This is a genomic window from Amycolatopsis sp. NPDC039088 (assembly GCF_055598845.1).
Genome location: NZ_JBVKAE010000001.1, coordinates 1 through 57,175, shown reverse-complemented (window position 1 = coordinate 57,175; position 57,175 = coordinate 1). Strand labels below are relative to the sequence as shown.

Below are 57,175 nucleotides of genomic sequence, written 5' to 3'. Positions count from 1 at the left end.
TCGTCGCCGTCCGGGATCCGGAGGAAGCCCGCGCACTGCTCGAAGGCCTTGGGGCCGAGCCGCGCGACCTCCTTCAGCCCGGAGCGGGTCTTGAACGGCCCGTTCGCGTCGCGGTGCGCCACGATGTTCTCCGCCAGCCCGGTCGTGATGCCGGAGACGCGGGTCAGCAGCGGCGCCGACGCGGTGTTGACGTCCACGCCGACCGCGTTCACGCAGTCTTCGACAACCGCGTCGAGTGAACGCGACAGCGAGACCTCCGACAGGTCGTGCTGGTACTGCCCGACACCGATCGACTTCGGGTCGATCTTCACCAGTTCGGCCAGCGGGTCCTGCAGCCGTCGCGCGATGGAGACCGCGCCGCGCAGCGACACGTCCATGCCCGGCAGTTCCTGCGAAGCGAACGCCGACGCCGAGTAGACCGACGCGCCCGCCTCGGAGACGACGGCCTTGGTCAGCTTCAGTTCCGGGTGCTTCTTGATCAGCTCACCGGCGAGCTTGTCGGTCTCACGCGACGCGGTGCCGTTGCCGATCGAGATCAGGTCCACCTTGTGCCGGGCGCACAGCGCCGCGAGCTCGGCGATGGACTGGTCCCATTTGTTCGCGGGCTGGTGCGGATAGATGACGTGGGTGTCGACGACCTTGCCGGTCGCGTCGACCACGGCGACCTTGACGCCGGTGCGGAAGCCCGGGTCGAGGCCCATCGTGGCGCGGGTGCCCGCCGGGGCGGCGAGCAGCAGGTCGCGCAGGTTCGCGGCGAAGACACGGACGGCGTCGTCCTCGGCCGACTGGCGCAGCCGCATCCGCAGGTCGATGCCCAGGTGCAGCAGGATCTTCGTGCGCCATGCCCAGCGGACGGTGTCGTTGAGCCACTTGTCGCCAGGACGGCCTTCGTTGGAGATGCCGAACTTGTGCGCGATGCGGGTCTCGTAGTCGGTCGGCCCGGTGCGCGGCTCTTCGGACGGCTCCTCGGACTCCATCGTGAGGTCGAGGATCTCCTCCTTCTCGCCGCGGAACATCGCGAGGATCCGGTGCGAGGGGAGTTTGGTGTACGGCTCGGAGAAGTCGAAGTAGTCGGAGAACTTCGCGCCCTCTTCGGCCTTGCCGTCGCGGACCTTCGAAGCCAGACGGCCCTGCGACCACATCTTCTCGCGCAGTTCGCCGATGAGGTCGGCGTCCTCGGCGAAGCGTTCGACCAGGATCGCGCGGGCGCCGTCGAGCGCGGCTTGCGCGTCCGCGACACCCTTGTCGGCGTCGACGAACACCGCGGCGGCGGCCTGCGGGTCGGTGTTCGGGTCGCTCAGCAGCCCGTCGGCGAGCGGCTCCAGCCCGGCCTCGCGGGCGATCATCGCCTTCGTGCGCCGCTTCGGCTTGAACGGCAGGTAGATGTCCTCGAGGCGGGACTTCGTGTCCGCCGCCATGATCGACGCTTCCAGCGCTTCGTCGAGCTTGCCCTGGCTGCGGATCGAATCCAGCACCGCGACCCGGCGCTCGTCGAGTTCCCGCAGGTAGCGCAGGCGTTCCTCGAGGGTGCGGAGCTGGCTGTCGTCCAGCATCCCGGTGACCTCTTTGCGGTACCGGGCGATGAACGGCACGGTCGATCCGCCGTCCAGCAGGTCGACGGCCGCCTTGACCTGCCCTTCGCGCACACCGAGTTCTTCGGCGATCTTCTGCTCGACTGTCTGCAGGCCCTGCACGCTCACTCCCACGCTCCTGAATCCGCCCTCGGGTGCTCTCGGACCCTGCATTCTGCCGCTCGTACCGAGCCGACTTTCGTATGGCCTCCCTTAACCGAACCCTTGACAGCCGTATTGGTCTAGTCCATTTTGATGTGGCCGACGTCACCCGTTCGTGGAGGCCACCTGTGAAAGTCAAGCCGAAACACGCGTTCCTCGCCCTGCTGTCGTCACTGGCCGTGTGCCTGGGGGTGACTTTCGCGGTGTCGGGCAGCGCCTCCGCCGCCAACATCCTGACCAACCCCGGCTTCGAACTCGGGACCACGAGCGGCTGGACCTGCTCCGGCGCGAACGCGGTGGTCAGCACCCCGGTCCACTCGGGAAGCCGCGCGCTCAGCGCCACCCCGGCCGGGCAGGACAACGCCCGCTGCTCGCAGAGCGTGCCGGTGAAGGCCAACACCGCGTACACGCTGTCGGCGTGGGTGCAGGGCAGCTACACCTACCTCGGCGTCACCGGAACCGGGACGGGTGACAAGAACACCTGGACCCCGGGTGGCGCGAGCTGGTCTCAGCTGTCGCTGACCTTCACCACTGGCGCGTCGACCACCAGCGTCGACATCTACCTGCACGGCTGGTACGGCCAGCCCGCCTACTTCGCGGACGACGTCAACCTCGACGGCCCCGGTGGCTCGCCGACCACGACGCCGACCACGCCGACGACGCCGACGACGTCGAACCCGCCCACCACGACGACGACCAGCAACCCGCCGACCACCACGACGACGAGCACTCCGCCGACCGGGAACCTGCCGAAGCACGTGATCACCGGGTACTGGCAGAACTTCTACAACGGCGCGAAGGCGCTCAAGCTCGCCGACGTCCCGACGAAGTACAACATCATCGCGGTGTCCTTCGCCGACGCGACGAGCACGCCGGGTGCGGTCACCTTCACCCTCGACTCGGGATTGTCGAGCCAGCTCGGCGGTTACACCGACGCGCAGTTCAAGGCCGACATCAAGACGGCGCAGGCACGCGGGCAGAAGGTCATCCTCTCCGTCGGCGGTGAGAAGGGCACGATCCGCGTCGACTCCTCGGCCGCGGCGACGAACTTCGCCAACAGCATGAAGTCGCTCATCGCGTCCTACGGCTTCGACGGCGTCGACATCGACCTCGAGAACGGCGTCAACGCGACCTACATGGCGCAGGCGCTGCGGGCCATCCACGCCGGCGGCGGCACGGTCATCACGATGGCGCCGCAGACGATCGACATGCAGAGCCCGGCTGCCGAGTACTTCAAGCTGGCGCTCAACGTCAAGGACATCCTGACGATCGTCAACATGCAGTACTACAACAGTGGCGCGATGCTCGGCTGCGATCAGAAGGTCTACTCGCAGGGCACGGTCGATTTCCTCACCGCGCTGGCCTGCATCCAGCTGCAGGGCGGCCTGCGGGCCGACCAGGTCGGGCTCGGTCTGCCCGCGTCGGGCTCGGCGGCCGGTGGTGGCTACCAGGCGCCTGGCAACACGGTCAACGCGTTGAACTGCCTGGCGAAGGGTACGAACTGCGGCTCGTTCAAGCCGTCGACGACGTACCCGACGATCCGCGGCGCGATGACCTGGTCGATCAACTGGGACGCCTCGCAGGGCTACGCGTGGTCGAACACCGTGAGCGCGGGCCTCTCGACCCTCCCGTGATGCGTTTCGTCCTCTGAATGCGGTGGTTCACGTTGCCAACTACCGCATGTAGAGGACGAAACGCGGGAGGTCAGAAACGCGGGGAGTCAGAGCGGGGTGAGGGGGAGGCGGAGGGCGCCCGGGGCGTGCGGGGGCACGACGGGCTTGAGGGGAACGACAGGGGAGAGGCGCCGGTAGGGGGAACCCAGCGGCGGCCGCGGGTCGGCCTCTCCCTTGTTGGGCCACAACGACATCGCGCGTTCGGCCTGCGCGGTGATGGTCAGCGACGGGTTCACCCCGAGGTTCGCCGAAATCGCCGAGCCGTCGGCGATGTGCAGGCCGGGGTAGCCGTGCACTCGCTGGTACGGGTCGACGACGCCGGTCTCGGGGCTGTCGCCGATCGCGCAACCGCCGATGAAGTGCCCGGTGATCGGGATGTTCGCCAGATCTGTCCACGCGCCCTGTGCCAGCCCGCCGATCTTGTCCGCCACGCGCCGGGTGACCTCGTGTCCGGCGGGGATCCACTCGGGGTTCGGGTCGCCGATGCCCTGTTTCGTGGTCATGCGACGGCCGAAGAGCCCGCGTTTGGTGTACGTGGTCACGGAATTGTTCAGCGTCTGCATCACCAGCAGCCCGACCATCCGCTCCGACCAGCGCCGCGGGTTGTGCAGCTGCGCCAGATGCCGCCAGTTCCGCCGTAGCTCGCGCAAGCCCAGCACCCACCGGCGTTTCCCCGGCTCGGCGTCGACGAGCACCGTCGTCAGCAAGCCCATGAAGTTGCTGCCCTTGCCGTAACGCACCGGTTCGACATGCGTGACGGCGTCGGGATGGATCGACGACGTGATCGCGACGCCGCGGGTGAAATCGGTGTCCTGACGCAGCGACCGCGCGGCGAGGACGGCCTCGGAGTTCGTCCTGGCGAGCAACCCCAGCCGCGGCGACAGGTTCGGCAGCGTGCCGGAGTCCTTCAGTGAATGCAGAAGCCGTTGCGTGCCCAGGGAAGCGGCGGCGAACACGACCTGCGAGGCGGTGAAGGTCCGCTTGCGCTTACGCACCCACCGTCCTGTTTGGACGGTATCCACAGCGTATCCGCCTTCGATCGGCCGGACCGACACCGCGGTGGTCAGGGGATGGACCTCCGCACCCGCCTTTTCCGCCAGGTACAGGTAGTTCTTGACCGTCGTGTTCTTCGCGCCGACCCGGCAGCCGGTCATGCACTCACCGCAGTGCGTGCACGGCGTCCGCGTGGGGCCTTCGCCACCGAAGAACGGGTCGACGTCGCGCTTGCCGAAGTAGACGCCGACTGGGGTCGGCCGGTAGGTGTCCGCGATGCCCATGTCCTCGGCGACCTCGCGCAGCACCCGGTCGGCCGGTGTGACCAGTGGGTTCTCCACCACGCCCAGCATCCGTTTCGCCTGGTCGTAATGCGGGGCGAGTTCGGCCTTCCAGTCGGTGATATGCGCCCACTGCGGGTCTTCGTAGAAGGTGTCCGGTGGTTCGTAGAGCGTGTTCGCGTAGACGAGCGAGCCGCCGCCGACGCCCGCGCCGCTCAGGACGAACGTGTTTTTCAGCAGGGTCAGCCGTTGGATGCCGTAGCAGCCCAGTTTCGGGGCCCACAGATACTTCCGCAGCCGCCACGACGTCTTCGCGAACTCGTCGTCGGCGAACCGGCGGCCGGCCTCCAGCACGCCGACGCGGTAGCCCTTCTCGGTCAGCCGCAACGCGGTCACGCTGCCGCCGAAGCCGGAACCGATCACCAGCACGTCGTAGTTCATCGCGATCCCGCCGTCCGGTAGTCACCGAGGTCGAGCGTCTTCGTCCGGCGGTCGTATTCGGTCACCAGACCGGGCCAGTTCGTGCTCACCCGGCCGTTGTCCTGTCGGTACCAGCTGGCGCAGGCCGTCCAGACACTGCCACCGAGCCGTCGCTGGACCTCCTCGTCGTAGCGCTGCTCGACCTCGGGCATGACGTCCATATAGGACACTCCGGGACGGCTGAGGTGTTCGACGGCTTGGCGGATGTAGCGCGCCTGGCGCTCGATCATGTAGATGATGGAGCCCGCGCCGAGGTTGGTGTTGGGGCCGTAGACGCAGAACAGGTTCGGGAAGCCCGGCACGGTCATGCCGAGGTACGCCCGCGCGCCGCCGGACCAGGCGTCGGACAGTGCCCGGCCGCCGAGGCCCTGCACCTTGAGATCGCCGAGGAACTCCGTCGCGGCGAAACCGGTTCCGTAGACGATGACGTCGGCCTCGTGCTCGACGCCGTCCTCGGTGCGTATCCCGGACGGCGTGATCGCGCTGATGCGGCCGGTCTCCACCGCGACGTTGTGCTGCGCCAGCGCGGGCAGGTACTCGTTCGTGAACAGGATCCGCTTGCAGCCCAACGGGTAGTCCGGGGTGAGCTTCGCGCGCAGCTGCCGGTCCTTGATGTGACGGCGGCGCAACTGGGCCGCCCGGAGCTCGAAGATCTTGGCCAGCGAAGGATGTTTGGTCATCGCGTAGGTCGCGTACTCGGCGAGGAGGAAGATCCGGAGCCTGCCGAGCAGTTGCGTGGCCGGCAGCGACCGGAACAGCCGCTGCTGCCAGCGCCGGTAGCTGGTGTCCCGTTTGGCCAGGATGTAGGGCGCGGTGCGCTGGAACACCGTCAGTTCCGCGGCCTGGCGCTGGAGCTGGGGCACGAACTGGATCGCACTCGCACCGGTGCCGATCACCGCGACCTTCTTGCCGCGCAGGTCGACGTCGTGGTCCCAGCGCGCGGAGTGGAAACTGGGGCCCTCGAAGGTTTCCTGGCCGGGGATGTCCGGCAGCACCGGCCGCGAGAGCTGTCCGACGGCGGGGACGAAGACGGTCGCCTCGAAGGTCTCGCCGCCCGCGGTCTCCACCCGCCAGAGCCCGCGCTCCTCGTCGAAGGCCGCGCTGGTGACGCGCGTGTCGAAGCGGATGTGCGGTTCGAGGGCGTAGCGGCGGACCACGCGTTTGAGGTAGGCGTGGATGTCGGGTTGCAGCGAGAAGCGCTTCGGCCAGTCGGGATTGGGCTCGTAGGAGAACGAGTACAGCGGCGACGGGATGTCGCAGCCCGCGCCGGGATAGGTGTTCTCCCGCCAGACGCCACCCGGTTCGGCGGCGCTCTCCAGGATGGTGAAGTCGTCGAACCCGGCGCGTTTGAGTTCGATCGCCGTCCCGACCCCGCCGAAGCCCGTTCCTACGATCAGCACGCTCGTCTTGCCCATGCCGATCGAAGTTACGCACCGATCAGCCCACCCGGAAGTGCACGTCCGGCCACTCAATCGAGATTTCCGGCCACGCGCCCCCCGCATTTCGTCCTCTAAATGCGGTAGTTGGTAGTGCGAACTACCGCATTCAGAGGACGAAATGCACGGAGTGCGACTCGGACGTGGGGTGCGCCCAGGCCAGGAGGCGATGCGCGGAGCTTTCGAGGGCCTCCAGATCACGCTTCGGAACGCGTTCGAACGGCGTGATGACGACCGAAGCCGCCTTCTTCGCCGCCTTGATCTCCCACCAGCCCTTGACGGTCCCGTCGACCAGGATGGTGCCCTTGACCAGGCCGTTCTGCGTGATGATGACCTTGCGGTACTCGTCGCTGATCACCCGCGTGCGGTCGGCGTAGGACAGGATGGTCTGGTCGAACGGCCCCAGCAGCCGCGGCGGCGCGGGGGTGTCCGGATCCGGCCGGGGCGCGTCCGGCAGGTCGAACAGCTCACGTCCGTTCTCGTCACGGAACGTCCGCAGCTCCGGCCGCATTCGCTCGGCGACCTCGCCGAGTTTCGTGATCCCGGCCCACGCCTGCGCGTCCTGCACACTGGCGGGCCCGAATGCCGCCAGATAGCGCCGGAACATCGCTTCCGGCGATGGCGTGGCGTCCGGCTCGGCGCCCAGCCAGTCCCCGGTGGTCTGGTACGTCGGCTGCCCGGACTTGCCCCAGACGCCGCGCGGCGGGATCTGCACCAGCGGCAGCAGAGCCCGCGCGACGTGCACCAGCGACGACGGCGCGACGCCTTCCCAGTGCTTCGCGAGTTCCGCGCCGAGGCCAGCCGACGAATGCGGCCGCTCGCCGAGCAGTTTGCGGGCGGTGCGGGCGATCTCCTGGTGGTCGAGATCTTTGATGTCGGGGCCGAACTGGGTGTTGCCGGTCACCGAGCGGTCGTAGAGGGGCTGCACGATCGGCCGCCACGCCAGCGCGTCCGACGGCGTCACCAAGTGGACGGTGCCGCGCATGAGCGCGATCCGCACGACGCTCTTGTCCAGTAAGAGGTTCGCCAGGTCGTCCTGGCGGAAGCCGTGCAGCCGCGTCCACAGCGCGAAGTACGGCGGGTTGGGCGCCTGCGCCTGCAGCCCGGCGAGATGCTCGACCGCTTCGAGCGCGGTCATCTTCGAACGCCGGAGCAGCAGCTGCCGGTCCAGCATGGCGCGGTTCAGCGCGCGCCTGCTCAACGTGTCGGACATGCCGTTCACCTTAAACGGGATCAAGGACAGTTACGGTCCTCAATGCGCCGACCGCTGCCGGGATCCATAATCCCGGCCATGGAACTACCGCCGCCGGTGATCCGCGATTGGGACTACCCCCGTGGCACGGCGAGCATCGTGCTCATGGCCCGCTTCGCCGTCGAGCACGGCGTCGCCGGACTGACCCACTACGAGCACGCCCCCGTGGACGGTCAGGTCGACGCGCGCCAGGAACTCGCCGTGGTCCGCGAGCTGATCCGCGGGCTCGGTGGCGGGGACGACGTCGCGCTGCGGCTGAGCAGGCGCTACCGCGTCAGCGCGTTCGGCATCTTCGGCTTCGCGTGCATCAGCAGCCCGACGCTGGGTGACGCGATGCGCTTCGCCCTCCGTTACCTGGACCTGAGCTTCACCTTCTGCATCCCGCACGTGACCGTCGAGGCCGGACGGCTCGCGCTGACCATGGACGACAGCCGGGTGCCCGGCGACGTCGCCCGCTTCCTGACGCTGCGCGACCTCGGCGCCATCCACACCGTCATGCGCGACATCCTGCCGGACATCTCGTTGCGTTCCTTGGCGTTCCGGCACGAACGTCCCTCCACTGTGGACGAATACGTGCGGACGTTCGGGCTGGCGCCCTCGTTCTCCGCCCGCTCGCAGGTCGCCACCCTGGACCCGCTCCTGCTCGACAAACCGCTGCCGCAGGCCAACGACCAGACGGTCGCGGTCTGCGCCGCGCAATGCGATCTGCTGGTGTCCCGGAAACGCGAACGATCCGGGATCGCGCAGCAGGTCCGGGAACGGCTGGTGCGGCTCGGCGGGGTCGACGCCGGGATGGACGAGGTCGCGCGGCGGCTCGCGCTCAGTCCCCGCACGCTGCGACGCCGCCTGTTCGAAGCCGGGACCGGCTACCGCGCGCTGCTCGACGAGGTCCGCCAGGCGCTGGCGGAGGAGATGCTCGACACCGGCGTGCTCAGCGTCGAGGACGTCGCGCTGCGGCTGGGCTACGCCGAGGCGTCGAGTTTCATCTACGCCTTCAAACGCTGGAAGGGGATGACGCCGGCGGCTTATGCCCGGCGGAACGCGTTGCGAGCACGGCCGGGTAAGTGACCCGCAGCAGATGCAGGATCGAATCGGTGAGGAAGACCCGCAGCTCCTCGCGGTCGAGCGTGCCGCGGATCAGCCACTCGCGTGACGCGGCGCGCAGCATCCCGCCGTACGAGCGGATCATCGCGCGGAGTTCTTCGCGGCCTTCGGTGATGTCGCTCATCAGCGCGGCCGCGAGGACACGGTCGGCGGCGATCTCGTCACCCTCCAGCATGATCCGCTCGATGTCCGGGTCGCGGCCGACGGCTTCCTGGCCGATCGCGGTCAGCCACGCCTGTTCGTTGCGTTCGACGACCTCGATCCAGTGCCGGACACTGATCTCGAGCCGCTCTTCGGCGGTCGTGTCCGGCAGGTTCTCGATCACCGGCGCGGGCACGATCATCATCTGCCGGACGACTTCGAGGTACAGCTCGCGTTTGCCGCCGAAGTAGTGGTTGATCAGCGGCCTGGCCACGCCGGCGGCCTTCGCGATGTCCGAGGTCGACACCGAGGCGTACGTACCCGCGCCGAACAGCCGTCGTGCCGCGGCCAGGATCTCCGCACGCCGGGCGGCCGGTTCGAGTCGGCGCCGCCGGATCTCCGGATCGGTGCTCATGGGCCGAGCGTAACCGTTGTCAGAGAACCCCGTAGTGCGCGGCGAGCCCTGCGAAATGCCCTCCTCGTCTTCGAGTGGCCGTGTCCACCAGGCCGCGCGTGACAGTGGCGCCAAGCGGCTGACGTTGAACCCAGTCGGGTGCGAGATCCCGAGCTTCGACGTCCGCCGCCGCGGCCAGTTCTTCTTGGGACAGATTTCGCGCCTTCCGGAAACGCGCCAGGTTCTCTGCCAGCGAGCCGGACATCTTCCCCCTCCGAAGTGCACTAGCTCCGGACTGTCGCCGCTGGGCGGCCACCCTCACAGAACACGATCACTCCGCTCTCCACCGAACGCAACGCGGCGCCGAGCCGGGCATGGAGAGTGGACTTCACCAGCTTCTCGGCCTCTTCCAGCGTGTACAGCCCGACTGATTGGATCTCCGGATCGGTCGATCGGATATCTCGGACCTCGTCTTCGGTGATGAGGCCGCCGTCGAACACGAAGGCCAGCCCTTCCGGCATCACCTCTTGCGCGCGGATGTGGTCGATGACCAGCAGCGTGCCGAGAGGGCGGGTGATACCCAGCTCTTCGTGGAGTTCGCGTGCCGCCGTTGTCCACGGGGCTTCGTCCGCTTCGACCGCACCGCCCGGAATCTCCCATTCGGCTTTGTATGTGGTCTCGACCAGCAGTACGCGTGACCGTTCGTCGCGGAGCAGCACACCGGCGGCAGCGCGCTTCCGATTGAGGGAGGCGGCGTATTCGCTGAAGGGGAGAAGGTCCACGGTGTCGCAGGCTACCGCCTCCGACCACGCTCCCGTTCTCTGCTCGAAAGGCAGGAAACGGGCAGTGGGATAGTGGAAAAGCATGTCTTGAGGCTGTGTTTTAGCTGGTCATGGACGTTCACGCTGGGAATGTGGCCGTGACAGGCGGCCCATCGATTCGATCAACCAGAGGAGAACCCGTGACCGCTGTCCTGAGCCCATCCGCCACTGGCCGCACCCTGGTGCCCGACTCGTTGTTCGACCGGCTCGCCCGCCGGATAGTCGCAGGCGAGAACCTGGATCGCGACCTGGCCGAACGTATCGTCGATCAGACTCTGGCGTTCCTCGCCGCGTCTGCCCGCAATAGCGGTGAGCGTCTTGCCCCGAGCGAGCCGGTGGACATCGGCTGGCACGCCTTCATTCTTCACACGCGTGACTACGCGGATTTCTGTGCCCGGATCGCGGGCAGGTTCCTTCATCATGTGCCCACTTCGGAGGGGGATCCGGAAGCGTCAGGAGAGGCCGCCCGCGCCACGCTGATGCGTACGGTGACCGCGATCGAACGGGCGGGATACGCTGTCGACCCCGCATTGTGGCCCGCCGCCATGGGCGAGTACGACGTGAACTGCTCGCAATGCAAGAACGGCTGTGCGGACGATCCGCCACCCGCTAGCTGAGGACGTATGAGCCATACCTGGAACGGCCTCCCCGGCACCGTGCGCGCCGCGATCGAGGCCGAGACGGGACCCGTGAGCCGAGTCGAGACACCCGCGGCCGGGCGTAACTCCGACTTCGCCGCCACGCTGCACACGCGGGGGGAAGCGGTGTTCTGCAAAGGTATTGCCGACGCCGGAAGCAAGCGGGGAGCGATGCACCGCCATGAGGCGGATATCGCCCCGTATCTGCCTCCGGCCATATCGCCACGTCTGCTGTGGAAAGTCGAGGCGGATGGCTGGCTCGTGCTCGGCTTCCGCCATATCACCGGCCGCCATGCCGATCTTTCGCCTGGTTCGAAGGACCTGCCGTTGGTGGCTGAGGCAGTATCCGTCATGGCCCGGGAACTGGGTGGCTTCACGGCGCCGAATGTCCCGGTGCTGTCCGAGAAAATGGCGTGGATGGCGGGCTGGCGCCGCTTGCGCCACCAGCCGCTCGCCGGACTGGACCAGTGGAGCCGGGACCGACTCGACCTTCTCGTGGAACTGGAGGCCAAGGGGATCGAAGCGACCGTGGGGGACAGCCTGATCCACACCGACCTGCACCAGCTCAACATCTTGGTCGGCGGCGGTCGCGCTTGGGTGATCGATTGGGCCTGGTCTCAGACCGGCGCGGCATGGATCGACGCCGCGCATCTCGTGGTCCGCCTCATCGATCAGGGCCACGACCCGGGAACCGCCGAGCACTGGGCGGCCACCACGTTCGCCTGGCCCGGCGTCTCACCCGAGGCCCTGACCGCCTTCTCCGTCGCGCTGCTGGGGATGTGGACCTACCTGCACCACACCGATCCGCTGCCGATGCGCGCCGGGGTCACCGCGGCGGCCCGGCGATGGGTCGAGCATCGCCTGCTCATGGGCCGAGCGTAACCGTTTCACGCGAGCGGTGCCGTTACTGAACCGGAACAACCGGCCGGTAACCCTCCGGGGCCCGCGTACGACGTTGGGGGCGAGGGACCGGGCGTCATAGGTAGGGACGAATGGCCAGTGCCGAACGCGAACCGGTGTGTCGCCCCGGACGGTGGGTCAGTGTGCGGCTGCAGCATCGTGACGTCCGGATCCAAGGTGACACCGGGGACGAAACCGTCTCCTATGCCGGGATCGTGATCACCAGCTTCGAGAATGGCACCGAGGTCGGCGAACGGTGGATCCCGCTCGGCGTCGATCCGTCGGAGGCCGACGACGAACAGCTCATCCAGCAGCTGCGGGACGCGCTGATCTGGCAGGCGCGACAGCCGCCGAAGGCCGCGGGGGAGTAGCCCGCTACTGCGTCCGCAAACCGTCGAACGCGATCTTGCACACCGCGTCCGCCAGTTCCGTCCCCGCCGAACCCCGGCGCGGCCGGTACCACTCGATCAGCGAGTTCACCATGCCGTACAACAGTCGCGCGGTGACCGCCGGATCGATGTCGGGCCGGACGTCACCCTCGGTTTCGGCCTGTTTCACCAGTTCCGTGACCAGCCGGTCGAACTCGCGCCGCCGCGCGAGCGCCGCCCGTTCGATCTTGGTGTTGCCGCGCACCCGCAGCAGCAGGGTCACGAACGGCAGCTGCTCGACCAGCACGAGGACACTGCCCCGCACCAGATGCTCCAGCTTCTCGATCGCCCTGCCCTCGAAGGACTCCGTCTCGGCTGCGACGGCGAACAGGCCGTTCAGCGCGCGGTCGACGGCGAGCCGCAGCAGTTCCTCCTTGCTCGGCACGTGGTGGTAGATCGCGGATTTCGTGATGCCGAGCTTGCGGGAGAGGTCCTCCATGCTGGTGCCGTCGTAGCCGCGTTCGTTGAACAGCTTGACCGCGACCTGCAGCAGCGATTCGAGGTCGTAGCCGGGACGCCCCCGGCGGGCGGGGGTGCTCAACCGCGGTCCCGCTCGTCGAGTACGCGGCGCATCTTGCCCAGCGAACGCTCCAGCGTGTCCGGGTCGACCACTTCGACGCCGACGCTCACGCCGACCCCGTCCTTGACCCCGGCGATCAGCCGCGCGGCGGCCTCCGCGCGCTGCTCGGCCGTCGCGTCCTGGCGGGCTTCGACGCGCACCGTCAGATGGTCCATCCGGCCCTTCGTCGACCGGACCAGCTGGAAATGCGGGGCGAGCGCGGGGGTCACCAGCACGACTTCCTCGATCTGCGTGGGGAAGACGTTGACGCCACGCAGGATGATCATGTCATCGGTGCGTCCGGTCACCTTCTCCATCCGCCGGTACGCCGGCCGCGCGGTGCCCGGCAGCAGCCGGGTGAGGTCGCGGGTGCGGTAGCGGATGATCGGCAGCGCCTGTTTGGTGAGCGAGGTGAACAGCAGTTCCCCGGTGTCGTCGATCGGCTTCTCGGTGAACGGGTCGATCACCTCGGGGAAGAAGTGGTCCTCCCAGATGTGCAGGCCGTCCTTGGTCTCGACGCATTCCTGCGCGACGCCGGGGCCCATCACCTCGGACAGGCCGTAGATGTCGACGGCGTCGATGCCGACGCGTTCCTCGATCTCGGCGCGCATCTGTTCGGTCCACGGTTCCGCGCCGAAGATGCCGACCTTGAGCGAACCGGCCCGCGGGTCGATGCCCTGGCGCTCGAATTCGTCGAGCAGCGTGAGCATGTACGACGGCGTGACCATGATGATCTCGGGTTTGAAGTCGGTGATGATCTGCACCTGGCGCGCTGTCATGCCACCGGACGCGGGAATCACCGTGCAGCCCAGTTTCTCGGCGCCGTAGTGCGCGCCGAGGCCGCCGGTGAACAACCCGTACCCGTAGGCGACGTGGACCTTGTCGCCCGGCCGTCCGCCCGCCGCGCGGATCGAGCGCGCCATCACCGTCGCCCAGGTGTCGATGTCGTCGGCGGTGTAGCCGACGACGGTCGGCTTGCCGGTGGTGCCGCTGGACGCGTGGATCCGGCTGACCTGCGCTTCCGGTACGGCGAACATGCCGAACGGGTAGTTGTCGCGCAGGTCCTGCTTGGTGGTGAAGGGGAACTTCGCCAGGTCTTCGAGCGCTTTGCAGTCGTCCGGGTGGACGCCTGCCTCGTCGAACTTCCTGGTGTAGAACGGCACGTTGTCGTAGGCGTGCCGCAGTGTCCACCGGAGGCGGTTCAGTTGCAGAGCCTGGAGTTCGTCGATGGTCAGGTTCTCGGCGTCGTCGCGGAAAGTCATCGTCATGCCTTCTCGATGGTGCGGCTGCGGCCGCGGAATTCGGCGACGACCTCCGGCCCGTCGGGGGTCTCCCGGTGCACGGTGACGTCGTAGATGCCGTTGCGGCCGTAGCGGGTCCGCTCGGTGGCGGTGGCGATGAGGTGGTCGCCGAGGCGTCCGGCGGCGACGAAGGAGATCTCCGCGCCCGCGGCGACGGTGACCGGGCCATGACTGTTGCAGGCGCACGCGAACGTCGTGTCGGCCAGCAGGAAGACATAGCCACCGTGCGCGATGTCGTGGCCGTTCACCATCGTCTCGGTGATCTTCATCGAGGCGACCGCGTGCCCTTCGGCCGCCTCGATCAGCTCGATGCCCAGCGCGTTCGACGCCCGGTCGCCGGTGAACATCGCGTGGGCCGCGTTGGTAGTCAAGGCACCGCCTCGTGAGTTACTGACCGAATGGACGGTTGTTGAAGATGTCGCCAGTAAAAGCGCGCCTCCGGGTGGATGTCAAGGATCCGCCGCCGTCCGGGGGTTTGCAAGACCCGGGACGCGAGCTACAGTGAATTACTGAACGGACGGTCTGTAATTCACCATATTCGAAGGGTCGCCACATGGCATTGCTGCGCAGCTACGTCTCCGGCGGATGGCACACGGCGGACAACGACGGCGTACCGCTGCACGACGCCTCGACCGGCGAGGAGGTCGCCCGGGTCTCGTCCGAGGGCATCGACTTCGCCGCCGCCCTGGAGTACGGCCGCCGCGTCGGCGGACCCGCGCTGCGTGCACTGACCTTCCACCAGCGCGCCGCACTGCTGAAGGCACTGGCCTCCCACCTGCGCGAACACCGCGACGAGCTGTACGCGCTGTCGGCGCGCACGGGTGCGACCAAGACCGACTCGATGGTCGACATCGACGGCGGCATCGGCGTCCTGTTCGCCTACTCCAGCAAGGGCAAGCGCGAACTGCCGAACGACACCGTCTACGTCGACGGCAACGTGGAGCCGCTGAGCAAGGGCGGCACCTTCGTCGCCCAGCACATCGCCGTCCCGCTGCGCGGCGTCGCCGTCCAGATCAACGCCTTCAACTTCCCGGTCTGGGGCCCGCTGGAGAAGTTCGCTCCCGCGTTCCTCGCCGGGGTGCCGAGCCTGATCAAGCCGGCCAGCCAGACCGCGTACCTGACCGCGCGGCTGGTCGAGATCATCATCGACTCCGGCATCCTGCCCGAGGGCACGCTGCAGTTCGTCGCCGGCAGCGTCGGTGACCTGCTCGACCACGTCACCGCGCAGGACCTCGTCTCCTTCACCGGTTCCGCCTCGACGGCGCAGAAGCTGCGCGCGCATCCGGCGATCGTGCGCAACTCCGTCCGGTTCAACGCCGAGGCCGACTCGCTCAACCTGTCGATCCTCGGTCCGGACGCCAAACCCGGCACCACCGAGTTCGACCTCTTCGTCAAGCAGCTGACCACCGAAATGACGGTCAAGGCAGGCCAGAAGTGCACCGCGATCCGTCGCGCGTTCGTGCCCGCGGACCTGCTGGACGACGTCGCCGAGGCCGCGAGCGCGCGGTTGGCGAAGGTCACCGTCGGCAATCCCACCGCCGAGGGTGTCCGGATGGGCGCGCTGGCCAGCCTGGAGCAGCGTGAGGAGGTCCGGCGGTCGCTGAAGGCGCTGCTGGACGTCGGCACGGTCGTCTTCGGTGACCCGGAGCAGGTCGAGGTCGTCGGCGCGGACGCCGAGCGCGGTGCGTTCATCTCGCCGGTGCTGCTGAAGGCCGACCCGGAGCGTTCCGAGCCGCACGAGGTCGAGGCGTTCGGCCCGGTCTCGACGTTGCTGCCCTACACCTCCACCGAACAGGTCGTCGAACTCGCCGCCCGCGGCGGCGGCAGCCTCGTGGGTTCCGTCGTTTCCGCGGACCAGGAGTTCGTGCGCGAGGTCGTCCTCGGTGTCGCGCCGTTCCACGGCCGTCTGCTGGTGCTCGACGCCGACGACGCCAAGGAGTCCACCGGCCACGGTTCGCCGATGCCGCAGCTGGTCCACGGCGGCCCCGGTCGCGCCGGTGGTGGCGAGGAGATGGGCGGGATCCGCGGCGTGCTGCACCATATGCAGCGCACCGCCGTCCAGGGCAGCCCGAAGGTGCTCAGCACGGTCACCGGCCGCTGGGTCGCGGGCGCCCCGCGCACCGAGAGTGACGTCCATCCGTTCCGGAAGTCCTTGGCGGAACTCAAGATCGGCGACTCCGTGGTCGCCGGGCCGCGTCAGGTCACGCAAGCCGACGTCGACCACTTCGCCGAGTTCACCGGCGACACCTTCTACGCGCACACCGATCCCGAGGCGGCCGCGGCGAACCCGCTGTTCGGCGGCATCGTGGCGCACGGATACCTCGTGGTCTCGTTCGCCGCGGGCCTGTTCGTCTCGCCGGAGCCCGGCCCGGTGCTGGCCAACTACGGTCTGGAGAACCTGCGGTTCCTCACCCCGGTCAAGGTCGACGACTCGTTGACCGTGACCCTGACCGCCAAGCAGATCACCCCGCGCATCGACCAGGAGTACGGCGAGGTCCGCTGGGACGCCGACGTGACCAACCAGGACGGCGATTCGGTCGCCAAGTACGACGTGCTCACCCTGGTCGCCAAGGAGCAGTCATGACAGCCACCGTGTCCGAGGAAGACCTCGAACAGCATTTCGAGGCGACCATCGCGCGTGATCAGCGCATCGAGCCGCGCGACTGGGTGCCCGAGGGCTACCGCAAGACGATGATCCGGCAGATCGCGCAGCACGCGCATTCGGAGATCATCGGCATGCAGCCGGAAGGCAACTGGATCACCCGCGCGCCTTCCTTGCGGCGCAAGGCGATCCTGCTCGCGAAGGTGCAGGACGAGGCCGGGCACGGGCTGTACCTGTACTCGGCGGCCGCCACGCTCGGCGCCGACCGGGCGGACCTGACCGACAAGCTCATCAACGGCAGGCAGAAGTACTCGTCGATCTTCAACTATCCGGCGCTGACCTTCGCCGACGTCGGCGTGATCGGCTGGCTGGTCGACGGCGCGGCCATCTGCAACCAGGTCCCGTTGTGCCGCAGTTCCTACGGGCCGTACGCGCGCGCCATGATCCGCATCTGCAAGGAGGAGTCCTTCCATCAGCGGCAGGGCTTCGAACTGCTGATGACCATGATGCGCGGCACGGAAAAGCAGCGGGAAATGGTGCAGGAGGCGGTGAACCGCTGGTGGTGGCCGTCGCTGATGATGTTCGGCCCGCCGGACGCGGAATCGCCGAACACCGCGCAGTCGATGGCGTGGAAGGTCAAGCGGCACACCAACGACGAGCTGCGCCAGCGCTTTGTCGACATGTCCGTTCCGCAGGCGGAAGCGCTGGGCGTCACCTTCCCGGATCCGGAGCTGAAGTGGAACCCCGAGCGCGGGCATTACGACTTCGGCGCGGTGGACTGGGAAGAGTTCAAGAACGTGTTGAAGGGCAACGGTCCTTGCAACGCCCAGCGTGTCGCGCACCGGCGCCGGGCACAGGAAGACGGCGCGTGGGTGCGCGAAGCAGCTGTCGCGCACGCAGCGAAGAAGGGTTCGGCATGAAGCACGACTGGCCGTTGTACGAGGTGTTCGTCCGGGGCAAGCGCGGCCTGAACCATGTGCACGTGGGTTCGCTGCACGCCGCCGACGACGACATGGCGCTGCACCATGCCCGTGATCTCTACACCCGTCGCAACGAGGGTGTGTCGATCTGGGTCGTGCGGGCGAGCGCCATCACGGCGTCCTCGCCGGACGAGAAGGACCCGTTCTTCGCGCCCAGCGGCGACAAGGTGTACCGGCACCCGACGTTCTACGACATCCCCGACAACGTTCCGCACATCTGACATGAGCTTCGACAACGCCTACGAGGCGATCACCGAGGAGAACGATTCCCGCTGGGCCTTCGGGACCGGGTTCGAAGATCCACTGTCCGGTGTGGACACGACGGTTCCGTCCGGTGTGGACGGTGCGAGGCTGGCCGCGTACTGCCTGATGCTCGGCGACGACGCGCTGATCTTCTCGCACCGCCTGCAGGAATGGTGCACGAACGCGCCCGAACTCGAGGACGAGGTCGCGATCGCCAACATCGCGCTCGACCTGCTCGGACAGGCCCGGCTGCTGCTCGCTCGCGCGGGCAAGGCCGACGGGAGCGAGCGCACCGAGGACTCCTACGCCTTCTTCCGGAGCGAGCAGGAGTACCGCAACGTCCGGCTCGCCGAACTCGAAGGCGGACACTTCGGGCACCTGATCGCGCGGCTGCTGGTGTTCTCGATCTGGCGGCTCGCGCTGCTTCAGCAGCTGCGGACGAGCGTGGACCCGGTGCTGGCGGCCATCGCGGACAAGGGCGTCAAGGAGGTCGCCTACCACCGCGACTACGCGGCGCAGTGGGCCGTGCGGCTGGGTGACGGGACCGAGCTTTCGCACGAGCGGATGCAGGAGGGCCTCGACGCGGTCTGGCCCTACGTCGACGAGCTTTTCGTGGCACACCAGGACGAGTTCGTCGAGTCGCCGTCGCTGCGGCCGGAGTTCGACGCGATCCTCGACCAGGTGCTGGCCGTCGCGAAGCTGACGCGCCCCGAGATCGGGGCCATCGCCGGGGTCTCCGGCCGGATGGGCCGTGACGGCGTGCACACCGAGCGGATGGGTTACCTGCTGGCGGATCTGCAGAGTGTCGCCAGGGAACATCCGGACGCGACATGGTGACCGCGTACGCCGTGGCGGCCACGGTCACCGACCCGGAACTGCCGATGCTCACCCTCGCCGACCTCGGCGTGCTGCGCGAGGTGTCGGAGTCCGACGGCCGGGTGGTCGTCGCGATCACCCCGACCTACACCGGCTGCCCGGCGATGGACACCATGCGCGACGACCTCGTGCACGCGCTGACCGGGGCGGGCTTCGGCGAGGTCGAGGTGCGGACCGTGCTGCAGCCCGCCTGGTCCACCGACTGGATCACCGAGGACGGCAAGCGGAAGCTGGCCGAAGCGGGGATCGCGCCGCCGGGGGCCGCGCCGCGACGGACCGGCCCGATCCCGCTCATGTTGAGCGCGCCGGTGTCGTCGGTCCGCTGCCCGCAGTGCGGTTCCGCGGACACCGAGGAGCAGTCCCGGTTCAGCGCGACGGCGTGCAAAGCGCTGCGCCGCTGCCGGTCCTGCCTCGAACCGTTCGAACACGTCAAGGAGATCTAGCGTGACCGCGTCCACTCTGCGCCGCACCGGGTTCCACACCCTCAAGGTCTCCGACGTCCAGCGGCTCTGCGACGACGCCGTCGCGGTGACCTTCGACGTACCCGAAGACCTCACCGAAACCTTCCGGTTCAAGGCCGGTCAGTCGCTGACCTTGCGCCGCGAAATCGACGGCCGGGACGAGCGCCGTTCGTACTCGATCTGCGCACCCGCCGGTGCGGCGCCGCGCGTCGGCGTCCGGGAGGTGCCGGGCGGGCTGTTCTCGTCGTGGCTGGTGCGCGACGTACGGCCCGGCGACGAGATCGAGGTCGCCGCGCCGACCGGTAACTTCACCCCGGAGCCGGAAACCGCCGGGCATCACGTGCTGATCGCGGCGGGTTCGGGGATCACGCCGGTGCTGTCGATCGCGTCCTCGCTGCTCGGCGATTCCGACGCCACGGTGACCGTGCTCTACGGCAACCGGCGCACGGACACCGTCATGTTCGCCGACGACCTCGCGGATCTGAAGGACCGTTACCCGGCGCGACTCGAACTCGTCCACGTGCTCTCGCGTGAGCCGCGCGAGGCCGAACTGTTCACCGGGCGGCTCGACGCGGAGAAGCTGCGTCGCCTGTGCACCGTGCTGATCCCGGTCGAGGACGTCGCGCACTGGTGGCTGTGCGGGCCGTTCGAGATGGTGACCGGCGCGCAGGAACTGCTGCGTTCGCTGGACGTCCCCGACGAGCGTGTCCACCAGGAACTGTTCTATGTGGACACCCCGCCGGAGCCGGTGCACCACATCGACCCGGCCGTCGTGGGGTCCTCCAGCGAGGTCACGCTGGTCCTCGACGGCCGGTCGACGACGATGACTCTGCCGCGCAACTCCTCCCTGCTCGACGGCGCGCAGAAGTACCGCCCCGATCTGCCGTTCGCCTGCAAGGGCGGGGTGTGCGGCACCTGCCGGGCGAAGATCTGCGACGGCAAGGTCGACATGCGGCGCAACTTCGCGCTGGAGAAGGCCGAAGTCGATGCCGGTTTCGTGCTCACCTGCCAGTCGGTGCCGATCTCCGAGTCCGTCACCGTGGACTTCGACGCCTGACCACTCCGCATTTCGTCCTCTAAATGCGGAGCGTCAGGCGCCTCGTGATGCCGATGTCGGCCAGGAACGGCCGGTCGTGGCTCGCCACGATCAGCGCGCCCCGGTAGGCCAGGAGCGCCTCGGTGAGCCGTCGCACGCTCGCCAGGTCGAGGTTGTTCGTCGGCTCGTCGAGCAGCAACAACCGCGGCGTGGGCTCGGTCAGCAGCAACGTCGCCAGCGCGGCGCGGAAGCGTTCCCCGCCGGACAGCGACGCCACCGTGCGTTCGGCCGCCGTGCCCCGGAACAGGAACCGCGCCAGCCTGGCGCGGATCTCGTTGTCGGTGAGCGACGGCGCGACCAGCCGCACATTGTCCACAATGGACAAAGTGTCGTCGAGGATGTCGAGCCGCTGGGGGAGCAGCCTGGCGGGGACGAACAGCCCCACGTCACCCGACTTCGGCGGGAGTTCGCCGGTGATCGTGCGGAGCAGGGTGGTCTTGCCCGACCCGTTGGGACCGACGAGCGCGATCCGCTCGGGCCCCATGACGTGCAGGTCCACCGCCGGGCCGAACCGGGGCACGGCGTCGATCCGGAGCACGTCCGTGCCACGGGGAACCGTGGTCTCCGGCAGTTCGACGCGGATCTCGGCGTCCTCGCGCACCAGCTCTTCGGCGGCCTTCAGTGTCTCGACGGCGCCTTCCAGCCTGTCCGCGTGCAGGTTGCGGTACTTGCCCGCGGCGATCTGCGCGTCCTCCTGGCGTTTGCGCATCCGTCCCTTGGGTTCGCGTTTGGTGTCCCACATCTTCTGGCCGTAGCGGGCCCGCCGGGCGAGTTTGATCCCGGCTTCGACCAGCTCCCGTTTCTGGCGCTTGACGTCGGATTCCGCCGCCCGGACGTGTCGCCGCGCGGCTTCCTGCGCGACCTCGACGGCGTGCTCGTAGTCCGCGAGGTTGCCGCCGTACAGCGTGACCTCGTGGTCTCGGACCTCGGCGATCCGGTCGACCGACTGGAGCAGTTCGCGGTCGTGCGAGACCACCACGAGGATCCCGTTCCAGCCCTCCACCTCGCGGTACACGAGTTCGCGCGCCCGCAGGTCGAGGTTGTTGGTCGGTTCGTCCAGCAGCAGGACGGCCGGACGGCGCAAGAGCAGCGCGGCCAGCCCGAGCAGCGTGATTTCGCCGCCGGACAGCTCTCCGGCCCGCTGGTCCAGGCGTACGGCGCCCAGGCCGAGCCGGTCGAGGAGGGCGCGGCTGCGCTCCTCGACGTCCCAGTTGTCGCCGATGGTGGTGAGGTGCTCCTCGGCGGTGTCACCGCTCTCGACGGCCTTGATCGCCGCGCGGATCGCCGTCACACCCAGCACGTCGTCCACCCGCCGCTCGGTGTCCAGGACGAGGTTCTGCGGCAGGTAGCCGATTTCCCCGGGCGTGGTGATCGAACCGGATTCGGGCCGCAGCCCGCCGGCGAGCAGCCTGAGCAGCGTGGACTTGCCGGAACCGTTGGTGCCGACCAGTCCGGTGCGGCCGGTGCCGATGGTGAGCGAGAGCCGCTCGAACACGGGGGCGCCGTCGGGCCAGGTGAAGGTGACGTCGGAAAGCGTCAAAGATGTAGACATGAGACTCCCTGCGAAGGAGGTGGATGAGGGCGCAGGTTCGTCTCAGAAGATCACTCGGCCAGGTTAGCCGAGCCGGTGAAGGACGCAACCGATTTTGCGCCGAGGGCATACTGGCGACGTGATCGAACGCCCTCACGTCCTGCTGTCCGCCGCGGTCTCACTGGACGGCTACCTCGACGACGCGACCGACACCCGGCTGGTGCTGTCCAACCAGGACGACTGGGCCAGGGTGGACGGGCTGCGCGCGGCGTCGGACGCGATCCTGGTCGGCGCGAACACCGTCCGCGCGGACGATCCGCGGCTGCTGGTCCGCTCGCCGGAGCTGGTGCGGGAGCGCGTCGCGGCCGGGCGGCCGGCACAACCGGTCAAGGTCACGCTGACGCGCAGTGGCTCACTCGATCCGGGGGCCCAGTTCTTCACCGTCGGTGACACGGAGAAGCTGGTGTACGCCCCGCCCGGCGTCGTCACGGGCGTGAAGGCGACCGTGGTGGAGCTGACCGGGCTGCGCGAGATGCTGGCGGACCTTCACGCGCGCGGCGTTCGGCGGCTGATGGTCGAAGGCGGCGGCGCGATCCACACCCAGTTCCTCACCGAGGGGCTGGTCGACGAGCTGCATCTGGCGATCGCGCCGTTCTTCGTCGGTGATCCGCGCGCGCCGCGGTTCGCCGGCCCCGGCGCCTTCCCGCGCGAGCTGACCCTTGTCGAAAGCAGCCGGCTGGGTGACATCGCCGTACTGGAGTATCACGCGACCCCGGAACCGTCCGAAGTGGACATTCTGCGGTTGCGCGAGGCCATCGCGCTGGCGGATCTTTGCCCGCCGCGGACCTTCCGCGTCGGCGCGGTCATCACCGACGCCGACGGCGAAGTGATCTCCACCGGTTACTCGGGTGACGGCGATCCCGCCAACCACGCGGAGGAAGCCGCGCTCGCGAAACTCGAACCGGGGGATCCGCGACTGGTGAAGGCGACGATGTACACGTCGCTGGAGCCGTGCAGCTCGCGGACGTCACATCCGCGAAGCTGCACCCAGCTCATCCTCGACGCCGGCCTTCCCCGAGTCGTGTTCGCCTGGCGTGAGCCGTCGGTGTTCGTCGACTGCGTCGGCGCCGAGATGCTGGAAGCGGCCGGACGCCGGGTGATCGAGGTACCAGCCCTCGCCGCCGACGTCCGCCGCGCGAACACCCATATCCCGGGTGTCCGCCCCTAGTCCGTGTCCTGCGGAACTACTTGCAGGCGTCGCAGCAGCCGCAGCCCACACCGGTGCACGCCGAGCAGCAACCGTGACGGAGCACGACCTTCAACAGACGCTTGATCATCGCTGTCCTCCCGATCATTGACGTCCCACCGCCTCTGTCACGCTAAGTTCTGCGCATATGACAGTGGTACCGCCGGGCGGGCCATGGGCCTGCTCCACCGGGTGACGTCACGATTCGAGGTCGCCCTCCAACGAGAGGTAGACCTCGCGCAGCTGAGCCAAAAGGTCGGCGTCCGGCTCCGCCCAGAGACCCCGATCGGCGGCCTCGTTCAGCCGCTCGATGATGCCGCGCAGCGCCCACGGGTTGGCCTGGCGCAGGAACTCCTGGTTGACCTCGTCGAGGACGTAGGACTCGGTGAGCTTCTCGTACATCCAGTCGCCGACCACGCCGGCGGTGGCGTCGAAACCGAACAGGTAGTCGACCGTCGCCGCCAGTTCGAAGGCGCCCTTGTAGCCGTGCTTGCGCATCGCGGCCAGCCAGCGCGGGTTGACCACCCTGGCGCGAAAGACGCGGGCGGTCTCCTCACCGAGGGTGCGGGTGCGGACCGCGTCCGGGGTGGTGCTGTCGCCGACGTAGGACGCCGGCGCGGTCCCGGTCAGCGCGCGGACGGTCGCGATCATCCCGCCGTGGTACTGGAAGTAATCGTCGGAGTCGGCGATGTCATGCTCGCGGGTGTCGGTGTTCTTGGCCGCGACCACGATCCGCTTGTACGAGTTCTCCATGTCCTCGCGGGCGGGCCTGCCGTCGAGATCCCGGCCGTAGGCGAAACCGCCCCAAACCGCGTAGACCTCGGCGAGATCCTTGTCGTCACGCCAGTTCCCGGAGTCCATCAGCGGCAGCAGGCCCGCGCCGTACGCGCCGGGCTTGGAACCGAAGATCCGCGTGGTGGCCCGGCGTTCGTCACCGTGCGCGGCCAGATCCGCGCGGGTGTGGGCGCGCACGAAGTTCTGCTCGTCCGGCTCGTCGAGACCCGCCACGAGACGCACCGCGTCGTCCATCAGGCTGATCACGTGCGGGAAGGCGTCGCGGAAGAAACCGCTGATCCGCACGGTGACGTCGATCCGCGGCCGCCCGAGTTCGGCGAGCGGGATCGCCTCGATGCCGGTGACCCGGCGCGACGCCTCGTCCCAGACCGGCTGGACACCCAGCAGGGCGAGGACTTCCGCGGCGTCGTCACCCGAGGTGCGCATGGCCGACGTGCCCCAGACCGAGAGGCCGACCGAGCGTGGCCAGTCACCGGTGTCTTCGCGGTAGCGCCGGAGAAGCGAGTCGGCGAGCGCCTGCCCGGTCTCCCAGGCGAGTCGGCTCGGGATGGCCTTCGGGTCGACGGTGTAGAAGTTGCGGCCGGTCGGCAGCACGTTGATCAGGCCGCGCAGGGGAGACCCGCTGGGGCCTGCCGGGATGTAGCCGCCGTCGAGCGCGTGGAGCACCGCGTCGAGTTCGCCGCTCGTACCGGCCAGCCGCGGCACGATCTCGGTCGCGGCGAAGGTCAGCACGCGGGCGACCTCCTGGTGTTCCGGCACGTCGGCGACCACCTCCGCGACGGCGGCGGGTGACCAGTCCCTGGCCTCCATCGCCTCGACGAGCGAGCGCGCCTTCTGCTCGATGGCGTCCACTTCGGACAGTGGGGCGTCGCTGTTCTCCTTCAGCCCCAAGGCGGAACGCAGACCCGGAACCGCGCCCTGCTTACCGCCCCACATCTGCTGGGCACGCAGCATCGCGAGCACGAGGTTGATCCGCGCCTCGCCTTCCGGAGCGGCACCGAGGATGTGCAGGCCGTCGCGGATCTGGGCGTCCTTGACCTCGCACAGCCAGCCGTCGATGTGCAGCAGGAAGTCGTCGAACTCCGCGTCGTGCGGCCGTTCTTCGACGCCGAGGTCGTGGTCGAGCTTCGCGGCCTGGATCAGCGTCCAGATCTGCGCACGGATCGCGGGCAGCTTCGCCGGATCCATCGCCGCGATGTTGGCGTGCTCGTCGAGAAGCTGCTCCAGCCGGGCCATGTCGCCATAGCTTTCGGCGCGGGCCATCGGCGGGATCAGGTGGTCGACGATCGTGGCGTGCGCACGCCGTTTCGCCTGCGCGCCCTCACCGGGGTCGTTGATCAGGAACGGGTAGATCAGCGGCAGATTGCCAAGGACGGCGTCCGGCGCGCAGGAGGCCGAGAGACCGGCCGTCTTGCCGGGAAGCCATTCCAGCGAACCGTGTTTGCCGAGGTGGACGACCGCGTGCGCGCCGAACTCCTGCTCCAGCCAGCGGTAGGCGGCCAGATAATGGTGGCTCGGCGGGAGGTCCGGGTTGTGGTAGATCGCCACCGGGTTCTCGCCGAACCCGCGGGGCGGCTGGATCATCAGGATGACGTTGCCGGACTGCAGGGACGCGAGCACGATGTCACCGTTGTCGACGTAGAGCTCACCGGGGGCGGGACCCCAGTGCTCCTCCATCGCCTCGCGCAGCTCCGCGGGCAGCTCGGCGAACCACTCGCGATACCGGTCGGCCGGAACGCGGATCGGGTTGCCGGACAGCTGTTCCTCGGTGAGCCACTCCGGATCCTGCCCGCCGGCGGCGATGAGCGCGTGGATCAGCGCGTCTCCGTCGGGCTGGTCGGTGCCGGTGGGCTCGACGCCGGGGAACGGGTCTTCGCCGAGGTCGTAACCCCGCTCGCGCATGAGGCGCAGCAGTGCGATCGCGGACGCGGGAGTGTCGAGGCCGACCGCGTTACCGACGCGGGAATGCTTCGTCGGGTACGCGGACAGCATCAGCGCGATACGGCGCTCCGGCGGCGGGGTGTGGCGCAGCCGGGCGTGGGCCAGCGCGATCTTGGCGACGCGGGACGCGCGTTCGGCGTCCGGCACGTACTTCGGGAGGCCGTCGTCGTCGATCTCCTTGAACGAGAACGGGACGGTGATGAGCCGCCCGTCGAACTCGGGGACGGCCATCTGGTTCCCGGCGTCGAGCGGGGAGAGGCCGTCGTCGTTCGACGACCAGGTCTCGCGGTCGCTGGTGAGGCAGAGGGCCTGGAGAATCGGGATGTCGAGCGCGGCCATCTCGGAGACGTCCCACGCCTCGTCGTCGCCACCGGCGCCGACCTCGGACGGCCGGGTGCCACCGGCGGCCAGCACGGTGACCAGGAGCGCGTCGGCCTTGGCCAGCTCGGCCATCATCTCCGGCTCGCGGGTGCGCAGGGACGCGCAGTGGATCGGGAGCGCGCGGCCCCCGGCGTCTTCGATGGCGTCGGCGAGGGAGTGGACGAACTCGGTGTTGCCGGAGAGGTGATGCGCCCGGTAGTACAGGACCGCGATGACCGGACCCTCTTTTCGCGAGGTTTCGCGCTCGAGGACGCCCCAGAGCGGCTGCACCGCGGGCGGCTCGAAACCGTCACCGGTGAGCAGGAGCGTGTCGCTCAGGAAGCGGTGCAGCTGGGTGAGGTTCTCCGGTCCGCCCTGCGCGAGATACGCGTGTGCCTCCGCCGCGGTACCGGCCGGGACCGTGGACAGCTTCATGAGCTGCGCGTCCGGCGTCTGCTCGCCACCGAGGACGACCACGTGCGCGCCACTCGCGCGGACCGTGTCGAGCCCTTCCTGCCAGCTCCGCTCGGACCCGAGGATCCGGACGACGACGATCTGGACGCCGTCGAGCAGGGCGGGCAACTCGGCGAGGTCGAGCCGGGCCGGGTTGGCCAGCCGGTAGTCGGCCTCGCCGGAACGAGCGCTGAGCAGGTCGGTGTCCGAAGTGGACAGAAGCAGGATCACGGCAGTCCTCACTCGGGGTGTCCGCGCCCCGGGTCGTGCGGTCGCGCCGGCCGGAGTTCCTGGCTCCCCCTGATGGCTCAGGGGTGACAGTGGCGGGACCGCCCCGGACTCTCACCGGGTTCCTCCACCTGCCGACGCGTGGGTTCAGCTCACTCTCCGGTGCGGCTCGGCCCGGCGTCAAGGTGATGTGCCCATCAGGGGTGGCGCTACCTGCGGCATGGGGGCTCTCGCAGTGCCTGTATCGCCAGGATCTCCCAGCCGTCCAGGACGCCTGACAGCCTGTTATGAGCCGGCTCGCGGCCACGCGAGGCACGTGCTTCCACGACAAGAGGGACGAAGACCCATGGCGGAAACCCGGTTCACCACTCACGCGGACCTTTTCGATCTGAGCGGGAAGTACGCACTTGTCACTGGCGGAACCAGGGGCATCGGGATGATGATCGCGCGCGGCCTTCTGCAGGCGGGCGCCCGCGTGGTCGTCAGCTCACGCAAGGCGGACGCGTGCGCGGAGGCACAGCGTCTACTGTCCGAATTCGGCGACGTTCAAGCGATCCCCGCCGACCTGTCCAGGTACGACGAGTGCCGGCGCCTCGCGGATCTCGTCAAGGCCGGCTCGGAGCGCCTGGACATCCTCGTCAACAACGCGGGAGCGATGTGGCGCGAGCCGCTGGAGACGTTCCCGGCCGAGGCATGGGACGCGGTGCTCGACCTCAACCTCAAGTCGCCGTTCTGGCTGGTGCAGGCGCTGCTGCCCGCACTGCGCGGGGCGGGCACCGCCGATGATCCCGCGCGGATCATCAACATCGGCAGTATCGCCGCCATCCACGTCGCCGAGTCACCCAACTACTCCTACGCCGGCAGCAAAGCGGCACTTCATCAACTCACCAGGGTGCTCGCCAGGGAGCTGGGCCCACAGCACGTCACGGTGAACGCGGTAGCACCAGGAGTGTTCCCGTCGCAGATGATGGCGGCCACGATCGATGCCATCGGTGACACGATCGCGGCGAAGGCCCCTCTGCGCCGGCTCGGCCGCGACGACGACATGGCAGGTATCGCCGTGTTCCTCGCCAGCCGGGCCGGGGCCTACCTGACGGGCACCATCATTCCGATCGACGGTGGCACCGCCACGACCGCATCGGGTACCTAGGCGTCGGGTCTCGACGGGGGTACCGGCAGAACCTCCCTTCGCCTGCGGAGAGGGCCTACGGTGAAGGCGTGGCCACGATCGATCTGCGCACCGAGATCAAGGAGTTCCTGAGCTCGCGTCGCGCGCGGATCACGCCTGAGCAGGCAGGGCTGTCCGCCTACGGTGGCAACCGCCGGGTCAAAGGTCTGCGTCGCGAAGAGGTGGCGCTACTGGCAGGGGTATCGGTCGACTACTACGTGCGTATGGAGCGCGGCGGTCTCGCCGGCGCCTCCGACGGGGTGCTCGACGCGGTGGCCGCTGCCTTGCGCCTCGACGAGGCCGAGCGCGATCACCTGCTCCACCTCGCGCGGCAGTCCAGGGCCTCCGGCGGTCCACACCGCCGTCGCCCCACCGCGACGGTGCGTCCGGCGCTCCAGCAGGTGCTCGACGCCATCACCGACGCGCCGGCGTGGATTTGCAACGGCCGTTATGACGTGCTGGCGACGAATCATCTCGCCCGCGCGCTGTTTTCACCGGTGCTGGCCGACGCGCGACGGCCGGCGAACACCGCCCGGTTCGTGTATCTGGATCCCGAATCGGCGAAAACGTTCTTCGTCGACTATGACCGAATCGTCTGTGACGTGGCCGCGAAGCTACGCATGGAAGCCGGTCGCGATCCGCACGACGAGGAGCTGATCACCCTGGTCGGTGAGCTGGCGACGAGCAGTGAACTGTTTCGGCAGCGGTGGGCATCTCGGGACGTACGGCTCCACCGGTCCGGACGCAAACGTATGCACCATCCGGTGGTGGGCCGGCTCGACCTGGACGTCGAGTCGATGGAGTTGTCCGCCGAACCCGGCCTGCTTCTGACCGTCTACACCGCGCCAGCCGGCACGGCGACCGCGGACGGTCTCACCCTCTTGGCGTCGTGGGCGGCGGAGAAGACGACCTCCACCGCCACCTCGAACTAGAACGCGCCGGGCAGGACGAGCACACCCCAGGCCAAGGCCGGGCCGAAGCCCACGATCGCGCAGGTGTAGCCGATCACCTGCCGGTAGAAGCGCTGCCGGTCCACGCCCTTGGCGTTGCTGAGCACGAGGGCGCCGTTGGTGGAGAACGGTGAGACGTCGACGATGGTGGTCGAGATCGACAACGCCGCGACCAGGCCGGCGGCGCTGAGCTGGCTCGACAGCAGCAAGGGCACCGCGATCGGGATGATGGCGGTGAGGATCGCGGTGGACGAGGCGAACGCCGAGGTGATCGCGACCGTGAGGCAGAGGAGAAGCGCGACGAGCAGGGGCGCGCCGACCACGGCGGCATGTTCCGAGATGGCGTCGATCGTGCCCGCCTTCTCCAGGATGCCCACGTAGGTGACCATGCCGGCGACGAGCAGGATGGTCGACCAGCTGATGCCGTCGACGGCCTTCGCCTGGTTCTTCATGTCGACCAGCGCGAGCAGGGCGCCCGCCGCCAGTGCGAGGAAGCCGATCTGCAGGTGGAAGCCGAGCGCACCGATGATGAGCCCGCCGAGCAGCGCCAGGGTGAGCCACTGCCGCCAGGTGACCCCGCCGGGCGCCGGTTCGTCGGCGCCGACGGCGTCCCCGGCGGCCGGCTCCGGCTGGACCTTGTTGCGCAGCAACAGGAAGGTTGCCACCGAGAGCAGCACGTTGAACCCGAAACTGGCGAGGAACAACACCGAGGGCGGCACGTCCAGCGGAGTGTCCGCGATCATGCCGTTCACCAGGACCCCGGAGACCGCGATCGGCGAGAACGCGCCGGCGTGCCCGCCGCAGATGATCATCATGCCCATCATCAGCGGGCTCAGCCGGTGCCGGAAGGCGATGTTCATGCCGATGGGGACCAGCAGGGCGACCGCGGCGGGGGTGAAGGTGCCGAAGGCGGTCAACACGGCGGCGACGGCGAAGAGCACCCACGGGATGAGGGTGACCTTGCCGCGCACGAGGCGGACGCCGTAGCTCACGATGAGATCGATGGTCCCGTTGCGCTGCGCGATGGAGAACAGGTACGTGACACCGACGATCGTCACGAACAGCGAAACCGGGAATCCTTCGAAGATCTGGGCCTCGTCCAGCCCCAGCGACGCCGTGCCGATCACGAACGCGGCCACGAAGGCGAGGATGCCGATGTTGATCGGGAGCAGCGTCCCGACGAGGAACATCACGGCGAGGGCGCCGAGGGAAATCAGCTCAGGAGACATCTTTGTCCTTGAGGGAGAGGAGTGGACAGGCTAACCGCGCGAGGCGGTGGGGAGTACGTGACGCCGGATCGCGAGCGGTTCCGGGACGAGGATCGTGGCGTCGCAGAGGACACGGGCGGCGCGACGGACGGTGACCCGTCGCGGCCGTCCGTCACCGATCTCGGTGCTGACGACCTCGACGACGCCCGCCGGGGTCCCGATGCGCAGGCGTTGCCCGCCCACCGCGCCGGAGTGCGCGCCGACCACGGAGTCGCCGAGTAGATTGGCCACGGCGATACCGACGGCCGAGGTGAGGCCGATCGCCGGATGCGGGCTGTTCATCGAGAGCATGCGCACCGACACGTCGTAATCCCCGGCGGCGATCGGCTCGCCGGTGGTACTCACGTAGTCCACGGGTTCGCCGACGAGACCGACCTTGGGAACCGCGTCCGAGGGCTCGCCCCCGCTTGTGCCGAGCCCCATGCGGAGTGCCGCGGCCAGCCTGACCGATCTCAACCACGGCACGTCGGCACGAACGTCCACAACGGACTCGGCACCGTTGCGGCCCGCCGAAAAGGCATCGACGAGGGCCATCGGTGCTCCTGCGTCGAGCAGGGTCACGCGGACTCGGCGGCCCTCCGCTTCGATTTCTTCGACGGGGACCCCGGTCGGCAGCAGCGAACCGGTCGTTCCCCCGGCCGGGTCGAGGAACGTCAGGCCGACCGCGACCCCGCCGGCGCGGGTGCCCGGCACGGTCACGGTGCCGAACTCGGGCACCACGCCGCCCTGGGTGTCCACAATGGCCTCGAGTACCGCGCCGGTGTTGACGTTGCGCAGGACGACGGTGGTGCGATCGCCGGTGATCGGCAGGAGGCCGCGGGTGACCGCCCACAGTGCGATGGCGGTCGCGCAGTTACCGCAGTTGCTGCCCCATTCCACTTTGGGCACACCGATCCCGACCTGCCCGAAGAGATACTCGACGTCGATGCCCTCCGTGTCGCCGGGACGCACGACAGCGGCCTTCGAGGTCGTCGGCGTGGCTCCGCCGACGCCGTTCAAATGCACCGGATCGTCGGCCCCGTAGGCGTTGACGAGCAATTCCTCGATGCCGTCCAGGGTGGGTGGAACGTCGCGCTGGTCGAACAGCCAGCATTTGCTGGTGCCGCCGCGTACGAGCGTCGCGGGAACGTGCACTCCGGTTACCTCACTCTCGCTGGGCCGAAGCCGAACTGAGGTCACCTTGACTCCGCCGAGAGTTGAGCACAATGCTCGTTCTCTTACACTGGCTTTAGCTCAGCTAAACCCGTAGCGGTCCTCGGAGGTCCGATCGATGCTCGAAGTACGCCGGATCCTGCTGCTCGCCGAAGTCGCCACCCACGGCTCCCTCACCGGCGCGGCCGAGGCGATCGGCATGACCACCTCGGCCGCGTCGCAGCAGATGTCCCGGCTCGAGGCGGAAGCCGGACAGCCACTTCTGGAGCGCCTGCCCCGCGGGGTCCGGCTGACGGACGCCGGTCTGGCGCTCGCCGAACGCGGCCGGGCGATCCGCCGTCAGCTGAGTGCGGCGCAAGCGGACCTGGACGTGTTCGCGCGCCTCGACCGGGGCACCCTCCGGCTCGGCTCCTTCCCGACGGTCAGCGCGAGCCTGCTGCCCTTGGCGCTGACCCGGTTCTCCCGGAAGTACCCCGGCGTCCGCGCGGCGGTCCGGTCGGCGATGCTGGCCCAGCTGCTCGAACTCCTGAACACCGGCGAGATCGAGCTGGCGCTGTTGTGGGACTACCACTGGAGTCGCGTCGACGACGACCAGCTGACCGTCACCCATCTGCTGGACGACCCCACCGTGCTCGTCGTGCCCGCCAACTCCGAGCTGCTCGAACAGTCCGAAGTAAGCCTCACCGCGCTGGCCGGGCAGGACTGGATCATCCGCGCGGACAACCATCCCGTGGCGGAGGTTCTGCGCCGCAGCTGCCGTCTCGCCGGCTTCGAACCGGTCATCGCCTACGAATCGCACGACTACCAGGAGGCGCAGGCGATGGTCGCCGCCGGACTCGGTATCGCCATCGCCCCGCGCCTGGCTCTGACCAACCGGCGCAACGACGTCCGCCTGGTCCCCTTCGGCACCGACGTGCCCGCTCCGACCCGGCGAATCCTTTTGGCCCGCACCGAAAGCCGCGAGCCCACGCCCGCCGCCCTCGCGATGACCGCCATCCTGCACGCGGTCGCCGACAAGTTCAGCGGCCCGGATCTCCGGCGGAGCCAGATCGGTACCGTCCACAGCCGTTAGCCCGGCCTCGCGTTCAGTCGGCTAAAGGCGACCCGTCACGCAGACCGTTCCGAAGAGGAATCCCCGATCCGAGGGAAAGGGGCGGTGGAGAAGATGATCTCCACCGCCACCTCGAAGAACGCCGCGATCCGCAGGGCGAGGTAGAGGCTCGGGCTGTACTCGCCGCGCTCGAGATAGCCGATGGTCTGGTAATGGACGCCCAGCGCGTCGGCGAGCTCGCGGCGGGAGATGCCCCGTTCCGCCCGTAACATCGCGATCCGGTTGTAAACGACCTCGCTCATGAACTAGCCAATTCGCTGCATCGCCTTTTCCCGTCGTGCCGCCACCGAGGACCCGGACTCGCGCCGCGCCATGCGCCGCAGGACGACCGGGGCCAGCACCAATCCGATCACGGCCCACGCGGTCAGCACGCCCAGGGTCTCCCACGGCCGCCAAGACTGCCCGATCTCGATCAGCACCGTCGAGTCGGGCAGCAGCGCCGACCGCATGCCGAGGCCGAGCCAGTACATCGGGAACACCTGTCCGATGCCCTGCACCCATTCGGGTAGCGCGGTGATCGGGTAGAAGATGCCGGAGATCGCGCCGATGCCCATGGTCGGCAGCATGATCAGGCCGATGCTGCGCGCGTTGGTGGTCAGCGAGCCGAAGATCGCGCCGATCGGCATGGTGGCGAGCAGGCCGAGCGCCAGTACCCACAGCAGGCCCAGCCACGAGGTGAGGCCACCGGGCGCGATGCCGTCGAACAGGACCAGGCAGGGGATCAGCACCAGCAGTATCCCGATGACGGTGCCGATGGAGATCGTGACGACCTTGCCGACGAGGTAGCCGAGCATCCCGTTCGGGGTGGCCTTGGCGCGCAGCAGTGTGCCGTCTTCGCGTTCGACGGCGAGGACGCCCGCCATGCCGAGCATGCCGCTGAACACGATCGACGCGCCCAGCACGCTCGGCACGGTGGCGGCGCCGAGTGAGAACTCGGTTCCGGGCAGTTTCGAGCCGCGCATGAAGAACATGACGACCACGAAGATCGCCGGGAAGAGAAAGGTGTTGAACAGATCCTCGCGATTGGTCAGGGTCTGGCGCGACTCGAGGAAGCCGCGTCGGACGCCCAGCCGGAGGCTGTGCTGAACCGCGTTCATCGCGCATCCACCTCCACGAGCGGCGCTTCCGCCTTGCGGACCAGGGTCATGTACGTGTCCTCCAGTGAGGCCCGGCGTACCTCGAGGTCGCCGATGGCGTCGCCGTGCTGTTTGAACAGTTCGTGCACGTACTTCGTCGATTCCGTGGTCGAGTGCACGAACCGCTGGCCGTCCAGCGTCCAGCGCACCTCGGCTTCGCCGGCGATCTGCCTGCTCAGCGCGTCGGCCGAACCGTCGGCGACGATCCGGCCGTGGTTCAGGATCAGGATCCGGTCGGCCAGTTTTTCGGCCTCGTCGAGGTCGTGTGTGGTCAGCAGGATCGTCGTGTCGTCGTCATCGGTCAGCCGGTGCACGAGGTCGTGGAACTCGCGCCGCGCCTCCGGATCCAGGCCGGCGGTCGGCTCGTCGAGGAACAGCAGTTCCGGACGGCCGACGATGCCGATCGCGACGTCGAGACGGCGTCGTTGCCCGCCCGACAGCATCCGGACCCTCTTGTCCGCGTGCTCGGTCAGTCCGACCGCGGCGATCAGTTCGTCCGGATCCCACGGCCGCCTGATGTGCTCGGTGGAGTACGGCGCGTAGTAACCGCCCAGGTGCTCCAGCAGCTCCCGTACCCGCCATTTCGCGTGGTCACGCCAGGCCTGGAGGACGACCCCCAGCCGCGCCCTCCAGTTCTCGTCCGCTTGTGCCGGGTCGGTACCCAGCACGCTGACCTCGCCTTCCGAGCGCATCCGGAAGCCTTCGAGGATCTCGATAGTCGTGGTCTTGCCCGCCCCGTTCGGCCCCAGCAGACAGATCACTTCACCCCGGTGCGCGGTGAAGTCGACGCCGTGGAGGACGTCGTTCGTCCCGTAGCGCATCCGAAGATCTTTGACGGAGACCATCACGTCATGTGGATCTCTCATTTGGTCACCCCCATCTCAGTGATGCGATCGAATGTAGCACATCTACTACATATGATCTGAGTGGTGCTAACGCTGAACGGAGGCATCTACAGTGAGCGCATGTCCACGAGCGCGCGTGCCCGAGCCGACGCGTGCCCCGGCGTTTTCGCCACGCACGACGCCGCAGACGGTCCGCTCGCGCGGGTCCGGCTTCCCGGCGGCGCCATCACGCAGGCCCAGCTCAGAGCACTCGCCGACGCCGCCGACGAGCTCGGCGACGGCGCCCTGCACCTGACTTCTCGCGGCAATGTCCAGCTTCGCGGCGTCACCCGTCCCGGCCTCGCCGCCCGGCTCTCCGCTGCCGGGCTTCTGCCCGCGCCGTCACACGAACGCGTGCGCAACATCCTCGCGTCGCCGCTGAGTGACATCGCCCAAGATCTCGCCGCCGCTCTCGACACGGCCCTGTGTGCGGTTCCCGAGCTGGCCGAGCTCCCGGGACGTTTTCTTTTCGCCCTCGACGGCGGCCACGGTGACGTCGCCGGAGAAGGGGCCGACGTCTGCTGGCGCGTGACCGGGCGAAATCAAGGCGCTGTGCTGCTCGCCGGTGAAGACACCGGCCTGCGCGTCACGGCCGAGCACGCCGTCGAGGCGTTGCTCTCGGTCGCGCGAGCGTTCCTCCGGACGCGAGGAACCGCTTGGCGGGTCAGCGAACTAGCCGCCACAGGACCGCTGATCGAGGACGTACCGGGCGAAACCGGAGAGCCGCAGAGGTTCCCCGTGAATCCCGGCTTGCCCATCGGGCCGATCGGCGACGCCGTCGGGGTCGCTCCGGTCTTGGGTCTGCTCACCTCGGCTCAGGCGCGCAAGATCGCGAACGCCGGAGACGCCGTGGTCACGCCATGGCGGTCGATCCTCGTCCGCGGCCCGCTGGAAGCGGACCCCGGCCTGATCGTCGATCCGCGGGCGCCGTCGCTGGGCGTCAGCGCCTGCATCGGACGGCCCGGCTGCGCGAAGTCGCTCGCCGACGTCCGGGCCGACGCCGCGCGGATCGGCCGGACGCCGAGGGTCCATTTCGCCGGCTGTGCGCGGCGCTGCGGGAAACCGGCGCACGAGCACGTCGACGTGCTCGCGACGGAGGACGGATATCTGGTCGACGGGACGTGGGTCCCGGCCGGCGAGCTGGCGACAGTACTGGCGGAGAAGGACAGTGCCGAAGTGAAGGGACAGCAGTGATCGACTACATCCGGGACGGGGCCGAGATCTACCGGCATTCGTTCGCCACCATCCGCGAGGAGGCGGATCTCGCGATCCTCCCCGACGACGTCGCGGTACTGGCCGTGCGGATGATCCACGCCTGCGGGATGGTCGACCTGGTCGACGACCTCCGCTACAGCCTCGACGTGGTGGAGTCCGGCCGCGCGGCCCTCGAAGCGGGCGCGCCGATCCTGTGCGACGCCACCATGATCGCCTCCGGTGTGACCCGCAAACGGTTGCCCGCGGCCAACGAGGTGCTGTGCACGTTGTCCGACCCGAAGGTGCCGGGGCTGGCGGAGCGGATGGGCACCACCCGCTCCGCGGCCGCGCTGGAACTGTGGCGCGACAAGCTGCCCGGATCCGTGGTGGCGATCGGCAACGCGCCGACCGCGCTGTTCCGGCTGCTGGAACTGCTGGACGAGGGCGTCGGCGCCCCGGCGGCGATCATCGGTGTCCCGGTGGGCTTCGTCGGCGCCGCCGAGTCCAAAGTGGAGCTCGTCGAACGCGCTCCCGCCCCGTATCTGGTGGTGCACGGACGTCGTGGCGGCAGCGCGATGGCCGTCGCCGCGATCAACGCGATGGCGAGTGAGGTCGAATGAGCGGGCTCGGGAAACTCTGGGGTATCGGGCTCGGTCCCGGTGACCCGGAACTGATGACGGTCAAGGCCGCGAGGTTGATCGGCGAGGCCGACGTCATCGCCTACCACAGCGCCCGGCACGGCCGGAGCATCGCGCGCTCGGTCGCGGAGCCGTATCTGCGGGACGGCCAGCTCGAGGAGAAGCTGGTCTACCCGGTCACCACCGAGACCACCGACCACCCCGGCGGCTACGAGGGCGCGATCGCCGATTTCTACGAGCTGAGCGCGAAACGGCTCGCCGAGCATCTCGACGCCGGACGCGACGTGGTCGTGCTCTGCGAGGGCGACCCGTTCTTCTACGGCTCCTACATGTACATGCACGAACGGCTCGCCGACCGCTACGAGGCGACCGTGGTGCCCGGCGTGACGTCGGTGAGCGCGGCGTCGTCGGTGCTCGGCCGTCCGCTGGTGCAGCGCGACGAGGTCCTCACGATCCTGCCCGGCACCCTGCCCGCGCCGGAACTCGCGCGACGGCTGGCCGATACGCAGGCCGCGGCGGTGCTCAAACTCGGCCGCACGTTCGGCAACGTCCGCGAGGCGCTGGCCGAGGCCGGGAAACTGGACGACGCCTTCTACGTCGAGCGCGCGACCTGGCAGGCGCAGCGCGTCGAGCCGTTCGCCGACGTCGACCCGGAGTCGGTGCCGTACTTCTCGCTGGCTCTGCTGCCCAGCCCGGCCTACGCGTCCCGGCTCGCCGACGAACCCGAAGTCACCCCGAAGCGGGAAACGCACACCGGCGGCGAAGTCGTGGTCGTCGGACTCGGCCCGGCGGGCCCGGACTGGCTGACACCCGAAGCGACCGAGGAACTGGCCGCGGCGGAACACATCGTCGGCTATGGCCCGTACGTCGCGCGAGTGCCACAGCGAGCGGGCCAGCAGCGGCACGCGTCGGGTAACCGGGTCGAGGCGGAACGCGCCGTGGAGGCGCTCGAACTGGCCTCGAGCGGGGCCAGGGTCGCGGTGGTGTCCTCGGGCGACCCAGGCGTGTTCGCCATGGCGTCGGCCGTGCTGGAGCAGGTCGCGGCCGGGCACGGGGCAGGCACGCGGGTGCGGATCGTGCCGGGGGTGACCGCCGCGCAGGCGGCCGCGTCCCGGGTCGGCGCGCCGCTCGGGCACGACTACTGCGTGCTTTCGCTGTCCGACCGGCTCAAGCCGTGGGAGATCATCGAACGACGGCTCGACGCGGCGGGTGCCGCGGACCTCGTGCTCGCGCTGTACAACCCGGCGTCGCGGACGCGGACCACGCAGCTCGCACAGGCCCGCGAAGTGCTGCTCCGGCACCGCGCGCCGGAGACGCCGGTGGTCGTCGCCCGTGACGTCGGCGGCCCGGAGGAGGACATCCGCGTCGTCACCCTCGGCACCCTCGATCCGGCGAGCGTGGACATGCGCTGCCTGCTGATCGTGGGGTCGTCCAAGACCCGCGCCGAGAACGGGATCGTCTGGACGCCTCGCACCTACGAGTGACGGCCCAGCCCGGCGTTGCGCGCCTGGCCCAGTAGCACCTCCCGATCGTCCGTGCCGACTTTGGCGTGCACCGCCGAGACGACGTTGCGCACGGTCTTGGTCGCGAGCCCCAGCCGTCGCGCGACCGCCGGGATCTCCAGGCCGCCCGCCAGCAGATCGAGCACCTCGTGTTCCCGTGAGGTCAGCCGGGGGAACACCCGGATCGGCCGGGAAGCGGCCAGCAGGCCGTAGAGGCGGTCCGCGGCGCGCTCGCCGAACACGACCGCGCCCGCCGCCACCCCGTGGATGGCGCGGACGAGGTCTTCACCGCCCGCGGTCCGGGCCAGGACACCTCGTGCGCCGGCCTGGATCGCGGCGACCCAGAGTTCCCCGTCGCCGGGTGGGGTCAGCACGAGCACAGCGGTTTCCGGCGCGCGGGACGCCACGTCGCGGGTCACGGCCAAGCCGTCGAGACCGGGTGGCCGTACGGGCAGGACGAGGACGTCCGGGCGCAGCGCGGTGATCCGCGAGATCGCGTCGCGTTCGTCGGGGGTGTGGGCGAGTACCTCCAGATCCGAGGACACGGGTGGTTCCGAGATACCCGCGAAGACCACTTTCACCACTGGGGTTCGAATCGGCACGCCATCGGTTGTAGCGCAGAACTTTTGTACAGTGTCCGGCCGTTTTCGGTGAACAATGACCATTCGATAACGCTTCGACGATCAGGGGGGCCTGGTGCCGAGACGCGAGCGCCCGCTGGGGCCGGGCGACGAGGTCGTCGTGCGGTTCGCGGCGGATCTTCGCCTGCTTCGCGAGAAGGCCGGCGGGCCGACCTACCGCGCGCTTTCGTCCCGTGCGGGGTACTCGGCCGCCGCGCTGTCCGAAGCGGCGGGCGGCCGGAAGCTGCCCGGTCTCGCGGTGACGGCCGCGTACGTCACCGCGTGCGGCGGCGACGTCCGCGAATGGGAGGACCGTTGGCGCGCGATCGCAGCCGAACGCGCCGCGGCCGAAGGCGGAAGCGACGACACCGAGCCTCCGTATCTGGGACTGGCCGCTTTCCAGCGATCCGACGCCGACCGGTTCTTCGGCCGCGAGCGGCTGGTCGCCGAACTGACCGGCAAACTCACGGAACGTCGTCTCGTCGGCGTTTTCGGCGCTTCGGGCTCGGGGAAGTCCTCGGTACTGCGGGCCGGGCTGGCGGCCGTCAGCGACCGGCCGGTGGTCCTTCGCACGCCCGGCGCGCACCCGCTCGGAGAAGACCTCGACGCCGAGGGGCGGCTCCTGATCGTCGACCAGTTCGAAGAGGTCTACACGCTTTGCCACGACCAGGACGAGCGCGATCGTTTCCTCGACACGCTGCTGGCGCTCGCCCGCGACGAGCACGGGAGCCGCGTCGTCCTGGGCGTCCGCGCCGACTTCTACGGGCACCTCTGCCGCCACGCCGGTCTCGTCGAGGCGCTCACCGACGCGCAGGTGATGGTCGGCCCGATGACCGCCGACGAGCTCCGGACCGCGATCGTCGAACCCGCCGTCCGCGCGGGCTGCCGGGTCGAGTCGGCACTGGTCACCACGCTCGTCGCCGACGCCACCGGCCAGCCGGCCATGCTGCCGCTGGTGTCGCACGCCTTGATGGAGACCTGGCGGCGGCGCCAGGGGATCACGCTGACCAGCGCCGCGTACGAAGCAGCCGGCGGGATCCTCAACGCCATCGCCCAGACCGCGGAGTCCGTCTACACGGATCTGGAGCCGGACGCCCAGGCCGTCGTCCGGCAGATCTTCCTTCGCCTGACCGCGCTCGGCGAAGGCACCGAAGACACGAAGCGCCGTCTCAACCGGCGCGAACTCGACGACGATCCGGCGACGACCGAGCTTCTCGAACGCCTCGCCGACGCGCGCTTGCTCGTTCTCGACCGCGACAGTGTCGAGATCGCCCACGAGGCCCTGATCCGCGGCTGGCCCAGGCTGCGCGACTGGCTCGCCGAGGACCGCGAAGGGCATCGGCTGCACCGCCAGCTCGCCGAAGCGACCGACCTGTGGGAGTCGCTGGACCGGGACAAGGGCAGCCTCTACCGCGGCACCCGCCTCGGACTCGCGGCCGAATGGGCGGCCAGGACACCGGACGCGCTGAGCACGCGCGAGCAGGAGTTCCTGCGAGCCGGGCTCGACGCCGAAGCCGAAGAGACCGCGGTCGGCCGCAAGCGCACGCGAAGACTGCGACGGCTCGTCGCGCTCCTCGGCGTCTTGCTGGTGCTCGCGGGCGTGGCCGTCGGGTACGCCGTCGACGCCGGGCGGACCGCGACAGACCAGCGGAACGTCGCGCTGGCACGGAAGGCCGTCGTCGACGCGAAGGCGTTGCGGGAGTCGAATCCCGCGCTGTCGACACAACTCAGCCTCGCCGCGTACCGGCTCGCGCCGATCCAGGAGACCCACGACGGTCTGCTCGCGTCCATGGCGGCGCCGTTCGCCACCCGGATGACCTTCGACCCCGGCGACGTCACCGTCGCGCTGAGCGGGCGGCTCATGATCACCTCCGACGCCTACCGGGCGACGCAGGTGTGGTCCATCGCCGATTCACGGCGTCCGGTGCTCCTCGCGACGCTGCCCGGTTCGGCGGAGGTTCGCGGGCCGCTGGCGTTCAGCCGGGACGGGCGGTCGCTGGCGACGGCCACCCGAGAGCACGCGGTCCGGCTCTGGGACCTGACCGATCCGCGGCAGCCGGTGCGGAAGGCGGACGTCGCCGGGCACCGGGACGACCTCCGCTCCCTCGACTTCAGCCCGGACGGGCACCTCCTCGTCAGCGGATCGGCCGACGGCACCGTCCGGCTCACCGACGTCACCGGCCTCGGCGCGCCGAAACCGCTCGGTGATGTCCCGGCCGCGCATCTCGACCGGGCCGTCTTCAGCCCCGACGGTCACCTGCTCGCGGTCACGAACACGAACTGGACGGCGGAACTCTGGGACGTCACCACGCCGTCCGCGCCGCGACGGCTTTCGGTCCTTTCCGGACACCAGGATCTGCAACTCACCCCATCGTGGAGTCCCGACGGAAAGCGCCTGATCACCACGAGCTGGGACAGTACGGCGAAGCTCTGGGAGGTCACCGATCCGGCGGCGCCGAAGCTGCTGACGACGCTGGACACCCCGGCCGTCGTCTGGGCGGCGGGTTTCAGCCCGAGCGGCAGGCTGGTGGTCACCGCGGGGGACGACCAGTCCGTGCGGGTGTGGGACGTCACGGGACCCGCGAAAGAACTGCCGTCGGTGGCCGGGCATACGAACTCCATCTGGTGGACGGCGTTCTCCCCGGACGGCAAGACCATCGTCTCCGCCAGCGCGGACCGGACCGTCCGGCTGCAGGACGTCGGCGAACTCGCGCTGGCCTCGAGCGTCGGCTGGGCCGCCGCCGCGTTCACCGGACAGGGGCGGATCCTCGTCACCGGCGGGGACGACGTGCGGCTCTGGGCGATGGACGACCTTCGGGCGCCGAGGCAGCTCGCGAAGATCCCCGGCCCGGCCACCGTCACCGCCGTCGCGCTGAGTGCCGACCGGCGCAGCCTCGCGCTGGCGGCGCACGACGGCGCCGGGGTTGCCGGGAAGTTCGTCATCCAACGCTGGGACATCAGCGATCCGACGGTGCCGAAACTGATGGCGTCGACCCCCGCCTGGCCGACCTACTCACTCGCGTTCAGCCCGGACGGGCGGACGTTCGCCTCCGGCCACGACGACGGGCCGATCCAGCTTTGGGACGTCAGCGATCCCACGCGGTTCGCCGAACCGCGGGTCCTCCCGGTCGGCGACGGGACGGTGTGGTCGCTCGCGTTCACCCCCGACGGGCGGACGCTCGTGTCGAGCCAGGGCCTCGACACGTCCGCGGTGACGTTGTGGGACGTCGCCGACCCCAAGCGTCCGAGCCTGGTGTCGGCCCTGCGGCCCGACGGCGGCGCGCTGTTCAAGATGGCGCTGAGCCCCGACGGCCGCACGGTGGCCGCGGGCAGCAGCGACCGGGCCGTCTACCTCTGGGACATCGCCGATCGCGCACACGCCGTACGGCTGGCGAAGCTGGACCATGCCGAAGGCCTGGGAAGCCTGGCGTTCGGCCCGACCGGCCGGGAACTGGCCACGTCGGCCTTCCGGACGGTGCGCGTCTGGGATCTCACTGACCCCCGGAAGCCGGTCGAAACGGCGCAGCTCACCGGCTTCGCCGCGACGGTCAACTCGCTCGCGTTCCGGGACGACGGGCATACGCTCGCGATCGGGAGCAGCGGTGTGCAGCTGTGGCAGACGGACGCCGAGCGGGTGGGCGAGGAGATCTGCCGATTGGCGACGCCGAGGATCACGAGAGAAGAGTGGGAGAGGTACTTTCCGGGGCTCGAATACGCGCCACCATGCGGAAGCTGACTCCCTCCGTAATAAACATATAGCGCATAGGGGGACTTGCCACAAGCCCCCGGTCATGCCGCAGACTCACTCGCCGTAGCCGGAACCTGCGGAAATGGGAGCCTGTGTCAACTCAGGGTCATGAAGAAGAACTGCGATCCGAACGCGAATACGTCGCCGGGCTCTACGCGCGCCTGGACGCCGAACGCGCGCGGGTGAAGGGGGAGTTCCAGGCCGCGCTGGGAGGAACCGGCGGGACGGCCATGGAACGGGACGTCGAGGTGCGCGCGCTGGACCGGGAGTCGCGGCGGCTGAACGTCGTGGACAACGGACTGTGTTTCGGCAGGCTGGACAGCGTTTCGGGGGAGACGTCCTACATCGGCCGCATCGGTCTCTTCGACGAGGAGAAGGACTACGAACCGGTGCTGCTCGACTGGCGGGCACCGGCGGCACGCCCGTTCTACACCGCGACCGCCGCGACGCCGGAGAAGATGCGCCGTCGCCGCCAGTTCCACACGTACGGGCGTGAGCTGCGCGGATTCACCGACGAGGTGTTCGGCCGTCCCGGCGATGACGCGGAGGGTGACGCGGCGCTGCTCGCGGCCGTCAACGCGCCGCGCGGGGAGGGGATGCGCGACATCGTCGCGACGATCCAGGCCGAGCAGGACGAGATCATCCGGCACGAGCACCCCGGCGTACTGGTGATCGAAGGCGGGCCGGGTACCGGGAAGACCGTGGTGGCGCTGCACCGCGTCGCCTACCTGCTCTACACGCAGCGCGAGCGGATGGAACGCCACGGCGTGCTCGTGGTCGGGCCGAATCCGGCGTTCCTGCACCACATCGGCCGCGTCCTGCCGTCGCTGGGCGAAACCGACGTGGTGTTCATGACCACCGGCGACTTCGTCCCCGGCAAACACGTCACCGCCGAGGACGGACCGGAGGTGGCGCGGCTCAAGGGCTCGCTGAAGATGCTGGACGTCCTCAACGCCGCCGTCGCCGATCGCCAGCGGGTGCCGGAGGAGCCGCTGGAGATCGAGCTGACCGACGTCACCGTCCGGATCGACGCCGAGACCGCGGAATGGGCGAGGGACGAGGGGCGCAAGAGCGAGCTGCCGCACAACGAGGCCCGCGCGGTGTTCACCGACATCGTCACCTACGTGCTCACCGAACGGGCGATCGCGCGCATCGGCCGCGGCTGGCTCAGCCGGGACGACCGCGACGAATGGGAGCGGCTGCGCAAGGATCTGCTCAAGGAGCTGGCGGAAAGCGAGGCCTTCACCGCCGCGCTCGACGCGCTCTGGCCGATCCTGACCCCCGAAAGGCTGCTGGGGTCGCTCCTCTCGTCGGAGGAACGGCTGCGCGCGGCCGGCGCCGACCAGGCGTTGCTGCGCGCCGACGGCGAGGCCTGGACGGTGTCGGACATGCCGCTGCTCGATGAACTCGTCGACCTCCTCGGCCGGGACACGGCGGCGGAAAAGGCGGCGGAGCAGGCCGTTGTGCGGGAGAAGAAGGCCGAGGCCGAGTACGCCGAGGGCGTACTGGACACGATGAAACTCGACCGCGAGGAGATGGACGAGGACATCATGCTGTCCGCGGAAAACCTGCTCTTCGCCGACGAACTCGCCGACCGGTTCGTCGAGCACGACACACGCAGCCTGGTCGAACGCGCCGCGGCGGACCGGGACTGGACGTACCGGCACGTCGTGGTCGACGAGGCACAGGAACTGTCCGAAATGGACTGGCGGGTGCTGATGCGGCGCTGCCCCAACCGATCCTTCACCGTGGTCGGCGACCTCGCGCAGCGACGGTCCGAAGCCGGGGCGCGGTCGTGGGCCTCGATGCTGGAGCCGTACGTACCGGGCCGCTGGGTCTACCGGTCGCTGACGGTGAACTACCGCACGCCGTCGGAGATCATGGCCGTCGCCGCCTCGGTGCTCGCCGAGTTCGCACCGGACGTCCGGGCCCCCGATTCGGTCCGCTCCAACGGTGTCCAGCCGTGGGCGAGGTCCGTCACCGACGACACCTTGGCCGCCGCCATCGAGGACTTCGTCAAGGACGAAGCCGGCCGTGAAGGCACCAGCGTCGTGATCGGGCCGCCGGGTGTGCCGGGCACCGTGCCCGCGTCGGAGACGAAGGGCCTCGAGTTCGACGCGGTCCTGGTCGTGCACCCGGACCGGATCCTCGCCGACGGCCCGCGCGGCGCGGCCGAGCTCTACGTCGCGCTCACCCGCGCCACGCAGCGGCTCGGGGTGCTGCACGAGGGCTCGTTGCCGTCGGAGCTGGCGGGGTTGGCTGTGCGGTGACGGGGTTCGGTGGCGCGTGCGGTGGCCTGGCCGTTCGGTGACGGCGTGCGGGACCCACCCCTCACCCGCAGCATCACGTCAGGAAGGTCCGTGAAGGCCTCCTTCCCTACTTTGAGGGTCAATGCCAGGAACTTAAGCGACGGTTCCTGAGGCTCTCCAACTGTCCATAAAGGATTCATAGAGAGCCGATTCGTCCGATTGATCACCCTTTGCCCGTGTTATCAAGTCCGTGAAGGCCTCCTTGAGGGACTCTGAGTCCCTCAAGGAGGCCTTCACGGACCATCGACACCATCGACCTTCGTGGGCGAACAGTCGCTGCCCGAACGGACGGTACGTACTGGAGCCGGGCTACCCGACCTGGGCGAACATGTCCGACACGCGACCGCCCCGCCGGCCTTAAGCTCCTGGCATTGACTTTGAGGGTAGGGAAGGAGGCCTTCACGGCGTGCTAGCGCGTCGGGTCCTTGCCGTTCGGCTGCCGCGGTCCGGGACCCGGCGACCACCAGCCCGGGACGACCTTCTCGCCGTGGATGATCGTCGGCGCGATCCCCTCGGTGAACGGTTCGACCTGCAGCAGCTGGCCCCACGACTGGCTCGGCTGGCCGATCAGGTAGCTGGGCACCTCGGGTTCGTTCGCGACCTCTTCGAGCCAGCCGATCGGGCCGCCGTTGGTGCTGGACGCCCAGTTCGCCTCGTCGGCGACGGCGCCGGCGGTGATGCGGTAGTCGGGCATCTTCGAGATGCCGTCGTGCGAGGTCACCGGCTGCACGCACGGGTAGACGAACGACGCCGGCCAGTCGACGTACACCTGCTTGCCCGCGATCTTCTCGGTCAGCGTGGTGAACGTCGGGACCCGGGGTGCGGACGCGGCGATCCAGCCGTCCTCGGTGAGGTCGTTGTCCACGATGTTGATCCGCACGGACGTCGTCTCGGCGGGGAGGTCGCGCAGGTTGATGCGGGTGTCGTTCCAGCCGTTCGTTCCCGCGCCCGGCGGGAGCACGAACTGGCTTCGGAGCACCTTCACGCCTTCACCGGTGTTCACGCCGTAGTCGAGGCTGACCGACGTCGGCCGTCGTGACGCCCCAGCGGTGGCGACCACGATCTGGCCGTCCGCGGGCTTTTCGGCGAGGGCGTACCAGTCGCTGCGCAGCCGTCCGGCTCGCGTTTCGGGGTCGAGGAAGCTGCTCCACATCGGCACTTCGTCGGGTTTGAACCCGTGCGGCGGTTCGGCCAGCGGGTCCTTGTCGTCGATGGCGCGGGTGTGGAACCCGGTCTGCACGCGGCCGTTGTCCTGTTCCGGATCGGGCAGCGGCGGCGGGGTCTGCCCGGCGGGCGGCTCCTCCTTCTTCACCGGCACGGTCCGCTGTTCGGGCTGGGCCCGCAGGATGCTCGTGGCGGCGTCCCGTTCCACCATCACGTGGTCGGAGAGGTTGCAGCTCTTGCCGGACAGATGCCCGAAGTTCGCGGCGCCGAGGCTGTAGGAACCGGCCTGGTTGTGGATCGCCCACGCCATGCTGACGAACTCGCCCGTGGCCATCAGACCGCAGACGACCACCAGTGAGAGCGAACCGAGCCGCAGCGACCGCCCTCGGCCTTCCTGCGGCCCCGCGGGCAGACCGGGCCGGTGCGCGCGGACGTTCTCCACGAACGCGTACACCCCGGAGATCCCGGCCGCGATGAGCAGGATCGTCGACAGCGGGATCCCGCCGATCGACGGTGCCACCGCGGTCCACTGCACGCCGAGTTTCGAGACGAACCAGTACGAGTTGGGTCCGGTCGCGGCCAGCGCGCCGACCACGAGCAGCCCGGCGAGGAACGCCGCCCGGTTGCGCCTCGACCGCAGCACCGTCGAACTGGTCGCCAGCGCGGTCAGCGCCGCCATGGCCGCGCCGACCGCGGCGAACGCGCCGAAGTGGTGCGTCCACTTGGTCGGGGTCAGCGCCAGCAGCAGGAAGAACAGCGCGACCGTGCCGATCAGGCGGCGGCTGGGGCCGAGCGCGGCGCCGGGGATCCGGCCGCGGCGCAGCAGCACCACCAGACAGGTCCCGGTGCACAGCAGCACGAGCAGGACGGGGAACCGGCGCGGTGCCGAACCGTCCGGCAGGCTTTCGAAGAGCAACTGGTAGCGCGCGAGTTCCTGGAACCACGACAGGTTCGGGCCGACCTGGGTGCGGATCCGGGTCGCCTCCTGGACGGTGGCGAAGGTCTGGTCGGCGAACACCACGACCAGTACCAGCAGCCCGGCGGCCAGCACCGGCGCGAGCACCGGCAGCCAGCCGTTCTCGGCGCGCTGGCGGACCAGTTTGAACAGCGGGCGGGCCGCGACCAGGAACGGCGCGACGGCGATCAGCCCGGTCGGCGTCGCGGCCAGGGTGAAGCCGGCCGCGGTGAGGCCGAGGGCCAGCGGCAGCAGGCGGCGGGTCACCAGCGCGCGTTCGACGGCGCAGATCGCCAGCAGCGAACCCAGCGCGGCGACCGGTTCCGGCCGGACGCCGTTGTTGAACGGCATCCACCAGACCAGGAACACCGCGGCGGCGGCCCAGCCGGCCGCGCGGCTCGTCCGGACCTGGGTGCCGAGGCGGGGCATGACCTCGCGGCTGATCAGCAGCCAGCTCAGCACGCCGAGCAGGAACGACGGGAGCCGGATCCACGGCGGCACCGTGCTGACGTGCGCCATCAGCTGATACACGTGGTAGAACCAGCCGAACGGCGCCTCGGCGACGCCGAACCAGCGGTGGTAGTTGGTCAGGTAGCCGGTCTCTTCGGCGACTCTCGACATCGTGAGGATGTAGCCGTCGTCCGAGGTGACCGGGCCGATGAAGACCCAGGCGCCGAGCGCGACGATCACCGTCGCGTCGCGAGCGGTCAGCCGCCACCAGCCGACCGGCGCCCAGCGCGGCGCGCGGCGCGCGAAACCGGAGTCCATCCGCCACACCGCGATCAGGCAGCCGATGAACGACAGCGCCGCGATCACCCCGATGATCCACTTCAGCACCGTGGGCGAGGTCTGGTAGCGGGTGTCGGGGACCACCGAAACGTGCAGCCCGGTGATCGGGTCCTTGCCCGCGTTGATCGACGAGTAGATCCCGACCAGCCGCGGCCGGACGTCACCCTCGGCGTGGAACACCACGGTCTCGGCGACCGTCACCGTCATCTGGTTCGCGTCGGTACGGAGCTTGACGTCGCAGTTCTGCTGCGACGTTGACTGAGGGGGGAGGGGCTGCTGCACGATCTGCTGGCCCTGGCTGGAGGCGAGCAGCACACCGTTGTCGATGCGCAACTGCAGGCCGACGCCCTTGCCCGCGCGCGGGTCGGTGCGGCCGTCGGGCACGGTGGAGAACAGCAGCGCCTGGCCCTGCGTGCGCGCGTCCAGCGAACGGATGGTCGCGCACGGCAGATCGACGCGCAGGTCCTGTGCCCAGTACCCGGTCAAGGGCGCGTTGACGGAGCGGGTGTCGCCGCCCGTTGGCCAGACGACCTCCGCTGTGTCCTGCACCACCGGCAGGAAAGGGAAAGCCAACGCGCACAAGGCGGACAGCAACCCCAGCGTGACAGCGATCAGACGCATCGGCGCAACGCTAACGGGTCTGCTCCGAACGGCTTACGCAGGGCTGCCCTTGTTCGGGGCCCCGAGCCAGGTTAGGGCGTCCTGAACCGTCGTCACGCTGGCCGTTTCGGGTCGCCGAGGCCGTCGGACGACGACCACGGGGAGGTCGAGTTCGCGGGCGGCGGTGAGCTTCGCCGCGGTCATCGCGCCGCCGCTGTCCTTCGTGACGAGCACCTGGACGCTGTGCCGCTCCATCAGCTCGCGCTCCTTCTCGACCGTGTACGGGCCGCGGTCCAGCAGGACTTCGTGCCGCCGGGGGAGCGGCGCCTCGGGCGGATCGACGCAGCGGATCAGGAACCAGAGGTCGTCGAGCCCGGCGAAGGCGGCGAGCCCCTGCCGTCCGCTGGTGAGGAACACTCGTTCACCCAGCTCCGGGAGGAGTCGCGCGGCGTGGCCGAGGTCGTCCGCCCAGTGCCACGTGTCGCCCGGCTGCTCGGTCCAGCCAGGCCGGGCCAGCCTGAGCAGTGGCGTGTTCGTCGCCTGTGCGGCTTTCGCCGCGTTGGCTCCGATGCGTTCCGCGAAGGGATGCGTCGCGTCGACCATCGCGGCGACGTCGTTCTCGGTCAGCCAGCGCGCGAGACCCTCCGGGCCGCCGAAGCCACCGACGCGGACTTCGCCGTCGGGCAGTTTCGGGCGCGCGACACGCCCCGCGAGTGACGACACGACGTGCGCACCGCGCGCCACCAGTTCCTTCGCCAGCTCGCGGGCTTCGCCGGTGCCGCCCAGGATGAGCAGCGTCATCGGGCGACAGCCGCGCGCCACCGTTCGAGGGTGCGCAGATTGGCGAGCGTTTCCGCCCAGGTGAGTTCGGGCGCCTGCCGGTCGGCGAGATGCGCGGCGACATGGTCGGCCTCGCGAGCGAAGAGGCCTTGAGTCGCTTCCACCTCGATCACCTCGGGCTCCCCGCCTTCCGGCGTGAGGATGATCTGCGACGACCTCGGCTGGCGCATTTCGTGGATCCACGCCGGTTTCGGCACGTACAGCTGCCCTTGTGAGCCGTAGACGCGGATGTGGTCGTCCTGGGTCAGCTGGAAACCGCAGGCCAGCTGCGCGAGGACGCCGCCGGGCAGCCGCAGCAGTCCGAACGCGACCTCGTCGACGCCGTTCTCGTCGAGCTTGGCCATCCCGAGCACCTCTTCGGGCTCGACGACGTCCTGCCCGGTCGCCGCCTGCGACACCAGCCGCGCGAGCGAGGTGCAGTAGCAGCCGACGTCGAAGATCCCGCCGCCGCCGAGCGCCGGATCGGTGAGCCGGGGGACGGCGAAGTTGTAGCTGAAGGCGACGTCGACGGCGCGGACCTCGCCGATGGCGCCGCTGGAGATCAGCTCGACCAGCCGCCGGATCTGCGGATGCAGCCGGTACATGAACGCCTCCATGAGGAAGACGTCGTTGGCGCGCGCCGCTTCGATGACCTTCTCGGCTTCGCTGACCGAGATGGTGAGCGGTTTCTCGCACAGGATGTGCTTGCCTGCCTCGGCCGCGCGGATCGCCCATTCGCCGTGCAGCGGATGCGGCGTCGAGATGTAGACCGCGTCGACGTCCGGATCGGCGAGCAGGTCGTCGTAGGAGCCGTAGCACTTCGGGATCTCGAAGCGGCTCGCGAACTCGGCCGCCCGATCACCGGAGCGCGCGGCGACGGCCTCCAGCACGCCGTGCTTGCTTTCGTCGACGCCCGCCGCGAACTCGGCGGCGATGGTCCCGGCGGCCAGCAGGCCCCAGCGCAGTTCCTTCATAACGACTCCGGTTGGTTGGCTCGATCACGCGTGGCCGAATACAGGAAACTATCGGGAAACCCTTCGGCGGCAAGGACTTTCCCGACGAAGATCATCGCCGCGCGGGTGATCCCGGCTTCGCGGGACTGTGCGGCGATGGTGCCGAGCGTTCCGCGCAGCACCTGCTCGCCGGGCTGACTCGCCAACGCGACCACGGCCGCCGGGCAGTCGTCGGCGTAGAACGGCCGCAATTCGTCGACTACCTGCTCGATGCGATTGATCGCCAGATGCAGCGCGAGGGTGGTGCCGGTGCGCGCGAAGTTCGCCAGCGTTTCACCCGGTGGCATGGCGGTGGACCGGGCCTGTGCCCGCGTGATGACCAGGCTCTGGCCGACCTCCGGCACGGTCAGTTCGCGGTTGAGCAGCGCGGCCGCGGCGGCGAACGCGGGCACGCCGGGCGTGACGTCGTAGGGAACGCCGGCGGCGTCGAGGCGGCGCATCTGCTCGGCGACCGCGCTGTAGATCGACGGATCCCCGGAGCACAGCCGCGCGACCTCGTGCCCGTTCCGGTGCGCCTCGACCATCCGCTCGACGATGGCGGGCAGGTCGAGGTTCGCGGTGTCGACGAGCACCGCGTCGTCCGGGCAATAGGCGAGCAGATCCGTCGGCGTCATGCTGCCGGGGTACAGGCAGGTTCCGCAGCGGCCGAGCAGGTCACGGCCTCGCACGGTGATGAGATCGGCCGCGCCGGGGCCCGCGCCGATGAAGTGCACTGTCACGCTTTGCTCCACTGTGTGACGACCCGCGCCGGGGTCCAGCCGGTGAAACCGCCCAGCGGCGCGGCCTGTTCGACGCCGACGCGGATCAGCTCCCCGCCGTGTTCGGCGTACGCGCGGGCCAGCGCCTGCTCCGATTCGAGCGTGACGCCGTGCGCCACGATCCGCGCGCCGGTCTCCAGGCAGGCGTCGAGCACACCGGGCACGGTCAGCCCGCCGCCGACGAAGATCGCGTGCGGTTTGGCCAGTCCTTCGAGTGCTTCGGGCGCGGCACCGACCACCACGTCGAGTTCCGGGACCCCGAGCGCGTCCGCGTTCCGGGTGATCCGGGCGGCGCGCTCCGGCGAGCGCTCGATCGCGATCGCCCGGTTCAGCGGATGCACACGGGACCACTCGATGCCGACACTGCCCGCGCCCGCGCCGACGTCCCACAGCAGCTCACCGGGCGACGGCGCGAGCCTCGCCAGCGCGGACGCGCGGAGGTCGCGTTTCGTGAGCTGACCGTCATGCTCGAACGCGTCGTCGGGCAGGCCGGTCAGCGGCAGCGCGGGTCCATCGGCCTCGATGGCGTACACGGTCAGCGAGCCCGGGCCGATCCGCTCGTCGGGGCCGCCGAGGTCGGACAGCGCGGTGACGCGGCTCTTGCCGTAGCCACGGGCTTTGAGCAGGTCGAGCAGGTCTTCGGCGTTCGCGCCGAGGACGAGGATCTTCCGGCCGGGAGCCAAGGCCCGGCTCACCCGGCCGATCGCGCGGCCGACGACGGTGACCACCTCGGTCTCCTCCGCCGACCAGCCGAGCTTCGCGCGGGCGAGCGTCACCGAAGAGAGGGCGGGGAGGATCTCGACGTCGTAACCGCGTTGGATCAGCGTCGTGCCGATGCCGGACAGCAGGGGATCGCCGCTGGCCAGAACGCAGACGTGGCCTTCGCGTTCGGCGAGGAACCCCTCCAGTCCGGGAAGGAGCGGGCTGGGCCACGGTTCGCTTTTCACCCCGGCGGGCAGGTACGCGAGCTGACGCGGAGCGCCTACGACCACGTCCGCGTTCACCACCGCTTCCCTGGCCTGCGAGGACAGACCGGACCAGCCGTCGGCTCCGATCCCGACGACCGTCAGGGGTGATTTTTCGCGCACGCTCGTCACGCTAGACGACGGATTTCCTGTGCGATGATCGGCCGGAGGTCGTCGACGACAGGGAGTGCTGTGAAGCCGTACCCGTTCACCGCCGTTGTGGGGATGCCGGATCTGCGCCTGGCGCTGGTGCTTTCCTCCATCTCACCCGCCGTCGGCGGGGTGCTGGTGCGCGGGGAGAAGGGCACGGCGAAGTCGACGATGGTGCGCGCGCTGGCCGGTCTGCTGCCCGGCGTCGACGTCGTGGACGCGTGCCGGTTCTCCTGCGACCCCGTCGAACCCGATCCGGCCTGCCCGGACGGCCCGCACGCCGAGGGCTCGCCCGCGCACCGCCGTCCCGCCCGGCTGGTGGAACTGCCGGTCGGCGCGGCCGAAGACCGGGTGATCGGTTCGCTGAACCTGGAACGCGCGCTGGCCGACGGCGTCACCGACTTCCAGCCCGGTCTGCTCGCCGCCGCGCATCGCGGGCTGCTGTACGTCGACGAGGTCAACCTCCTGCACGACCACCTGGTCGACACGCTGCTCGACGCCGCCGCCATGGGGCGCGCGACCGTCGAACGCGAGGGTGTCTCGGTGTCGCACGCCGCCCGGTTCGTCCTGATCGGCACGATGAACCCCGAGGAAGGCGAACTGCGGCCGCAGTTGCTGGACCGCTTCGGCCTCACCGTCGAAGTCGCCTCCAGCCGGGATCCGGAACTGCGGGTCGAGGTCGTCCGACGGCGGCTCGCCTACGAGGCGGATCCCGACGGTTTCGCCGGCCAATACGCCGCGGCCGACGCCGAGCTGGCCGCGGACATCGAGGCAGCGCAACGGCTTCTGCCCTCCGTCAAGCTGCCGGACGACGCGCTGCGGCAGATCGCCGAGGTCTGCGCGTCGTTCGAGGTCGACGGGATGCGCGCGGACATCGTGACCGCGCGGACCGCCGTCGCGCACGCCGCCTGGGCCGGGCGCACCGAGGTGACCACCGACGACGTCCGGGTCGCGGCCCGGCTCGCGCTTCCGCACCGCCGTCGCCGCAATCCCTTCGACGCGCCTGGAATCTCCGAGGAACAGCTGGAGCAGGCACTGCAGGACGCCGAGCCCGAAGGCCCTGGTCCTGACGATGACGGCCCCGGTTCCGGTGCCCCTCCGGAGGGTGGCGAGGCTTCGGGCCCGCCGCCGTCGGAAGGTGGCCAGGAACCGTCGGGCGGCGGCAAGAGCGGCGGCGAGCAGAAACCGGTCGGCGCCGGGGAAGCCTTTCGTGCCAGGCGTTTCGAGGTGAAGGGCACCGGCGAGGGCGCCGCCGGACGGCGATCCCGCGCGATCACCGACAACGGCCGCACCATCGGCGTCCAGCCCGCCGGGGTCAAGGACGGACACCCGCATCTGCTGGCGACCGTGCGCGCGGCCGCGCCGCACCAGCGTTCCCGCGGCCGGAGTGGCGCCGGGCTCGTGATGCGGGCGCGGGATCTGCGGTTCGCGCGGCGGGAAGGGCGCGAGGGCAACCTGGTGCTCTTCTGCGTGGACGCGTCCGGCTCGATGGGCGCGCGGCAACGCATGCGCGAAGTCAAGACCGCCGTGCTTTCGCTGCTCCTCGACGCTTACCAGCGACGTGACAAGGTGGGCCTGGTGACCTTCCGTGCTTCCGGTGCCGAACTCGCGTTGCCGCCGACGATCAGTGTCGACGCGGCGGCGTCCCGTTTGGACGGTCTCGCGACCGGCGGCCGGACACCGCTGGCCGAGGGACTCCTTGAAGCGGCGAGGGTTCTGCGGATCGAAGCGGTGCGCGATCCGCTGCGCCGGCCGCTGCTCGTCGTCGTCACCGACGGCCGCGCGACCAGCGGCGCCGACGCCGTCAACCGGGCGCAGCAGGCGGCCGGGCTGCTGGCCGGGAACGTGACCTCGATCGTGATGGACTGCGAGAGCGGCAAAATGCGCCTTGGGCTCGCCGCGGAACTGGCGGAACACCTTGGCGCGGAACACGTTCCGGTCGCCGAGGTCGCCGCCGACACGCTCGCCGGTGCCGTCCGCACACGTATTTCCGGGAGGGCCGCGTAATGCCACAGGGCAAACCGGAAACCGTGCCCGCCGACGGACTCACCACCCGTCAGCGCCGTAATCGCCCGCTGCTCGCCGTGCACACCGGCGAGATGAAGGGGAAGTCGACGGCCGCGTTCGGGATGGCGTTGCGGGCCTGGAACCAGGGCTGGTCGATCGGCGTGTTCCAGTTCGTCAAGTCGGCGAAATGGCGCGTCGGCGAGGAAGCCGCGTTCCGCGCGCTCGGCAAGCTGCACGAAGACACCGGCCAGGGCGGACCGGTCGAATGGCACAAGATGGGCGAAGGCTGGAGCTGGGCGCGCAAGTCCGGCACCGAGGAGGACCACGCCGCCAACGCCCGCGAGGGCTGGGCCGAGATCAAACGCCGTCTCGCCGCCGAAACCCACGACTTCTACGTGCTCGACGAGTTCAGCTACCTGCTCAAATGGGGCTGGCTCGAAGTCGACGACGTCGTCTCGGCACTGACGGAACGCCCGGGTCACCAGCATGTGGTGATCACCGGCCGGTACGCGCCGCCGGAGCTGATCGAGGCCGCGGATCTGGTCGCCGAGATGACCAAGGTGAAGCATCCGATGGACGCCGGGCAAAAAGGCCAGCGAGGCATCGAATGGTGAATCGCGTGGTCATCGCCGCGCCCGGTTCCGGGCACGGGAAGACCACGATCGCCGCGGGCCTGATGGCGGCGTTGCGCGCGCGGGGGCTGAAGGTGTCCGGGCACAAGGTCGGCCCCGACTTCATCGACCCGAGCTATCACGCCCTCGCGACCGGGCGGCCCGCGCGGAACCTCGACCCGTTCCTGCAGGGTGAGGAGCAGCTGATCCCGTTGCTGCTGCACGGTTCCGCCGGTGCCGACATCGCGGTCATCGAAGGCGTGATGGGCCTGTTCGACGGGGCGCTCGGCACCGAGGGGTACGCCTCGACAGCGCACGTCGCGCGGCTGCTGGACGCCCCGGTCGTGCTCGTCGTGGACGCCTCGGCCGCTTCGCGCAGTGTCGCGGCGACCGTGCTCGGGTTCGCGCAGTACGACACCCGCGTCCGGCTCGCCGGGGTGATCCTCAACAAGCTGGGCTCGCAGCGGCACGCGGACGAGATCATCACCGCGCTGGAGGCGACCGGGGTCCCGCTGCTGGGAACGTTGTACCGCAACGAGGAGATCCACGCGCCCAGCCGTCACCTCGGCCTCGTGCCCGCGGCGGAGCGGGCGAGCGAGTCCGAGCGGATGCTGCCGGAACTGGCCGGGTGGATCAGCGAAGGCGTCGATCTCGGCGCTGTCGTCCAGGTCGCGCGATCGGCTTCGCGGCTTTCGGGTGAGCCTTGGCGGCCCCCGCTTTCTCACGACGGTCCGCGCACGGTGGTCGCCGCCGCGGCGGGCCCGGCGTTCACCTTCCGCTACACCGAGGCGGTGGAACTGCTCGCCGCCGCCGGAGTCGACGTCGTCGATGTGGATCCCTTGCAGGACAAGGAACTTCCCGAAGGCTGTGCCGGACTGTACTTCGGCGGCGGCTTTCCCGAGGTACACGCCGAAGAGCTGTCGGCGAACGTGCCGCTGCGGACGGCGGTCGCGCGGGCCATCGGCGACGGGATGCCTGTCGTGGCCGAATGCGCGGGCCTGTTGTACCTGTGCCAGGACATCGACGGGCTGCCGATGACCGGTGTCCTCGACGCGTCGGCCACCATGACCAAACGCGGGAAACTCGGCTACCGCAAGGCTTTCTCGCCCGCGGACACCGTGCTGACCGTTGCCGGGCAACGCGTCACCGGGCACGAATTCCACCGCACGGTGATCGAACCCGGCAGCGGACCGACACCGGCCTGGGGCTGGGACCGCACGCCCGACGGATTCGCGTCGGCGTCACTGCACGCGTCGTACCTGCATGTCCACTGGGCAGGCTATCCCGAACTCGCCGAGCGGTTCGCCGCCGCGGTGCACGCCCATGGCTGACTACGATCTCTGGCACCACGGCGACCGCGAGGTCGGCCAGGGACTCGTCGATCTGGCGGTCAATGTCCGGCTTCCGGCCCCGCCCGCTTGGCTGCGTGCGGAACTGGCGGCGGCACTGGACGATCTGGCCGCGTATCCGGACGTCACCGCGGCGACCGCGGCGGTGGCCGCCCGGCACTCCTTGCCGGAGTCGCAGGTCTTGGTGACCTCTGGCGCGGCCGAGGCCTTCACGTTGCTGGCCACCGCGTTGCGGCCTTCACATGCCGTGGTCGTGCACCCACAGTTCACCGAACCCGAAGCCGCTTTGCGTGCGGCCGGTCATACCGTGCACCGCGTTCTGTTGTCGCCCGACGACGGTTTCCGGCTGCGTTCGGTTCCGGAAGAAGCGGATCTGGTGTTCGTCGGGAACCCCACGAATCCGACTTCGGTCCTTCACCCGGCCGCGGACCTGCTGGCGCTGGGCCGCCCAGGCCGCTTGGTCGTCGTCGACGAGGCCTTCCTCGACGCCGTCCCCGGTGAGACCGAAAGTGTTGCGGGACAACCGGGTTTCGCCGTTCTCCGGAGCCTGACCAAAACGTGGGGCATCGCCGGTCTCCGCGCCGGCTACGTGCTGGCGGAAGAGTCCGTTGTGGACACTCTGCGCGCGGTTCAGCCGCCGTGGTCGGTCTCCTCGCTCGCCGCCGTCGCCGTGGTGGCGTGTTGCCGGCCGTCGGCGTTGGAGGAAGCGGAAAAGCTCGCGGTGTCGGCGGAATCGGACCGTGAGTACCTGGTTTCGGGCCTGACGGCCTTGGGTGTCGAGGTGCTGGGGGAACCGCGCGGTCCGTTCGTGCTCGTGCGGTTGCCCGGGGCGGACGGCGTGCGGCAACGGTTGCGGGAGTCCGGGTTCGCGGTGCGGCGCGGGGACACCTTTCCGGGGCTGGACGCGCGGTACCTGCGGATCGCGGTGCGGAACCGGGAGACGGTGGACGCGTTCCTGACCGCGTGGCGCAAGCTGTCGTGAGTGGCGATTCGGGTTATTGATCCGTAAGGCAAATGTGGCATGATCGGGTGATGGTGGCGAGGGTTCGGGTGACGGATGCGCGGCGGCTTTCTCAGCAGTCGCAGGAGGATTTGCGGCGGCGGGTGGTGGCCGCGGTCCGGTCGGGGCGGACGCAGGTTGAGGCGGCGGAGTTGTTCGGGGTGTCGGAGCGGTCGGTGACGCGGTGGTGGACTGCGTTTGAGCGTAACGGGAATCGGGCGTTGTATGCCGGGAAACGTGGTCGGCGTGCTGGGGAGCAGAAGGCGCTTGATGTCAGGCAGCAGGCGCGGTTGCGGCGGGCGGTGCTGGGGAAGTTTCCGGATCAGTTGGCGTTGCCGGGGCTGGTGTGGACGCGGGGGCAGGTCGGTG

48 protein-coding genes and 1 riboswitch (1 of these 49 cut by a window edge) are annotated in these 57,175 nt (G+C 69.4%); of the genes, 25 read left to right on the top strand and 23 right to left on the bottom strand.

Annotated elements, in window-relative coordinates; translation table 11 throughout:
• On the bottom strand, nt 1-1,700 hold the 5' portion of the coding sequence (locus tag ACZ7KI_RS00240; protein ID WP_470271063.1) for a Tex family protein. The gene continues 676 nt to the left of window position 1, outside the view; 1,700 of the gene's 2,376 nt are visible here — the first part of the coding sequence; its start codon is at nt 1,698-1,700; the stop codon falls past the left edge of the window.
• A gap of 161 nt (nt 1,701-1,861) precedes the next feature.
• Here ACZ7KI_RS00240 and ACZ7KI_RS00235 point away from each other — a divergent pair, with 161 nt between their 5' ends.
• Nucleotides 1,862-3,367 (top strand): chitinase, encoded by a 1,506-nt coding sequence (locus ACZ7KI_RS00235; RefSeq protein WP_470271062.1) that lies wholly within the window; start codon nt 1,862-1,864, stop codon nt 3,365-3,367.
• An 86-nt stretch (nt 3,368-3,453) separates the two neighbouring features.
• Here the strand turns inward: ACZ7KI_RS00235 and ACZ7KI_RS00230 are convergent, their stop codons facing one another.
• The 3 genes from ACZ7KI_RS00230 to ACZ7KI_RS00220 all read right to left on the bottom strand — a co-directional run bounded on the left by ACZ7KI_RS00230 (nt 3,454) and on the right by ACZ7KI_RS00220 (nt 7,809).
• A complete protein-coding gene (locus ACZ7KI_RS00230) occupies nt 3,454-5,121 on the bottom strand; it encodes a GMC oxidoreductase (protein ID WP_470271061.1) in 1,668 nt (555 codons plus the stop codon).
• Nucleotides 5,118-6,575 carry a flavin-containing monooxygenase gene (locus ACZ7KI_RS00225; protein ID WP_470271060.1) on the bottom strand — a complete coding sequence of 486 codons (1,458 nt, stop codon included), beginning with the start codon at nt 6,573-6,575 and terminating at the stop codon, nt 5,118-5,120. The genes ACZ7KI_RS00230 and ACZ7KI_RS00225 overlap by 4 nt, the downstream gene beginning before the upstream one ends.
• Nucleotides 6,576-6,705: 130 nt before the next feature.
• Entirely contained in the window at nt 6,706-7,809 is a 1,104-nt protein-coding gene (locus tag ACZ7KI_RS00220; protein WP_470271059.1) for a winged helix DNA-binding domain-containing protein, read from the bottom strand.
• Nucleotides 7,810-7,887: 78 nt separating this feature from the next.
• Here ACZ7KI_RS00220 and ACZ7KI_RS00215 point away from each other — a divergent pair, with 78 nt between their 5' ends.
• Entirely contained in the window at nt 7,888-8,916 is a 1,029-nt protein-coding gene (locus ACZ7KI_RS00215; protein WP_470271058.1) for an AraC family transcriptional regulator, read from the top strand.
• Here the strand turns inward: ACZ7KI_RS00215 and ACZ7KI_RS00210 are convergent.
• The 3 genes from ACZ7KI_RS00210 to ACZ7KI_RS00200 are packed head-to-tail and all read right to left on the bottom strand — an operon-like array spanning nt 8,843 to nt 10,269.
• Nucleotides 8,843-9,508, bottom strand: a complete 666-nt coding sequence (locus ACZ7KI_RS00210; protein ID WP_465464208.1) for a TetR/AcrR family transcriptional regulator — start codon at nt 9,506-9,508, stop codon at nt 8,843-8,845. The two genes, ACZ7KI_RS00215 and ACZ7KI_RS00210, sit on opposite strands and share 74 nt — an antisense overlap.
• 19 nt (nt 9,509-9,527) lie before the next feature.
• The gene (locus ACZ7KI_RS00205; protein WP_470271057.1) at nt 9,528-9,752 is read right to left on the bottom strand and encodes a hypothetical protein; all 225 of its coding nucleotides are present in this window, start codon (nt 9,750-9,752) and stop codon (nt 9,528-9,530) included.
• A gap of 19 nt (nt 9,753-9,771) precedes the next feature.
• Nucleotides 9,772-10,269 (bottom strand): NUDIX domain-containing protein, encoded by a 498-nt coding sequence (locus ACZ7KI_RS00200; RefSeq protein WP_470271056.1) that lies wholly within the window; start codon nt 10,267-10,269, stop codon nt 9,772-9,774.
• A 179-nt stretch (nt 10,270-10,448) separates the two neighbouring features.
• Here ACZ7KI_RS00200 and ACZ7KI_RS00195 point away from each other — a divergent pair, with 179 nt between their 5' ends.
• The 3 genes from ACZ7KI_RS00195 to ACZ7KI_RS00185 all read left to right on the top strand — a co-directional run bounded on the left by ACZ7KI_RS00195 (nt 10,449) and on the right by ACZ7KI_RS00185 (nt 12,217).
• On the top strand, nt 10,449-10,925 hold the full coding sequence (locus ACZ7KI_RS00195) for a glycine-rich domain-containing protein (RefSeq protein WP_470271055.1): 477 nt from the start codon (nt 10,449-10,451) through the stop codon (nt 10,923-10,925).
• 6 nt (nt 10,926-10,931) lie between these two features.
• Complete coding sequence (locus ACZ7KI_RS00190) at nt 10,932-11,828, top strand: phosphotransferase (RefSeq protein WP_470271054.1); 897 nt, start codon at nt 10,932-10,934, stop codon at nt 11,826-11,828.
• 110 nt (nt 11,829-11,938) lie between these two features.
• A complete protein-coding gene (locus ACZ7KI_RS00185) occupies nt 11,939-12,217 on the top strand; it encodes a hypothetical protein (RefSeq protein WP_465501560.1) in 279 nt (92 codons plus the stop codon).
• A gap of 4 nt (nt 12,218-12,221) precedes the next feature.
• Here the strand turns inward: ACZ7KI_RS00185 and ACZ7KI_RS00180 are convergent, their stop codons facing one another.
• From ACZ7KI_RS00180 to paaI, 3 genes are read right to left on the bottom strand one after another with little or no spacing between them, the layout of a single operon-like run.
• Nucleotides 12,222-12,815 (bottom strand): TetR/AcrR family transcriptional regulator, encoded by a 594-nt coding sequence (locus ACZ7KI_RS00180; protein ID WP_044856178.1) that lies wholly within the window; start codon nt 12,813-12,815, stop codon nt 12,222-12,224.
• A complete protein-coding gene (gene paaK, locus ACZ7KI_RS00175) occupies nt 12,812-14,101 on the bottom strand; it encodes a phenylacetate--CoA ligase PaaK (RefSeq protein WP_470271053.1) in 1,290 nt (429 codons plus the stop codon). The genes ACZ7KI_RS00180 and paaK overlap by 4 nt, the downstream gene beginning before the upstream one ends.
• The gene (paaI, locus tag ACZ7KI_RS00170) at nt 14,098-14,481 is read right to left on the bottom strand and encodes a hydroxyphenylacetyl-CoA thioesterase PaaI (protein WP_470271428.1); all 384 of its coding nucleotides are present in this window, start codon (nt 14,479-14,481) and stop codon (nt 14,098-14,100) included. Before paaI ends, paaK begins: the two co-directional genes overlap by 4 nt.
• Nucleotides 14,482-14,687: 206 nt before the next feature.
• Here paaI and paaZ point away from each other — a divergent pair, with 206 nt between their 5' ends.
• Genes paaZ through paaE form a run of 6 tightly spaced genes read left to right on the top strand, consistent with a single transcriptional unit; the run spans nt 14,688 to nt 20,353 of the window.
• Nucleotides 14,688-16,718: a phenylacetic acid degradation bifunctional protein PaaZ gene (gene paaZ / locus ACZ7KI_RS00165; RefSeq protein ID WP_470271052.1), complete on the top strand. Its 2,031-nt coding sequence runs from the start codon at nt 14,688-14,690 to the stop codon at nt 16,716-16,718.
• Nucleotides 16,715-17,656 carry a 1,2-phenylacetyl-CoA epoxidase subunit PaaA gene (paaA, locus tag ACZ7KI_RS00160; RefSeq protein ID WP_470271051.1) on the top strand — a complete coding sequence of 314 codons (942 nt, stop codon included), beginning with the start codon at nt 16,715-16,717 and terminating at the stop codon, nt 17,654-17,656. Before paaZ ends, paaA begins: the two co-directional genes overlap by 4 nt.
• Nucleotides 17,653-17,937, top strand: coding sequence for a 1,2-phenylacetyl-CoA epoxidase subunit PaaB (paaB, locus tag ACZ7KI_RS00155; RefSeq protein WP_037303338.1), 285 nt, complete (start codon nt 17,653-17,655; stop codon nt 17,935-17,937). Before paaA ends, paaB begins: the two co-directional genes overlap by 4 nt.
• Nucleotide 17,938: 1 nt before the next feature.
• Entirely contained in the window at nt 17,939-18,796 is an 858-nt protein-coding gene (gene paaC / locus ACZ7KI_RS00150; protein ID WP_470271050.1) for a 1,2-phenylacetyl-CoA epoxidase subunit PaaC, read from the top strand.
• Entirely contained in the window at nt 18,790-19,278 is a 489-nt protein-coding gene (gene paaD / locus ACZ7KI_RS00145; protein WP_470271049.1) for a 1,2-phenylacetyl-CoA epoxidase subunit PaaD, read from the top strand. Before paaC ends, paaD begins: the two co-directional genes overlap by 7 nt.
• Before the next feature lies 1 nt (nt 19,279).
• Nucleotides 19,280-20,353, top strand: a complete 1,074-nt coding sequence (paaE, locus tag ACZ7KI_RS00140) for a 1,2-phenylacetyl-CoA epoxidase subunit PaaE (protein WP_470271048.1) — start codon at nt 19,280-19,282, stop codon at nt 20,351-20,353.
• Nucleotides 20,354-20,372: 19 nt separating this feature from the next.
• Here paaE and ACZ7KI_RS00135 read toward each other — a convergent pair whose 3' ends face one another.
• Nucleotides 20,373-21,944 (bottom strand): ABC-F family ATP-binding cassette domain-containing protein, encoded by a 1,572-nt coding sequence (locus ACZ7KI_RS00135; protein WP_470271047.1) that lies wholly within the window; start codon nt 21,942-21,944, stop codon nt 20,373-20,375.
• Nucleotides 21,945-22,062: 118 nt separating this feature from the next.
• Here ACZ7KI_RS00135 and ACZ7KI_RS00130 point away from each other — a divergent pair, with 118 nt between their 5' ends.
• Nucleotides 22,063-23,151: a dihydrofolate reductase family protein gene (locus ACZ7KI_RS00130; protein WP_470271046.1), complete on the top strand. Its 1,089-nt coding sequence runs from the start codon at nt 22,063-22,065 to the stop codon at nt 23,149-23,151.
• A 216-nt stretch (nt 23,152-23,367) separates the two neighbouring features.
• Here ACZ7KI_RS00130 and cobN read toward each other — a convergent pair whose 3' ends face one another.
• Nucleotides 23,368-26,949 (bottom strand): cobaltochelatase subunit CobN, encoded by a 3,582-nt coding sequence (gene cobN, locus ACZ7KI_RS00125; RefSeq protein ID WP_470271045.1) that lies wholly within the window; start codon nt 26,947-26,949, stop codon nt 23,368-23,370.
• 35 nt (nt 26,950-26,984) lie between these two features.
• Nucleotides 26,985-27,096: riboswitch (cobalamin riboswitch) on the bottom strand.
• 196 nt (nt 27,097-27,292) lie between these two features.
• Here cobN and ACZ7KI_RS00120 point away from each other — a divergent pair.
• Both ACZ7KI_RS00120 and ACZ7KI_RS00115 read left to right on the top strand, forming a co-directional pair.
• A complete protein-coding gene (locus ACZ7KI_RS00120; RefSeq protein WP_470271044.1) occupies nt 27,293-28,096 on the top strand; it encodes an SDR family oxidoreductase in 804 nt (267 codons plus the stop codon).
• 68 nt (nt 28,097-28,164) lie between these two features.
• Nucleotides 28,165-29,046, top strand: a complete 882-nt coding sequence (locus ACZ7KI_RS00115; RefSeq protein ID WP_470271043.1) for a helix-turn-helix transcriptional regulator — start codon at nt 28,165-28,167, stop codon at nt 29,044-29,046.
• Here ACZ7KI_RS00115 and ACZ7KI_RS00110 read toward each other — a convergent pair.
• Nucleotides 29,043-30,293, bottom strand: a complete 1,251-nt coding sequence (locus ACZ7KI_RS00110) for an SLC13 family permease (RefSeq protein ID WP_470271042.1) — start codon at nt 30,291-30,293, stop codon at nt 29,043-29,045. The genes ACZ7KI_RS00115 and ACZ7KI_RS00110 overlap by 4 nt on opposite strands.
• Before the next feature lie 30 nt (nt 30,294-30,323).
• On the bottom strand, nt 30,324-31,466 hold the full coding sequence (locus tag ACZ7KI_RS00105; RefSeq protein WP_470271041.1) for a PrpF domain-containing protein: 1,143 nt from the start codon (nt 31,464-31,466) through the stop codon (nt 30,324-30,326).
• Between the two features lie 136 nt (nt 31,467-31,602).
• On the opposite strand from ACZ7KI_RS00105, the gene ACZ7KI_RS00100 reads away from it, so the two are divergent.
• Nucleotides 31,603-32,556: a LysR family transcriptional regulator gene (locus ACZ7KI_RS00100; protein WP_470271040.1), complete on the top strand. Its 954-nt coding sequence runs from the start codon at nt 31,603-31,605 to the stop codon at nt 32,554-32,556.
• Between the two features lie 35 nt (nt 32,557-32,591).
• Here ACZ7KI_RS00100 and ACZ7KI_RS00095 read toward each other — a convergent pair whose 3' ends face one another.
• From ACZ7KI_RS00095 to ACZ7KI_RS00085, 3 genes are read right to left on the bottom strand one after another with little or no spacing between them, the layout of a single operon-like run.
• On the bottom strand, nt 32,592-32,837 hold the full coding sequence (locus tag ACZ7KI_RS00095; RefSeq protein ID WP_101605726.1) for a helix-turn-helix transcriptional regulator: 246 nt from the start codon (nt 32,835-32,837) through the stop codon (nt 32,592-32,594).
• A gap of 3 nt (nt 32,838-32,840) precedes the next feature.
• Entirely contained in the window at nt 32,841-33,692 is an 852-nt protein-coding gene (locus ACZ7KI_RS00090; RefSeq protein ID WP_470271039.1) for an ABC transporter permease, read from the bottom strand.
• The gene (locus tag ACZ7KI_RS00085; protein ID WP_470271038.1) at nt 33,689-34,597 is read right to left on the bottom strand and encodes an ABC transporter ATP-binding protein; all 909 of its coding nucleotides are present in this window, start codon (nt 34,595-34,597) and stop codon (nt 33,689-33,691) included. Before ACZ7KI_RS00085 ends, ACZ7KI_RS00090 begins: the two co-directional genes overlap by 4 nt.
• 99 nt (nt 34,598-34,696) lie before the next feature.
• Here ACZ7KI_RS00085 and ACZ7KI_RS00080 point away from each other — a divergent pair, with 99 nt between their 5' ends.
• From ACZ7KI_RS00080 to ACZ7KI_RS00070, 3 genes are read left to right on the top strand one after another with little or no spacing between them, the layout of a single operon-like run.
• On the top strand, nt 34,697-35,809 hold the full coding sequence (locus tag ACZ7KI_RS00080) for a precorrin-3B synthase (protein WP_470271037.1): 1,113 nt from the start codon (nt 34,697-34,699) through the stop codon (nt 35,807-35,809).
• The gene (locus ACZ7KI_RS00075; protein ID WP_470271036.1) at nt 35,806-36,429 is read left to right on the top strand and encodes a precorrin-8X methylmutase; all 624 of its coding nucleotides are present in this window, start codon (nt 35,806-35,808) and stop codon (nt 36,427-36,429) included. Before ACZ7KI_RS00080 ends, ACZ7KI_RS00075 begins: the two co-directional genes overlap by 4 nt.
• Nucleotides 36,426-37,931 (top strand): precorrin-2 C(20)-methyltransferase, encoded by a 1,506-nt coding sequence (locus tag ACZ7KI_RS00070; RefSeq protein ID WP_470271035.1) that lies wholly within the window; start codon nt 36,426-36,428, stop codon nt 37,929-37,931. Before ACZ7KI_RS00075 ends, ACZ7KI_RS00070 begins: the two co-directional genes overlap by 4 nt.
• On the opposite strand, the gene ACZ7KI_RS00065 is transcribed toward ACZ7KI_RS00070, so the two are convergent.
• Nucleotides 37,922-38,551, bottom strand: a complete 630-nt coding sequence (locus ACZ7KI_RS00065) for a response regulator (protein WP_470271034.1) — start codon at nt 38,549-38,551, stop codon at nt 37,922-37,924. The genes ACZ7KI_RS00070 and ACZ7KI_RS00065 overlap by 10 nt on opposite strands.
• Before the next feature lie 94 nt (nt 38,552-38,645).
• Here ACZ7KI_RS00065 and ACZ7KI_RS00060 point away from each other — a divergent pair, with 94 nt between their 5' ends.
• Both ACZ7KI_RS00060 and helR read left to right on the top strand, forming a co-directional pair.
• The gene (locus ACZ7KI_RS00060) at nt 38,646-42,305 is read left to right on the top strand and encodes an nSTAND1 domain-containing NTPase (protein ID WP_470271033.1); all 3,660 of its coding nucleotides are present in this window, start codon (nt 38,646-38,648) and stop codon (nt 42,303-42,305) included.
• 104 nt (nt 42,306-42,409) lie between these two features.
• Complete coding sequence (gene helR, locus ACZ7KI_RS00055; protein WP_470271032.1) at nt 42,410-44,587, top strand: RNA polymerase recycling motor ATPase HelR; 2,178 nt, start codon at nt 42,410-42,412, stop codon at nt 44,585-44,587.
• Nucleotides 44,588-45,035: 448 nt separating this feature from the next.
• Here helR and ACZ7KI_RS00050 read toward each other — a convergent pair whose 3' ends face one another.
• The 5 genes from ACZ7KI_RS00050 to cbiE are packed head-to-tail and all read right to left on the bottom strand — an operon-like array spanning nt 45,036 to nt 51,821.
• Entirely contained in the window at nt 45,036-48,155 is a 3,120-nt protein-coding gene (locus ACZ7KI_RS00050) for an arabinosyltransferase domain-containing protein (RefSeq protein ID WP_470271031.1), read from the bottom strand.
• A 33-nt stretch (nt 48,156-48,188) separates the two neighbouring features.
• Nucleotides 48,189-48,935, bottom strand: coding sequence for a cobalt-precorrin-6A reductase (locus tag ACZ7KI_RS00045; RefSeq protein ID WP_470271030.1), 747 nt, complete (start codon nt 48,933-48,935; stop codon nt 48,189-48,191).
• On the bottom strand, nt 48,932-49,927 hold the full coding sequence (locus ACZ7KI_RS00040; RefSeq protein WP_470271029.1) for a Gfo/Idh/MocA family protein: 996 nt from the start codon (nt 49,925-49,927) through the stop codon (nt 48,932-48,934). The genes ACZ7KI_RS00045 and ACZ7KI_RS00040 overlap by 4 nt, the downstream gene beginning before the upstream one ends.
• Complete coding sequence (gene cobM / locus ACZ7KI_RS00035) at nt 49,924-50,685, bottom strand: precorrin-4 C(11)-methyltransferase (RefSeq protein WP_470271028.1); 762 nt, start codon at nt 50,683-50,685, stop codon at nt 49,924-49,926. The genes ACZ7KI_RS00040 and cobM overlap by 4 nt, the downstream gene beginning before the upstream one ends.
• Nucleotides 50,682-51,821 (bottom strand): precorrin-6y C5,15-methyltransferase (decarboxylating) subunit CbiE, encoded by a 1,140-nt coding sequence (cbiE, locus tag ACZ7KI_RS00030; RefSeq protein WP_470271027.1) that lies wholly within the window; start codon nt 51,819-51,821, stop codon nt 50,682-50,684. The genes cobM and cbiE overlap by 4 nt, the downstream gene beginning before the upstream one ends.
• Before the next feature lie 60 nt (nt 51,822-51,881).
• On the opposite strand from cbiE, the gene ACZ7KI_RS00025 reads away from it, so the two are divergent.
• The 5 genes from ACZ7KI_RS00025 to ACZ7KI_RS00005 all read left to right on the top strand — a co-directional run.
• A complete protein-coding gene (locus tag ACZ7KI_RS00025; RefSeq protein WP_470271026.1) occupies nt 51,882-53,846 on the top strand; it encodes a putative cobaltochelatase in 1,965 nt (654 codons plus the stop codon).
• Nucleotides 53,846-54,460: a cob(I)yrinic acid a,c-diamide adenosyltransferase gene (gene cobO, locus ACZ7KI_RS00020; RefSeq protein WP_465501589.1), complete on the top strand. Its 615-nt coding sequence runs from the start codon at nt 53,846-53,848 to the stop codon at nt 54,458-54,460. The genes ACZ7KI_RS00025 and cobO overlap by 1 nt, the downstream gene beginning before the upstream one ends.
• Nucleotides 54,454-55,788, top strand: a complete 1,335-nt coding sequence (locus ACZ7KI_RS00015) for a cobyrinate a,c-diamide synthase (protein ID WP_470271025.1) — start codon at nt 54,454-54,456, stop codon at nt 55,786-55,788. Before cobO ends, ACZ7KI_RS00015 begins: the two co-directional genes overlap by 7 nt.
• Nucleotides 55,781-56,788, top strand: a complete 1,008-nt coding sequence (cobC, locus tag ACZ7KI_RS00010) for an Rv2231c family pyridoxal phosphate-dependent protein CobC (RefSeq protein ID WP_470271024.1) — start codon at nt 55,781-55,783, stop codon at nt 56,786-56,788. The genes ACZ7KI_RS00015 and cobC overlap by 8 nt, the downstream gene beginning before the upstream one ends.
• Before the next feature lie 50 nt (nt 56,789-56,838).
• On the top strand, nt 56,839-57,175 hold a 337-nt coding region (locus ACZ7KI_RS00005; RefSeq protein ID WP_470271023.1), incomplete at its 3' end, for a helix-turn-helix domain-containing protein.

What these genes read in the sequence shown, in the direction of transcription:
- ACZ7KI_RS00220 (WP_470271059.1), bottom strand. Translation starts at nt 7,809, where the DNA reads ATGTCCGACACGTTGAGCAGGCGCGCGCTGAACCGCGCCATGCTGGAC.
- ACZ7KI_RS00120 (WP_470271044.1), top strand. Translation starts at nt 27,293, where the DNA reads ATGGCGGAAACCCGGTTCACCACTCACGCGGACCTTTTCGATCTGAGC.
- ACZ7KI_RS00230 (WP_470271061.1), bottom strand. Translation starts at nt 5,121, where the DNA reads ATGAACTACGACGTGCTGGTGATCGGTTCCGGCTTCGGCGGCAGCGTG.
- paaB (WP_037303338.1), top strand. Translation starts at nt 17,653, where the DNA reads ATGAAGCACGACTGGCCGTTGTACGAGGTGTTCGTCCGGGGCAAGCGC.
- ACZ7KI_RS00185 (WP_465501560.1), top strand. Translation starts at nt 11,939, where the DNA reads ATGGCCAGTGCCGAACGCGAACCGGTGTGTCGCCCCGGACGGTGGGTC.
- ACZ7KI_RS00190 (WP_470271054.1), top strand. Translation starts at nt 10,932, where the DNA reads ATGAGCCATACCTGGAACGGCCTCCCCGGCACCGTGCGCGCCGCGATC.
- paaK (WP_470271053.1), bottom strand. Translation starts at nt 14,101, where the DNA reads ATGACGATGACTTTCCGCGACGACGCCGAGAACCTGACCATCGACGAA.
- paaC (WP_470271050.1), top strand. Translation starts at nt 17,939, where the DNA reads ATGAGCTTCGACAACGCCTACGAGGCGATCACCGAGGAGAACGATTCC.
- ACZ7KI_RS00100 (WP_470271040.1), top strand. Translation starts at nt 31,603, where the DNA reads ATGCTCGAAGTACGCCGGATCCTGCTGCTCGCCGAAGTCGCCACCCAC.
- ACZ7KI_RS00050 (WP_470271031.1), bottom strand. Translation starts at nt 48,155, where the DNA reads ATGCGTCTGATCGCTGTCACGCTGGGGTTGCTGTCCGCCTTGTGCGCG.
- ACZ7KI_RS00110 (WP_470271042.1), bottom strand. Translation starts at nt 30,293, where the DNA reads ATGTCTCCTGAGCTGATTTCCCTCGGCGCCCTCGCCGTGATGTTCCTC.
- ACZ7KI_RS00215 (WP_470271058.1), top strand. Translation starts at nt 7,888, where the DNA reads ATGGAACTACCGCCGCCGGTGATCCGCGATTGGGACTACCCCCGTGGC.
- cobO (WP_465501589.1), top strand. Translation starts at nt 53,846, where the DNA reads ATGCCACAGGGCAAACCGGAAACCGTGCCCGCCGACGGACTCACCACC.
- paaD (WP_470271049.1), top strand. Translation starts at nt 18,790, where the DNA reads ATGGTGACCGCGTACGCCGTGGCGGCCACGGTCACCGACCCGGAACTG.
- ACZ7KI_RS00095 (WP_101605726.1), bottom strand. Translation starts at nt 32,837, where the DNA reads ATGAGCGAGGTCGTTTACAACCGGATCGCGATGTTACGGGCGGAACGG.
- paaI (WP_470271428.1), bottom strand. Translation starts at nt 14,481, where the DNA reads ATGTTCACCGGCGACCGGGCGTCGAACGCGCTGGGCATCGAGCTGATC.
- ACZ7KI_RS00210 (WP_465464208.1), bottom strand. Translation starts at nt 9,508, where the DNA reads ATGAGCACCGATCCGGAGATCCGGCGGCGCCGACTCGAACCGGCCGCC.
- ACZ7KI_RS00070 (WP_470271035.1), top strand. Translation starts at nt 36,426, where the DNA reads ATGAGCGGGCTCGGGAAACTCTGGGGTATCGGGCTCGGTCCCGGTGAC.
- paaZ (WP_470271052.1), top strand. Translation starts at nt 14,688, where the DNA reads ATGGCATTGCTGCGCAGCTACGTCTCCGGCGGATGGCACACGGCGGAC.
- ACZ7KI_RS00135 (WP_470271047.1), bottom strand. Translation starts at nt 21,944, where the DNA reads ATGTCTACATCTTTGACGCTTTCCGACGTCACCTTCACCTGGCCCGAC.
- paaA (WP_470271051.1), top strand. Translation starts at nt 16,715, where the DNA reads ATGACAGCCACCGTGTCCGAGGAAGACCTCGAACAGCATTTCGAGGCG.
- ACZ7KI_RS00205 (WP_470271057.1), bottom strand. Translation starts at nt 9,752, where the DNA reads ATGTCCGGCTCGCTGGCAGAGAACCTGGCGCGTTTCCGGAAGGCGCGA.
- ACZ7KI_RS00080 (WP_470271037.1), top strand. Translation starts at nt 34,697, where the DNA reads ATGTCCACGAGCGCGCGTGCCCGAGCCGACGCGTGCCCCGGCGTTTTC.
- cobC (WP_470271024.1), top strand. Translation starts at nt 55,781, where the DNA reads ATGGCTGACTACGATCTCTGGCACCACGGCGACCGCGAGGTCGGCCAG.
- ACZ7KI_RS00085 (WP_470271038.1), bottom strand. Translation starts at nt 34,597, where the DNA reads ATGAGAGATCCACATGACGTGATGGTCTCCGTCAAAGATCTTCGGATG.
- ACZ7KI_RS00040 (WP_470271029.1), bottom strand. Translation starts at nt 49,927, where the DNA reads ATGAAGGAACTGCGCTGGGGCCTGCTGGCCGCCGGGACCATCGCCGCC.
- ACZ7KI_RS00225 (WP_470271060.1), bottom strand. Translation starts at nt 6,575, where the DNA reads ATGGGCAAGACGAGCGTGCTGATCGTAGGAACGGGCTTCGGCGGGGTC.
- ACZ7KI_RS00015 (WP_470271025.1), top strand. Translation starts at nt 54,454, where the DNA reads ATGGTGAATCGCGTGGTCATCGCCGCGCCCGGTTCCGGGCACGGGAAG.
- ACZ7KI_RS00045 (WP_470271030.1), bottom strand. Translation starts at nt 48,935, where the DNA reads ATGACGCTGCTCATCCTGGGCGGCACCGGCGAAGCCCGCGAGCTGGCG.
- ACZ7KI_RS00090 (WP_470271039.1), bottom strand. Translation starts at nt 33,692, where the DNA reads ATGAACGCGGTTCAGCACAGCCTCCGGCTGGGCGTCCGACGCGGCTTC.